Raw genomic sequence first — 56,108 nt, 5'->3', positions numbered from 1 at the left:
CCACTCCACCAGCTGACGAGTCGTGCGGTAGATATCGTCGCGGTAACTGGCACAGCCATCCAGGGCGAAGACGACCGAAGTGATACCGGATTTCTTCAGGGTGGCGGTAATGCCCTTGATCAGCTTGCGATAGTGGCGATCCTTGCGCTCGTCATCCTTGCCCAGTCCTGTCACGAGTACGCGACGGGCCTGTACGCCCGGCACCTTGAACAGCAACAGCTGTTCTCCCGCCTTGCCGGAGATATCGCCACTGTTGAGCAGCTCGCTCAGGTAACCGTTGGAGGCCTTGTCCACGGCAGCGGCCGAGGGGCAGAGTGTGCCGTTGGCGCTCAGTGCAACCACGAGACATTCGGTTTCCAGTGTTTCGACACTGCCATTGATGATTTCAAAATCCATGACGACTCCGTACAAGACATTACAGGCTGTTTGCGCGATAATGCGCCGGTTCAGGCTTGGCCATCGGCGTGTGGCTGTCTGCCTGGGCCAACCGGCTTGCGCCGCTTATGTTACTGATGTAACACGCACTATAAACCATTTCTCCGATTGGAAACCATGGCGGTGAAAGGGAATCTGTTTTGATTATCTTCCGTTACCTGGCCCGTGAGGCATTGATCTCCACTGCGGCTGTTACTTCTGTTCTGCTCTTGATCATCACCAGTGCGCGATTGATCAAGTATCTTGCTGATGCAGCGACCGGCAAGCTGGAAGCCGGCTTTGTCTTTTGGGTTTTGTTGTGGCGCATTCCCGGCTTTCTGGAGCTGTTGCTGCCGCTGGGGCTGTTTTTGGGGATACTGCTGGCTTACGGGCGGCTGTATCTGGACAGTGAAATGGTGGTGTTGCGTGCCTGCGGCATCAGCCAAAAGCGCCTGGCCTTGTACGCACTGGGGCCGGCGGCGCTGGTGGCGGCACTGGTAGCAGCCATGACATTGTGGCTGGCCCCGCTGGGCGCGGCCAAGTCCGAGGAAATTTTCAGCATTCAGGAAGCGCGCAGTGAGCTGGAAATGCTGACGCCGGGGCGCTTTCAGTCCCAAACCAACGGACGTCAGGTCACCTATGCCGAATCCTACGATGCCGATGCCGATCAGTTGAAGGAAGTCTTCATCGCGCAGCGCAACGAGAACGGGGAGCCGATCGTTCTGATGGCCGAACGTGCCGAGCGTCAGGTGTTGCCTGAGTATGGCAGTCGCTTCCTGATTCTGCAGAACGGCTATCGTTATGACGGAACGCCGGGGCAGGCTGCTTATAGCCGGACCGGTTATGACAGTTATGGCATCAATCTGCCGGAAGCCGAAATCGCGCGGGAAGTCACGGAACTGGATGCGTTGCCGACCCTGCAGTTGTTATCCAGTGACGACGCGGCCAAACAGGCGCGTCTGCATTGGCGCTTGTCGCTGCCGGTGCTGGCATTTATCGTGACGCTGATTGCAGTACCGATGAGTCGTACGAACCCGCGTCAGGGGCGCTTCGCCAAGCTGATCCCGTCGATTGTGGTGTATCTGCTGTACCTGTCGTTGCTGACAAGCACCCGCTCGGCCGTTGAAGACGGCGAGCTGTCGGTCTGGATGCTGTGGGCGATACACGGCGGCTTTGTCGTATTGGCGGCCAACCTGATACTGGCCGATCGTTTTTGGGAACAGGTCTGGAACCGCGTACCGGCCATGCCGAAACTGCGTCGGAGGAGTGCCTGATGCTGCGTCTTGAGTGGTACATCGCCCGCCATGTCATGGGAGCCATTCTGGCCGTGTTGCTGGTTGTGGTGGGGCTGGATCTGGTGTCGGCATTGCTGGATCAGCTGGATGATGTGAACGAAGGCTACGCCTTTGCCGATGCGCTGTGGTTTTTGACTCTCACAACGCCACGTCGTATCTATGAGTTTATCCCGTTGAGCAGTCTGGTCGGGTGTTTGATCGGGCTGGGAATGCTGGCAACGCACAGCGAGTTGACGGTCATGCGGGCAGCGGGGTTCTCGACCGGGCGCATTTTGCTGGGCGTCTTCAAACCGGTCATGCTGCTGGCGCTGTTCACGCTGGTGCTGGGGCAGTTCATTGCTCCCTATACCGAACAGCAGGCTCAGAGCTTTCGCGCCCTGGCACAATCAGGCAGCGGAGCCATGAGTTCACGGTACGGTGTCTGGCATCGAGAAGGTAACAGCTTCATCCATATCAACGCGGTAGAGGGCGGTGAAGTTATCCACGGGGTGACGCGTTACCGCTTTGGTGCGGATCGTCAGTTGCAGCAGTCCAGTTATGCCCGGCGTGGCGAGTTCAAGGATGGTCAGTGGCAGCTGGAACAGGTCAGTAATACCTATTTCTCCGAGCGGGGAAGCCGGGTCGAGCGACAGGCTGAAGAGGCCTGGCCGAGCGGTCTGACCCCGGAGTTGTTGTCGGTTATTGTCGTGGAGCCGGTTGATTTGCCGATCAGCGGTCTGTGGTCCTATTCCCGTTATCTGGAACAGCAAGGTGTCAGTGCCGATACCTATCTACTGGCCTTTTGGGGCAAGCTGCTGCAGCCGTTGGCGATTCTGGCGCTGGTGCTGATCGGGGTGTCTTTTATTTTCGGTCCGCTGCGCAGTGTGACGGTTGGGCAGCGTGTGATTGCCGGGGTGATTTTCGGCCTGATCTTCAAGTTTGCCCAGGATTTGTTGGGACCGGCCAGTACCGTATTCGGTTTTCCGCCTTTGATCGCGGTGCTCAGTCCCATTCTGTTGTGCACGGGTGCGGGGCTCTGGCTGTTGCGTCGGGCAGGGTAATCCCCGCCCGGACAGTGGCTTTTATGAGCGCTTCTTTTTCTTGTGTTGTTCCGGTTTGGGCAGCTGTACAACGCAGCTGCCTGACCAACGATCATGCAGCGACAGGCGCTCGTCGGTCAGCAGCATCCATAGAAAGCCGATGCCGAACAGCCCCAGTGACGGGATGGCAATCAAGAATCGGATCAATGCCTGTCCCCAGCTAAGCCGCCCACCGGCCATGGTTTGAACTCTCAGCCGCCAGGCGAGCATGCCCAGTGTTTGACCGTTACGTGTCCAGAAGAAACCAAAAAACAGGAAGGTGGCACAGAACAGAGCCGAGTTGAACAGTGCGATGGTGGAGCGGGGGCTGCTATCGATACTGATGGCTTCACCGTTGTTGAGTGCCACTGCGATTGTGCCGATGACCATCCACAGAGCGATAACCAAAAGAGTATCGTACACCATAGCGAGCAAGCGCTTGATGAACGAGGCGGGAGCGATTTGAGCAAATTCCTGCTTGAACGGGCGATGCATGGTCAGGCTTCCTGATTCCGGCTGAAACAAGTGGGTGCCGGATTGTAGCACTGGAAACCTGAGCGGGCTAAATCGGTGCTGCCGGTTTAGCTCCGCTTCATGCCGAACAGCGGGCGTAGCCAAGTTCCGATAAAGCTGCCGGCAAAGGCGGCAACCAGCCAGAGCCAGCCGTGCAGGCTGCCGGATGCAATACCGCCGAAATAGGCACCGATATTACAGCCGAACGCGATGGTCGCGCCGTAGCCCAGCATCAGGCCGCCGATAAGGGTGCCCAGCCATTGTCTGAGGGGCAGTTTCCATTCCAGTGAGAAGCGGCCGGCCAGAGTGGCGGCCAGTAAGGCTCCCAGAATAACGCCAATATTCATCAGGCTGGCACTGTCTTCCAGAATGCCGCCCATCAGGGCAGTATCACGTCCGGGCATCATCCAGTAGCCCCAGAAATCGATATCCAGGCCCAGATCCAGTACCTCGGCAGCTTTGGCCCCCCAGAGCGGGTAACCCAGTGCAACGGCCCAGGGGCGACCGATCAGTGCCAGGGTTGCAAAGTTCAGCAGCGCCAGGGCAATCGCGCCCCAGACAAAGGGCCAGGGGCCGCAGAGCAGACGTCGTGCTCCGGCAGTCTGAGTGACATTCTCGCGTTCCAGCGTTCCATGGCGGCGTTTCTCGATCCACAGGCTCAAGCCAACGATGGCGGCAAACACCAGCAAGTTCAGGGCAATAGCGGGCAGGACACCCAGAGTGTCGATCAGGGCGACAGGCGCTAAAGAAGGTTGTGTCGTCCACCATTCATAATCATGTGTGGCCCAGAGGGCTCCGGCGGCAAAGCCGATCATGCTGGGAATGGCGCGCAGCTGGCCGCCACCGGCATGGTACAGGTTGCCGGATGCGCAGCCATTACCGACCTGCATGCCGATGCCGAAAATAAAGGCGCCGAACAGGACTGAAACACTGAGTGGCCGGACGAAGCCGTTAACGTTTTGTCCCCATAATTCACCGGACGCAAGGGTGGGGAAAAACAGGCAGACAGCGATGGTCAGCATCAGCATTTGCGCACGCAAGGCGCGGCCACGGCCATGGACGATAAAGCTGCGCCAAGCGGAGGTAAATCCGAACGATGCATGGTAAAGCGCAAGCCCCAACGCTGCGCCCAACAGCAGTACCAGACTGGTTTGTCCTCCCTGAGTGCTGAAAAGATAGCCGGTCAGAGCCAAGATCAGTGCGGCGGAAGCGCCCAGCGCAACGAATTGACGAGGTGGATACGCGGGGGAAACGGCTGTCGTGCTGACGGAAGAGGGGGGGAAACGGGTCATGATGAAACAGAAGGCCGATTAAGGGAGGGACAGTCTAGCCTTCAGGGATAAATAGATCTAAGAATATAATAACTTTAATTATTCCAGGTGGTTATATGAGCAGGAGGAGCGGCTCCCCCTGCTCGGCAGTCGTCTTACTGGAAAGGCGTGACGTATTTGGCCTTGTAGTTTTCGGCCAGCGTCTTGGCTGCTGTCAGCTCGGCAGCGTCCAGCTTCATCTGCAGGCGGGTTTCAATGGTGGCAGCCGTACTGTTACCAAGCGTGGCAGCGTTGTGCATCCAGGCATAGGCGGCCACATCGGAGTTGACGGTCTTGTCCTGGCCGTGTGCGTTGGAGTACAGAGTGCCCAGGAAGAACATGGATTCCATATAACCCTGTTCGGCGGCCTTCCGGTACCATTGTTCGGCTTCAGCGTAGTCCTGGGTTACTCCGGTGCCGAAGTTATAGCTGCGACCGATATTGTGCCAGGCGGCTACGACATTTTGTTCGGCAGCCTTGCGGTACCATTCCAGTGCCTTGTCGCTGTCACGGGGAGTACCGTAGCCGAATTCGTACATTTCGCCGATGCGGTTCTGGGCTTCGCCATCACCCTGTTCAGCCAGCGGCTGCAGGCGTTCCAGTTCGACCTTGTAGGCCTTGTTTTTCAGGGCGCGGAGACTGTTGACGCTTTCCAGGTGACCCTGACGAGCACCCTGTTCGTACAGACGGCGGGCGCGGTCGGTATCCTGTTCTACTCCCCAGCCGTTTTCGTACATCTGGCCCTGCAGATTCAGTGCAGCGGGGTCCTGTGCCTTGACCAGAGCCTGCAGTTCCGACTGGGCCTTGCCATAATCGCCGGCATCCAGTGCGCGCTTGGCGGCGTCAATACCGGCTGCTGTTGCAGGTGTTACGTGTAAAGTGAAAAGCAGCCCGGCCGCTGCAAAAAGTGCTGATTTGTTCATTTAAACCATGCCTTTGTCATCATGTGATGCAAATCAGGAAGTCGTTCGCAACGGCTTCCGCCGAAAAATATACAGCCGGAGGCATTCCGTGAAGTGGAGCAGGTTATCCACAATTGGCAATGAAAGGCCCCTGACCAATGACACCTTTTGATAAGGCGTTTCTAATGTTGATTGTACAGGAAAAGCGGGCAGGGCGGCACCCGTGCGGTATTTCTGTCAATTGAGCAGGGGGGCGATATAAACAGGCCGGCGGCGTGGCCCGAAACCTTCAGGTAACGGGCCGGGCGACTGCTCTGGAGCAGGAGAAAGGTCAGTCTTTACGCTGGGGGCTGAGCAACTCGATCAGGTAGCCATCAGGATCTTTCACAAATGCCAGAATGGTGCCGGATGTGCTGTTTTTCATGGGACCGGCTTCGCGTACAACCTGGCCGCCGCGTGCCTTGATCTGGTCGCAGGCTTGATAGACATCTTCGACCTCAATGGCGATATGGCCATAACCTGTTCCCAGGTCGTATTCATCCGTTTCCCAATTGTGGGTCAGTTCCAGAACGGTATTGTCGGCTTCATCGCCGTAGCCGACAAAAGCAAGCGTGAATTTGCCTTCCGGATAGTCCCTGCGTCGAAGCAGGCGCATCCCCAGTACCTCTGTGTAAAAGGCCAGGGATTTGTCCAGGTCGGTTACCCGGTACATGGTATGCAACATGCGCATGAAAACACCTCTTGGTTCATATCGAAAACCTGATCTACGTCTTTGGTCTAGCAGACTCTGCTTGCGGCTTTCAGTCTACAATGATTTATTGAAAGTATTAATAACAATAGCCAAGGGGGGCTAAACCCATGTTTCAGGATATGACCAAGCAGTTGAATGATTCCATGGCGCCGTTTCGTGAGTTGGTAAATATTCAGACCAAAATGCTTGAAGAGCTGACTCGACAGCAGATGGAATGCACCAAGGCCTGCCTTGAAGCGACCATGCAGCAAACGAATGAATTGCAGAAGTGCAAAACCCCCAATGATTTGATCGAATTGCAGCAGGCCTATGCCAAGGAGCTGGAAACCACGCTGAAGTCGGCCAATGAGCAGAACCTGAAAGCGTTGACTACGGCACAACAGGCGATTCAGCAGCTGACTCAGAACTCGCTTGAGGCTTTCACGGCCAAGAAGTAAAGTTGGACACTGTATCGGATATCAGAAGCAGCCCGGGTGGCTGCTTTTTGTTTTTATGAGATGGAGAGTATGGCCCTCAGCATCGGTTTGTTTTATGCAAGCACCACCGGTAATACAGAGCAGATTGCGGATCAAATTGCCGCCTTATTACCGGATCGTATCCACCTGCATGACATCGCAACGGAAGGCGTAGCGGCCATGGCGGGCTATGCCTGCCTGATCCTCGGTATCCCGACCTGGGACTTTGGCGAGCTGCAGGAAGACTGGGACGAACACTGGGATGCACTGTCGGCCCTGGACCTGAGTGGCAAGCGTGTTGCACTGTTCGGTTTGGGCGATCAGTTGGGATATGGCGAGTGGTTTCAGGATGCCATGGGGATGCTGTGTCAGCAGGTGCAGGGGTGTGGTGCCCAGGTTGTCGTCAACTGGCCGATCAGCGGCTATAGCTTTGAGGCTTCTCGCGCGCTGACCGAAGACGGCCAGTCCTTTGTTGGCCTGGCGTTGGATGAAGATGGCCAGCATGGTGAAACCGAACCACGCCTGCAGGCGTGGTTGCCTCAGGTGCTGTCAGCGTTCGATAACTGAGAGGGTCGCCATCGGCAGATCAGGTACCAGGCCAGACTGAGCGCCTGCAGGGCCGTGGCGCATCCCAGGGCTGTCCGGTATGCCTCGGCGGAGTAATCGACGCCGTTGGCGGAGGGCCAGCGGGCGATGATGGCCCCCATGCCCCACTGTACAATAAAGGCACCGAGAAAAATTCCCAGATTGAGACTGGTGCTGACGCGGGCACTGATAGCGGCCGGGAATTGCTGTGCCAGGCCAGCAAACATCAGAGTACCCGAAGTGCCAAAAAAGCCGAAGGCGGCCCAGGCCAGGGTGTCGGCGCGACCGGGATGAAGTTGAATCCACAGTAGTACCAGCAGAAAGCCGGCCATGCCGCAGAAACTGATGCTCTGGGTACCGATGCCGAACCGATTCAACCGACTGGCGATGCCGCCCAGTCCCAGAAAGCCGGCCATCATGCCAAGGGCGGATACCAGCAGCATCTGTGCGGCGTCACTGGCACTCAGTTGGTTGACCCGCTGTAGCCAAATACCGGCCCAGAGAGACTGGGTGGCGATAAATACCGATTGCGACAGCATGCTGGCTGGTGCCAACTGGTAAAAGGCGGGGGTACGAATGACGGCAAGCGTTTGCCGCAGCAGGGTTGGCAGGCGAATATCCGTGTGATTTCGGGGTGTCAGAGGAATGCAGGAATAGAGCAGGGCGGCGATCAACAGACTGGCCAGTGCCAGCAGGATAAACAAGGTGCGCCAGTCGGAGTGCTGCAGTGCCCACTCGGCCGGAGCGGTGGCAGTCAAGGCTCCGAGTCCGCCGCAGGCCAGTTGCAGGCCGTTGATCAGGGGCAGTTGCTCGGTTTTCAGCCAGGTAGCATAGCTTTTGAACGCCGCCATCAGGCAGGCGGATACACCCATGCCGATCAGGCCGCGCCCGATCCACAGCAGGGTGCTGCTGTTGGCCAGGGCGAAGGTCAGGCTGCCGGCAGCGGCAAACAGCAACAGGACCGGTGCGACATGTCGTGTTTGATACCGGTCGAGCAGAATGCCCAGCGGGATCTGGCAGGCCGCAAACGTCAGAAAATAAGCGCTGGAAATGAAGCCAAGGCTGGCGCTGTCGATACCGAGTTCCTGCATGATGTTGGGTGCGACGACGGCATTGATCACCCGAAAGACATAAGACAGCCAGTACCCCAGGGCGAAGGGTATGAACAAGCGGATCATAATTGGCATGGAACTTTGTATCCTTGTCAGGGCCAGAGGTAGAGCCTACATCAGGGCAGGTTATACTGCACGGCGTGGTATCCGTGAACATTGTATTCACGAATTAGTGTGATCTAATATGTGCTCCACGTCTGACATATCGAGAAAGGGAAACCGAAATGAAGAAAATTGCTGCAATTGGATTGGCGGGATTCTTGGCTGCTGCAACGACAACGACCGTAATGGCGGCTGATCCCGAGGATGCAATCCATTACCGCAAGGGCGCTTTCAGTGCCATGGCTTGGCACTTCGGCACCATGGGTGCAATGGTCAAGGGCAAAATGGATTACGATGCTGAAGACTTCAGCCGTCGTGCCGACATCGTGGCTCAGCTGAGCAAGCTGCCGATGGAAGGCTTCATCGCGGGTTCTTACGAGGGCGACACCGACGCTCTGCCGGCAATTGAAAAAGAGTGGGACAAGTTTGAAGGCGGCATGAATATGCTGGTTGAAAACACCGCTGCACTGGCTGAAGCCGCCAAGTCCGGCGATATGGCACAGATCAAGCCGGCATTCGGTGAAGTGGGCAAATCCTGTAAAGGTTGCCACGATAACTTCAAAAACTGATCAATCAATTTGGTTGGTTAAACGTAAAGGGCGCCGAGGCGCCCTTTTTGTTGTCCGTTTTACAGCAGGTTGACGATTCCCCAGATCACGGCGGCGGCAATTGCGGCCAGAATCAGTCCGAGCCAGAAGGGAGCGAAGGCGTGCGAGTCCTCGTGGATGCCAGCGGGCTTGCGACCGTGCAGCATTGATTGCACCAGTTTTTCGCCCTTGAACACCTGATGTGCAATGACGCCAGCCAGATGCAGGCCGATCGCGATCAGCAGGCCGTCAAAAATCGTTTTGTGCCAGCGAGTGATTTCCACGCTCATGCTGCTGCTCACCAGGTGAGCGAGAGGGCCTTCGGTAAAGATTTCGTCGTTGGCAAACAGGCCGGTGCCTGCCTGCGCGGCGCTGAGCAATAACAGCATCAGGACCATCCAGCCACCCAGGGGGTTATGCCCGATATAGTGAGCGTCCTGACGCTTGGTCAACTGCAAGCCGTATTTGAGCGTGTGAATGGGCGAGCGGACGAATTCGCTGAAGCGTGCGTAGTGGCTGCCGGCAAAGCCCCACATAAGCCGGAACAGCACCAGTGCCAAGACAGAGTAGCCGGCGTACATATGCCACTCCATCCAGTTTCCGCCCTGTTCACCGCTCCACCAGGCGAACAGAATACTGGCGGCCAGAGACCAGTGAAACAGGCGAACAAAAATATCCCAGACCGGTTTGTGTTCCTGGGTAACGGGTTGTTGGGTCATGTCAGATTCCATTTAACCAGAGGTGGCAGATAAGGCTGGCGATATATCCCGACAGGATCGCCCAGCTCCATTTGAGATGGCTAAAGAAGGTGTAGGTTCCCTTGGCCTGCCCCATCAGGGCCACTCCTGCGGCCGAACCGATGGACAGCAGGGAGCCACCGGTTCCCACGGCCAGTGTGGCCAGCAGCCATTGTTGCAGAGTCATGCCCGGGTCCATGGTCAGAACCGCGAACATGATTGGAATGTTATCGACCAGAGATGACAGTAGGCCGATCAATCCGTTGGCCAGGTTGATGCCAAGATTGCCATACAGCAGGGTCGATAGCCCGGTCAGGTAGCCCAGGCTGGCCAGTCCGCCCACGCAGAGCACAATGCCGTAGAAAAACATCAGCGTATCCCAAGACTCGCGTTCGACAACCTTGAAAATGTCAAAGCGGCGGATAACTCCCGTGTGGTCGCCGTGTAGCAGGCTGTGTCGGGCGGTGTTTTCGGCATGATGGTGGGTAATATGACCCTGCTCACGGAAAATGGGGTCATGAAAGCTCAGGTAGTAGCCGTAAATTTTTAATACCCCCAAGCCTGTCATCATGCCCAGCACGGGCGGCAGGTGCAACTGGCTGTGTACGGTGACGGACAGCACAATAGTCAGCAGAAACAGGATAACAACGGTGAGGCCTCCCTTTTTCATGCGCTGGTGACGGCGTTCGCCTGCAGGCTGGATGCGTTCTACTGTCAGGCTCATCAGCAGGGCGGGAATCAGCCAGTTGATCAGTGACGGCAGCAGCAGCCGGAAAAACTCGGTAAATTCCACCACGCCCTTTTGCCAGACCATCAGCGTCGTGATATCGCCGAAAGGGCTGAAAGCACCGCCGGCATTGGCGGCGACAACCACGTTGATACAGCCGACCGAGATGAAGCGGTAGTTGTGATCGCCAACAGCCAGCACAACCGCACCCATCAGCAGGGCGGTAGACAGGTTGTCGGCAATGGGTGAAATGATGAAGGTGAGTCCGCCGGTGACCCAATAAATGGTGCGGAGCGAGTAGCCACGCGATACCAGCCAGGTACGCAGTGCCACAAACACCCGCCGCTCTTCCATCAGGTTTACGAACGTCATCGCGGCGAGCAGAAACAGAAACAATTCGGCATAGTCGAGAATATAGTGCCTCAGCTGAATGCCTGCAGTGTGGGAGTCGCCCTGTTGCTGGTAGGCGAGCCCGACCAGAATCCAGATACAGCCTGAAGCCACGATGACCGGTTTGGACTTGCGCAATCCCAGTTTCTCTTCCATCACCACAAATACGTAGGCGAGCAGAAAGATCAGCAGGGCCAGATAGCCGTATGGGCTGGTGGTCAAATCCATCAAAACCGGTGCGGGTGTAGTCGTCATCAGGTGGCGTCCTTTCCGATACGGTGACACCGGCGTAAACAGCCCCATGCGTGGCGCCGGTGAAAGCACAGCATCATTCTCGCTCAGTCGGGAAGCCAAGTCGAGTTGCGGTTGAAGCGGTCGTGAATCATTCAAACAGCGCCGCTGATCGGTTAGAATAGATTCCTTTTTCCAAGCAGCGAGTATCCAAGTAGCACGATGGAAATTAATCCGATTCTCAACAGCCTGAAAGAGTTCAGCGAGCGTACCCGGGCGCTGCGCACCTACCTCGATTATGATGGCAAGCGCGAGCGCCTGGAAGAGGTTGAGCGCGAGCTGGAAGACCCCAATGTCTGGAACAATCCGGAAAATGCGCAGCAGCTGGGCCGTGAGCGTGCAGGACTGGAGAATGTCGTCAAGACCATCAACGAGCTGGAAAGCGGTATCAGTGACGCCGGTGACCTGCTTGAGATGGCGGTTGAAGAGGACGACGAGGATACCGTTGTCGAAGTGGAAGCGGATGTGGAACGCTTGAAAAACATGCTGGAGCAGCTGGAGTTCCGCCGCATGTTCTCGGGCGAAGCCGATGCCAACAACGCCTTCCTCGACATCCAGGCCGGTTCAGGTGGCACCGAGGCTCAGGACTGGGCCGACATGATGCTGCGCATGTATCTGCGCTGGGGTGAAAGCAAGGGCTTCAAGACCGAGCTGCTGGAAGTTTCCGGTGGTGATGTGGCCGGGATCAAATCCGCCACCATCCGCTTTGAGGGCGAGTATGCCTTCGGCTGGCTGCGCACCGAAACCGGTGTACACCGCCTGGTGCGCAAGTCACCGTTCGACTCCGGCGGTCGTCGCCATACCTCCTTCTCCTCGGTATTCGTATCGCCCGAGATTGACGACAACGTGGATATCGAGATCAATCCGGCTGACCTGCGTGTCGATGTTTATCGCGCCTCCGGTGCCGGTGGTCAGCACGTTAACCGAACCGAGTCCGCGGTGCGTATTACCCACGAACCCTCGGGTATTGTAGTGCAGAGTCAGTCGGCTCGTTCTCAGCATCAGAACCGCGACACCTGTATGAAACAGCTGCGTGCCAAGCTGTATGAAATGGAAATGATGAAGCGCCGCGAAGCCGCGCAGGAAGTGGAAGACACCAAGGCCGACATCGGCTGGGGCAGCCAGATTCGCTCCTACGTACTGGACGACCAGCGCATCAAGGATCTGCGTACCAACGTGCAGACCTCCAACTGTGATCGCGTACTCGACGGCGATCTGGACCAGTTTATCGAAGCCAGCCTCAAGGCCGGCCTGTAAAGCATTCGTTTTAAGGTAACCCCCGATGTCAGACAATAATGTGCAGCAAAACGTGCAGCAAGATGAAAACCGCCTGATTGCGGAGCGTCGCGAGAAGCTCGCCGCACTGCGTCAGGAAGGGAACGCCTTCCCCAACACCTTCCGTCGTGACAGCTATGCAGAAGATCTGCAGCAGGCACACGGCGACAAGAGCAAGGAAGAGCTGGAAGAAGCCGGCATTCGAGTTTCCGTGGCGGGCCGAGTGATGCTCAACCGTGGTGCCTTTATGGTATTGCAGGACATGAGTGGCCGTATCCAGCTGTACGTCAACAAGGCCGCACGTCCTTTTGCCAAGTCCGTCGACCTGGGCGATATCATTGGCGTCAGCGGTGTGCTGCACAAATCGGGCAAGGGCGACCTGTATGTCGACATGGCCGAATTCGAAATGCTGACCAAGAGCCTGCGTCCGCTACCGGACAAGTTCAAGGGTTTGCAAGACATGGAAATGCGCTACCGCCAGCGCTATGTTGACCTGATCATGAATGAGCAGTCGCGCAAGGTATTCGAGATGCGCTCGAAGATCGTGGCCGGCATCCGCAAGTACCTGATCGAACGTCGCTTCATTGAGGCGGAAACGCCGATGCTGCACCCGATTCCCGGTGGTGCGACAGCCCGTCCGTTCGTGACCCATCACAATGCTCTGGACCTGGACATGTACCTGCGCATTGCGCCGGAACTGTACCTGAAACGTCTGGTCGTGGGTGGTTTCGAGCGTGTGTTCGAGATTAATCGCAACTTCCGTAATGAGGGGCTTTCCACCCGTCATAATCCGGAATTCACCATGATCGAGTTCTATCAGGCCTACGCGGACTACAAGGACCTGATGGACTTGACCGAAAACATGCTGCGTACCGTAGCCGAAGAGGTGCTGGGTACTACCATCGTGGTGAATACCGTACGTAATGATGAAGGTGAAGTACTGGAAACCTTCGAATACGATATGGGCAAACCGTTCACTCGCATGAGCGTGTTCGACTCCATACTGCATTACAACCCGGAGATCACGGCAGAAGCACTGGCCGATGAAGCGGCGGCGCGCCAGATTGCCGAGCGCATGGATATCGATGTGAAGGATGGCTGGGGTCTGGGCAAGGTGCAGATCGAGATCTTCGAGAAGACCGTCGAGCACCGCCTGCAGCAGCCGACCTTCATCACCGAGTACCCGACCGAAGTCAGCCCGCTGGCCCGTCGCAGTGATGACAACCCGCACGTGACCGACCGTTTCGAGTTCTTCGTCGGTGGTCGTGAACTGGCCAATGGCTTCTCCGAGTTGAATGATGCCGAAGATCAGGCCGAGCGCTTCCAGAAGCAAGTGGAAGAGAAAGATGCCGGAGATGACGAAGCCATGCACTTCGATGCCGACTATGTACAGGCGCTGGAATACGGTCTGCCGCCGACGGCGGGTGAAGGTATCGGCATCGACCGTCTGGTGATGCTGTTCACCGATTCGCCGTCTATCCGCGATGTGCTGCTGTTCCCGGCCATGCGTCCGCGTGGCTGATTACTGTCGCGTATAGAGTTATCCACAAGGCCACGTCAGTGGCCTTTTTGTTTTGTACCGGAGGGATCGGTACGCTGGCAGGTATTTTCTGATTGGAGTGACAAGATGGCTTTGGATAAAGCGCCAACATGGCAGCCCTGGTTGCAGCCTGAGTTTGAACAGCCCTACATGCAATCGCTCAAGCAGTTCTTGCAGGCCGAAAAGGCGGCGCAGAAGGTGATTTATCCACATTCGTCCAACTGGTTTCATGCGTTGGAAGCCACGCCGCTGGACCAGGTCAAGGTCGTGATCATCGGCCAGGACCCCTATCATCAGCCGGGGCAGGCACATGGGCTCTGTTTTTCGGTCAGACCGGAGGTGCGTACTCCGCCGTCGCTGGTCAACATCTACAAGGAATTGCAGACCGACTTGGGAATAGAGCCCGTGAATCACGGTTACCTGGAGTACTGGGCGGAGCAGGGTGTGTTGTTGCTCAATGCGGTGTTGACCGTGGAGCAGAGCAATGCGAATGCGCATCAGGGCAGGGGCTGGGAATCGTTTACGGATCGTATTATTCAGCTGGTCAATGAACAGTGCGAGCATGTGGTGTTCATGCTGTGGGGCAGCTATGCGCAGAAAAAGGGGGCTGGCATCGATCGCAGCCGTCATCTGGTGCTGAAGGCACCGCACCCTTCGCCTCTGTCGGCCTATCGGGGCTTTTTCGGCTGTCGCCATTTTAGTCAGGCCAATGCCTGGCTGGAGGAAAAGGGGCTGCGAGCGATTGACTGGCAGCTTCCGCTGGCGGCGAATGAAGGCGAATAAAGACGAAGCAGAACAAAAAAAAGCCGGCACAGAGCCGGCTTTTTTTGTGGCTGGACTTGGCTTAGCGCTTGCGCGGAAGCATTGCCTTGATGTCACGGTTCAGCGGCAGGCTGAAATCGTGGGAGCCCAGAATAATGTTGTCGCTGGTGCGCACGATGCGGACGTTAACGTAAACATTGCTGCCGCCAATGGCATAGCTGCCCAGCAGAACGGCCTGGGCATCATGGGCCTGCAGCAGGCTGTGCAACTTGCGGGACAGGATCAGCTCACCGGTACGTTCCTTGACGAAGAGGCTGTCGCGCATTTTGACTTCGATCACCGGCAGTCCATTAGCGGACAAGGCACTGGTGAACTGCTCGGACAGGGTGCGGCCGAATGTGGATGACTGCTGCAGGTCATCGATATCGGCGAAGGTTGCGGCCAGTACCGGCGCACCGAGAGTCAGCCCCTTGGTGTTGGCAATCAGCTGGCTGGACGCGGTTTTCACTTCCTGGATCAGGTCCACCTCGGTTGCAATTGAGGCTGTGGGCTTCTGGGTGCTGCTGCATCCGCTTGCGCCCAGCATGGCAACGGCAACCAGGCTTGCCGTCAGAAACTTCTTGTAAGGCTTCAACATGACTCTATTTCCCCCGATTACCATTCATTGCTGACAGGCGTGCTTTTCAGCTGGATGCCGCGGTTGGTGGCAGGCGTATAATGGTCGTTGTCACCGGGGTTGATGTAGTAGATGTTGGAGTTTGAGTACACCACCTGATCAGCCATGACGACCTGAGTGGTGATGACCACTTCCTGATCGGTTTCACTAGCCCAGCTGCCGCTGAAGATGTCGACGGCTGCAGCGGCGGGGATCAGCGCCAGGGCTGGCTCGGCCCACTGATTATAAGGAACGGTGGCTACGGCGATACCGGCGGCCAGTGCCGTCCAGGCACCTTCGGGAGCGCGAATGTGACCGCGATCCTTGTGCTCGACAACCTGTACCTTGTAGCTCACCTGAGCCGCCTGTTCCGAGCTTGTTTTGACGTAGGCGCCCTTCTCGACCAGCTGGCTGGTCAGCAGGGTGTCAAAAGCGGTGCTGAATGGAGTGGCCTCGTCGGCACTTTTGATATACAGCGGTTGGCTTTTCAGCAGCTCGTGCTGGGTCAGCAGTTCGGCCTGGTGCTGAGCCATCACATCCCAGTGGTGGGCCGCCTGCATTTTTTGCTGGGCCGTAACGGGATAGGTGGTTGCAAGGGGTGCTTGTGATGTGTGGGTACCAAAGCATCCTGCAAGCAAAGTGCTGCCGATGCCCAGGAGGCATACCTTCCGAAGCATGGTGTGTTCCTTCAAGTTAGTGAGTCCAGAGCAGAGGATAGCGCAAAATCTGCTCGGAAAATAAGTCTGCTTTATTAAATATGGGTGCCGACGACCTCAGCCGCTGTCACTCTGCAGGGCTCAGACTAACAGAGCACAGCGGTCGGGCGAACGATTAAAATCAATAAAAATGCTCTTTCGGCGCAGGCCTGTCAGCGCTTGCTTTCAAAGAGTCGCGGATCGAGAACATAAGGCAGCGGCATCAGTTGTAGCTGGGCACCCTCAGCGTCTTCCAGGTGAATACTCTGCTGTTCGGCTTGCTCCTTGATGATGACCGCCAGCACACGATAGCGCTGTTCACCGCACTGGGCTACACGGACCAGCTGGCCGACATTGGCGCGGTTGTCGCTGGCCAGTGGCATGCCAGGAGTCGGAGGCTGAGCGGTTTCGATCTCCGCCAGATACATGGGGCGCTTGAGCTGGCCGCGGTGCTGCAGACGGGTAACGATTTCCTGACCGGTGTAGCAGCCTTTTGTGAAGCTGACGCCGTCGAATGCCTGCAGATTGGTCATCTGCGGGATGAAGGCTTCACGGGTGGCAGGAAACAGGTCCGGGATGGCGGCATCAACGGCAGCCAGCTCCCAGGCGTTGCTGTTACCGAGGCCGGCCGTTGCGGTTGCCAGAGACATGACCTCTTCCAGTCGTTCGGCCGGGAACCAGAACTCGCTCAGAGTATCATCATGGCGTGCCTGCGAAGCGTCGGGGATGGCCTGCTCAAGCTGTTGTGTCAGACTCACTGCATTGGGGCCGCAGAGGCCGATACCCAGAAGGTCATCCTGCTGGACAGCGTCAGCCTTGGAAAAGATGATGTACTTTTTCAGCAGGGCCAGCGCATCGGCTGCCATTGAGCTGCGCGTGCGCAGCCAGTAGCGGGCCTCTTCGGCGCGGATAACCTGATAAAGGCTGTGCATATGTCCTTTGATGTTGCAGTGGGCTCCCGGCAATGAGCCCAGGCGGTCGACATCTGCCAGGTCGCAGCTCAGTTGTCCCTGTAGAAACTTGTGGGCGTCCGGGCCGGACACCGAGATAATGCAGGCCTCGGTCAGAGGGACGACGGTCGTGGATCGGTCGTGTGCCGGTGTGGTGATGACCCGGTCATCCTTCAGTTCAATACCCGGTTGATTCAGCCATTCGCGCCAGAGTGCGTGCATGAGAGGTCGATCTCCATTGAAAATCCGATGCCTGTGAGTCTAAACAATAAACGGGCCTTTATCAGCCCGTCTTGTTCAGGGTTATTGTGTCGCTTGTGCCTGGCCGATTGTGCGGCCCATCACGACGCTGTCTCCGGCGCCGAGATGATCGGCCCAGTCCATGACGTCAGAACCGAACAGGAGAATGACGGTGGACCCCAATTTGAAGCGCCCCATCTCGTCGCCCGCTGCCAGTGTGACCGGGTCCATTCCCGGGCGTGGATTCAGAACCAGAGGCTGGCGTGGCAGAGGGGCAACCTGACCGTTCCAGACGGTTTCGATACCGGCAACGATCATGGCACCGACCAGAACCATGGCCATGGGGCCCAGCTCGGTATCGAAAATGGCGACCAGGCGTTCGTTGCGGGCAAACAGGTTGTCTACGCCAGCGGCTGTGACCTGGTTGACCGAATAGAGATCGCCGGGGATATAAATGCTTTCGCGCAGGGTGCCGCTGACGGGCATATGAACGCGATGGTAGTCGCGGGGTGACAGATAGATGGTCGCAAAGCGTCCGTTCATGAACGGACGGGCCCGCTCCTGATCTCCGCCCAGCAATGCGTTCAGTGAATAATGATGCCCCTTGGCCTGGAACATGCAGCCATGTTCGACAGGCCCCAGCTGGCTAATGGCGCCGTCGGCAGGCGAGACAATGGCTCCGGGCTCTGTGTCCAGAGGGCGTGCATCCGGTTTCAGGGCGCGGGTGAAAAACGCGTTGAAATGTTCATAGCCTTCCGGGTCGGGTTGCAGCGCCTGGTTCATATCCACCTGGTAGCGTTTGCGAAACCAGTTGATAAACAGGTTCTTGACCCAGGGCGTGCGGCATTCGGCCAGGCAACCGACGAGGCGTGACAGCAGGTGCTGGGGCAGTAGATGTTGCAGCAGTACAAACAGGGAGTCTTTCAAGTTGTTACCTATTCAGTCGGGGGGATCAATCGGTGTCTGCCGGCAGGTCGGGGCGATTTCCCCAGTCGTACCATGAGCCGTCGTAGCAGGCGAGCCGGGGCAGGCCGAGCCATTTACCGACAATATAGGTAAGCCCTGAACGACGGTGGGTCTGGCAGTGCGTGACGATCTGCTTGTGCGGGTCGATACCCCGTTCAAGCAGCAGGGCTTCGAGTTGTGCACGCGGTTTCAGCCAGGGAATGTCGCCCGGCTCCAGCAGGTCGGTCCATTCCAGATGGCGGGCTCCGGGGATATGACCGCCCTGTTGCGCATTCACTACTTTTTCGCCGCTGTATTCGGCAGCCGAGCGGGCATCCCAGATACAGAATTGATCGTCGTTCAGGCGTGCCAGAATCTGCTCGGCCGTCATGCGCAGTTCGGGTACTTCGGTTATGGCCGCATTCTGGATCGGTTGTGCCGTGTTGGCGGTCTGCTCCAGAGCATGTCCGCTGTCGACCCAGCCAGGCAAGTGGCCATCCAGCAGACTGGCGGCCTGATGCCCGATCATGTTCAGGGTCCAGATCAGCCGACCGGCCCAAGGGCCTTTCTGGTCATCATAGGCAACGACCTGGGTGTCGGGCGTCAGGCCCAGCTCGGCAAAAAGCGTGGCCAGTTGTTGCCGTGTCGGGATCAGGTTGGAGACAGGGCCGTCACCGCGCAGCAGGCGCAGAGGGTCCAGGCGGATGGCGCCGGGTATGTGTCCGGCCTGGTAGTGCTCGGCGCTGGACAGGTCGAGGATCAGTACCTCGGGGGTATTCAGGTGGTTGGCCAATTCATTGGGAGAAATGACCACGGGGAGAGATAACATGGTGATATCCGCTACTGGTTCTGTAATGGGAGGATCATAGCGAAGCCGGAGCTGTCCGCAAAGTCATCACGCTCATCGGCGCAGGGCTCGGGTGGCTGTTGCGCAGAGCTGGCGGAAGTGGTCGAACTGAAACTGACTCAGCCGAGGGTGCTGAGGCAGGTCATCGGCATACAGTATTATCAGCGGACGGTCCTGCTGGAACACGGACATCAGCAGATAATCGTTGCCATCCAGCCGGCTGGTAAAACTTTCCGGCAACATGACACCCAGTCGATCCCGGTTTTCGGTATCCATCCAGACGCCGGCAGGTTTTTCGCTCAGGCGCTTGAACAGGCTGGGGACATTCAGGCTCAGCCGAATGTCCTTGAGCGGGTGCCCTTCCGCCAAACCGATCGTGTGTGCGCATTGCAGTTGCAGGCGGTTCGTATTGACCAGCAACACGCCCAGGCGGCTCAGGCCAAGCCCCAAGTGTAGCCCCTGTAACAGGGTTTGTATGACCTGACTGGCCTGCTGAAGCCCGGTCTGAGGTGTACTCAAGCGCGCCAGCGTCTGTTGAAAGAGTCTTTCGTTGCGGTGCTCAGAGGGGGGCGGGCGCGTATCTGTTGGCGGCACGGGATGGGGTGCCGCCTGGACAGGGCGTGGAGTATGGTGCGTCAGTGCCGGATAGTCTTCCCGCTCGAGTCGCGCAAGTTCTGCGTTCGGGATCAGGCCTGTGCGCGGTGTCTCGGTCGGCGTGGGCAGCATCAGCAGTTCGGCGGCGGGGCTCAAAGCACCTGCAACGGGATAACGGCGGGCGGCTTCGGCACAGTGCTGATGCAGCCGGGTGGCCAGACGGTCGGCAGGCTGGCGCAGATAGTCGGCCAGAATATCGAGCAGGCGCAAGCTCTTGTCACTGTACCAGCTGCGGGTCGTGGTAAGGGCCAGCCAGTTGCCCAGTTTGACCGGAAAAAAACGTTGTTGCGTCAACTGATTGATCTGTCGCTGTTCCTGCGGGGCCAGGGCAGGGTCCTGCATGGCTCTGCGGTGCAGCAGGTTGAGCGTGTTGCGGTCGGGAGAGGTGGCGTGGTTCAGCGCATCTCGGGTCAATTCGGGCAGCGCCCAGCGCCGTGCCAGTTCGGCTCCCAGTGCCTGCAGGGTACAGCCGAACAGGTCCTGCTCGGCGAGTGCGACATCGACGCCTTGCAGCAGTACGCGCTGTTGATAGTACTGTTTGTGCAGTGGCGCATGCAGCCAGGCCATCCAGTGTGTAAATCCGTAGAGCAGAGCGGCCAGCCGGACCTCCTCGACGAAGGGCAGTCCGCGTTGACGACAGAGTTCCGCGCTTTGGAAGGACGCGTGCAGGCTGTCGGCCAGGGCGCGGAGAAACATCTTGTGCTGCATGCTGTCGGAGCGGATTTTGAGGCCGCTGAGTTGCCGTGTCAGCTGTTCCAGTCGCTCCAGTCCCAACAGCCCCACGGCATGCTGGATACTGGTGACCGATGCCCCCTTGTGTCTGTGCACCTGCTGTGCATGACGGGTGATGTGAAGGCTCAGCACCGGGTCGCCGCTGACCAGGTGCGCAATCTGCTGCAGGGTTGAGCGTTCATTGCCCAGCAGCTGTCGAAAACGGGCCAGGGTGCCGGTACGCACCGGTAGCGGCCGATGTTCGAGATAGTCGGCCCAGGCCTGCAGACCATGAAGGCGGGGGGCATCTGCCCGGTCTGGTTGCATCGTTTAACGGCTGTCCTGCATGGAGTGCAAAATCTGCTGGTAGCTGTGGAAACGCTGGCTGCTGATTGCGCCGCTCTCAAGCGCGTTCAGGAAGGCGCAGCCGGGTTCCTGCTCGTGACGGCAGTCGCGGAAACGGCAGTGCCCGCGCAGGGCCGATAGTTCGCGGAAACCATTGAGCACTTGCTCTTCGGTCATATGCCAGAGGGCAAACTCTCGAATCCCCGGAGAGTCGATCAGATCACCACCATCGGGAAAATGGAACAGGCGTGCGGTTGTGGTGGTATGACGCCCTTTGCGGCTTTGTTCGGACAGGGCGCCGGTTTTTATGTCGGAGCCTGGCAGCAGGCTGTTGACCAGGGAGGATTTGCCGACGCCGGACTGGCCGACAAAAACACTGACATGGTCGGTCAGCAGTGCCTTGAGCTCGTCCAGCCCGTCGCGGCTGGCCGTGGAGGCTTGCAGGGTGCGATAACCCAATTGGCGGTACTGCTCGAGCAGAGGCTCCAGGCGCTGGCGGTTGTTGTCATCGAGCAGGTCGGCCTTGTTCAGCAACAGGACCGGTTCGATGCCACTGGCTTCGGCGGCGACCAGATAACGGTCGATCAGGTTGGCATGCGCGTAAGGCTCGACCGCGATAACAATCACGATATAGTCGATATTGGCCGCGACAGGCTTGAGTTCGCCGTGGTTGTTTGGGCGCAAAAGTTCACTGTGGCGGTCCAGTGCGGCGACCACGACCCCGCTATCGGCGGAGCGTCGCCAGACAACGCGATCGCCGGTAACCAGCTGGCCCAGATGGGTGCGCATATGGCACCGCTGCAGCGAGCCGCGTTGCTCGCCTTCCAGCGCTTCGACATCGACCTGGCGGCCGAAGTGGGAGATGATGAGTCCCTGTTGTTCCGGGCCGAGAACGCCGCCTTCCAGCTGTTCCTCGATCAGGGCGTCACGCTTTTCTGCACGTGCTGCCCGCTCTTCCTGAATCTTGTTGATGCGCCAGGCCTGGCGTCGACTAACCTTGCGTTTTCCCATGCCGGTCGATATCACTCGTTCACTGCTGCTGTCGTTGACGTGATAAGGTATTCGAATCCGAGTTAAATTGACAGTTTTGCCAGGGGAGAAAAGGGCATGGCACTCAAGGATAACCTGATCTGGGTCGATCTGGAGATGACCGGGTTGAATCCGGACACTGATCGAATCATCGAGATGGCGGCAATTGTCACCGATCCCGATCTGAATCTCATCGCCGAGGGGCCGGTCATTGCGGTACACCAGCCCGATGCCGTGCTTTCTCGCATGGATGAATGGTGTACGCGTACACATGGGCAGTCCGGCCTGACGGACCGGGTGCGCAGCAGCCGTATCAATGAAGCCGAAGCCGAACAGGCCATGTTGGCTTTTCTGCGCGAGCACAGCGAAGCGGGCGCGTCACCGATGTGTGGCAACAGTATCGGCCAGGACCGCCGCTTTCTGTGGCGTTACATGCCGGACCTGGAGGCATTTTTCCATTATCGCAACCTTGATGTCAGCACGATCAAGGAGCTGGCGCGACGCTGGAAGCCCGCCGCGCTGGACGGCTTCAAAAAACAGGGCAACCACTTGGCGCTGGACGACATTCGCGAGTCCATTGAAGAGTTGCGGCACTATCGCCGGCACTTTTTCCGCCTGTAAGCCTACTCCGGCAGACGGCGGGCGCCGGGGTGCGCGAGGATCGGTAGTGGTCGTGGGCCATCGCCGTTGGCAAGCTGCTCCAGAGCCCAGTCGATATGTTCCCGTACCAATGGGCTGCTGCCGTCACGGCGAGCCCGAAGGGCGCTGGTGACTGCCTCGCCGCCGCGGCCGTTGCCCAGTGCCACGGCCAGGTTGCGCTGCCAGCCGTCATAGCCGGTTCGTCGGATGGCTGATCCTTCGGTTCGTTTGAGGAAGGTGGCCTCATCCCATTCGAACAGTTCCAGCAGGCTGGCCTGATCCAGGTTGTGCCGAGGCTGGAAGTCGGCCTCGTGGCTGCGTTTGGCAAAGCGATTCCAGGGGCAGATCAACTGGCAGTCATCACAGCCGAAAATGCGGTTGCCCATTAGTGGACGCAGTTCCAGCGGTATGCTGCCGCGATATTCAATGGTCAGGTATGAAATGCAGCGCCGGGCGTCCAGAACACCGGGTTCAGGGAATGCCTGTGTTGGGCAGATATCAATGCAGGCGGAGCAGCGGCCGCAATGGGATTCGGTCTCCGGTGGATCGATCGGCAGCGGCAGATCAATGAACAGCTCACCCAACAGAAACCAGGAACCAGCCTGACGGTTCAGCAGCAGAGTGTGCTTGCCGATCCAGCCCAGCCCGGCGTTGCGCGCCAAGGGCCTTTCCAAGACCGGGGCACTGTCGACAAAGGGGCGAAAGCGCACTTCAGCGTCTTCCACCTGGGTGTCCAGCCATTGGCCCAGTTGTTTCAGGCGCTTGCGGATCAGCTTGTGATAGTCACGTCCAAGTGTGTAGCGGGCGACATAAGCCTTGTCCGGATTGCGCAGAATGCCCGTAACCGGGGCGTCGGCCGGCAGGTAGTTCATGCGCAGCATGATGATGCGCTGCGTTCCCGGTACCAGCAGTGTCGGGTCCAGGCGCTTGTCGATATTCTGGGTCAGGTAGTCCATGTCACCCTGGTAGCCCTGTTCCAGCCAGCGCTGCAGGCTGGCGGCTTCATGGCTGGCATCCGGCAGGGTAATGGCGCAGTCGGCAAACCCCAGTTCGCCGGCCTGTTGCTTGAGCGCCTGTGCCAGAGTGTCGAGTTGTGCCGGGCTGAGCTTTGACATAAGAATCGGAACCGGGTATGTCCTGGTCAGTCCATCCTTTATAATGAACTGATAAAAAAGGAGAAGGCCATCATGAGCAGAGCAGAGCTGCCAGGGGCATTATACACGGCAGAACAGAGCCGCGCCCTGGATCGTACCGCCATAGAACAGTTCGGTATACCCGGATTTCGCCTGATGCAACGGGCGGGGCATGCCGCGTTTGTCGAGCTGGTGGCGCACTGGCCGGCCGTACGCAGGCTGACCGTGCTCTGCGGCAGCGGCAATAATGGTGGTGATGGCCTGATAGTAGCGGGCCTGGCGCGACAGCAGGGGATAGACGTACAGGTCCTGGTGATCTGCGATGATTTTGTCGAACGTTTGAACGGCGAAGCGCTGTCGGCCTGGCAGTGGGCGCAGGCGGTAGGCGTGTCGATTTCGCGCTGGCGGCCGGGCGTAGAGCTGCAGGGCGAAGTTGTGGTCGATGCCTTGCTGGGTACAGGGCTAAGCGGCGAGGTCCGCGGTGACAGTGCCGAGCTGATTCGACAGGTCAACCGCTCGCCACGACCGGTCATGGCTGTGGATATTCCGTCCGGCTTGTGTGCTGATACCGGCTGTGTGCTGGGGGTGGCGGTGCGTGCCGAGCTGACCTTGACCTTTATCGCGCTTAAGCAGGGCTTGTTGACGCATGAGGGTGTCGATCACTGCGGGCAGGTATTGTTTGATAACCTGATGTTGCCCGACGAAATTTATGAAGAAGTTTCCCTGAGTGCATTCAGAACGGACAGTGACGACTTGGCCAAGCTGTTGCCGCCGCGTCGCCGTTCGGCACACAAGGGGTTGTTCGGCCATGTGATGGTGATTGGTGGTGATCATGGTATGGGCGGTGCCGCATTGATGGCGGCGGAAGCTGCTGCTCGCAGTGGTGCGGGACTGGTATCGCTGGCGACACGGCCCGAGCATGTGACGGCGGCCTTGACGCGTGCTCCTGAAGTTATGGTAGCGGGGGTCAATTCCGGACAGGATCTGCAGCCTTTGCTGGAACGTCCGGACGTGCTGGTTGTCGGACCAGGGCTGGGTAACAGTGCCTGGGCCGACCAGCTGTTGCAGCAAGCCCTGAATTCGGGGTTGCCTCTGGTGTTGGATGCGGATGCACTGAATCTGTTACTGCGCAGGCAGCAGGCTGGCCCGCTGGCGCATGATTGGGTACTGACGCCGCATCCGGGTGAAGCGGCACGCATGTTGGGGCGGGAAACACCGCACCTGCAACAGGATCGTTTCGGTGCCGTGCGTGAGCTGCAGGCGCGTTATGGCGGTACGGTAGTGCTCAAGGGGGCCGGTAGCCTGAGTTTTGACGGGGATGCCATGCATTTGTGCAATGCGGGCAATCCCGGCATGGCCTGTGGTGGCATGGGCGATGTGCTCTCCGGTATCATCGGAGCCTTGCGCGCGCAACGTTTGAGTGCCGTGGATGCGGCCCGTGTCGGCGTTTATGCCCATGCGCGTGCAGCCGACCTTTGTGCCGCTGATCAGGGCGAGCGGGGTTTGCTGGCAACGGATCTGATCGCGCGGGTGCGTCGAGTTCTCAGTGGTATTGAATGAAGGAAGGCAAGTCATGAAGCGTTACCTCCCCGATGAGCAGGCCATGGCCGATTTCGGTGTGCAGTTGGCACAGGCGGTTGATTCCGGCGGCGTGATCTATCTGCTCGGTGACCTGGGGATGGGTAAAACCACATTGAGTCGAGGCATTCTGCGTGGCTGTGGACATGCCGGGTCGGTCAAAAGTCCAACCTATACCCTGGTGGAGCCTTATGATACACCGGCCGGACTGGTCTATCATTTTGACCTCTATCGTCTCGCCGACCCGGAGGAGCTGGAATATCTTGGCGCTCGAGACTACTTTACGGACGATGCCCTGTGCCTGGTTGAATGGCCGGAAAAGGGCGAAGGCATGTTGCCACGGCCTGACCTGGAGATCCGTTTGGCACTATCGGGTTTGGGGCGTGAACTGACCCTGGCGGCACACACGCCTATGGGGCAGCGGATCATCGATAAATTGAATAAAAACGACCACCAGGCGTGAAAGGGCTGATGAGAAAATTCGGGCAACTGCTTACCCTCGTACTGTGTTGTTTGTTGGCAACCAGCCTGCAAGCCGCTCAGGAAATTCGCAATGTACGTGCCTGGCTGGCGCCGGATAATACGCGACTGGTGTTTGATCTCTCGGGACCGGTCGAACACAAGCTGTTTACGCTATCGGACCCGGGGCGAGTCGTGATTGATATCGACAAGGTCAGTCTGAAGGCCTCACTGGACAAGCTGGGTCTGGAAAAGAGTCCGGTCAGCGCGATCCGGCACAGTACGCGAGGCGATGGATTGCGTATTGTGCTTGACCTTAAGGACAAGGTGCGCCCGAAAAGCTTTGATCTCAAGCCCAACGATCAGTATGGACATCGCCTGGTGGTGGATCTGGAAATGCGCGAGCAGGCCGTGGTTACCAAAACGGTGGTTCCGGTACCGGGCGAAAGCGGCAAGCGTGATATCGTCGTGATGATTGATGCAGGCCACGGTGGAGAAGACCCGGGGGCCATTGGTCCAGGTGGCGTGCGTGAAAAGGATGTAGTGCTGGCCATCGCAAAAAAACTCAAGGCCCGGATCGATGCTCATCAGGGGTATCGTGCAGTCATGACGCGTACCGGTGATTATTACATCAGTCTGCGGGGACGTACCGGCAAGGCACGCAACAGCAATGCGGACCTTTTCGTTTCCGTACATGCGGATGCCTTTAAGAACCCGCGTGCCCGTGGTGCTTCCGTGTGGGTGCTGTCTGGACGTGGCGCCAGCTCCGAGATGGGCCGTTGGCTGGCGCAGCGCGAGAACAGTGCCGACCTCATTGGCGGGGTGGGCAGCCTGAGCCTGGATGACAAGGATGATGTACTGGCCAGTGTGCTGCTGGACATGTCAATGAATGCCAGCCGCAAGGACAGCCATCAGGTGGCGTCCCGCATTCACGGCAATATGGAACGTTTTGCCCGCATGCACAAAAAGCATGTAGAACAGGCCGGTTTCGTCGTATTGAAGTCACCGGATATTCCTTCCATTCTGGTCGAAACCGGCTTCATCTCCAACCCGCAGGAAGCGCGCAAGCTGCGCACGGCCAGCTATCAAAACAAGATGGCGGAAGCGATCTATCGCGGCATTGTGGATCATTTCTGGGAAAAACCGCCAGCCGCGACCTATGTGGCCTGGCAAAAGCAGTCCGGCAAGGCACCGGCTGGTGGCGAGCGGCTGTATAAGGTTGTCTCCGGTGATACCCTGTCCGTGATTGCACAGCGTAACGGCGTGTCGCTGCAGCAGTTGCGCACGGCCAATAAGCTCAGAGGTGACCGCATTCGTGTCGGTCAGGTGTTGCGTATTCCTGCAGGCTGACATCAGGTTTTTATGTCTCGTATTCATCTTCTTTCGCCGCAGCTGGCCAACCAGATTGCGGCCGGTGAGGTCGTCGAACGGCCTGCCTCCGTGGTTAAGGAACTGTTGGAAAACAGTCTGGATTCCGGCGCTGATCGTATCGAACTGGATATTGAGCAGGGCGGTGTCAAGCTGATTCGCCTGCGTGATAACGGTGGCGGCATCGGCAAGGGTGATTTGTCGCTTGCGCTTAGTCGTCATGCCACTTCGAAAATTACTGCGCTGGAAGATCTGGAAGCCGTTGGCAGTTTGGGGTTCCGGGGCGAGGCGCTGGCCAGTATCAGCTCGGTATCCAGGCTGACCCTGACGTCGCGTCCGCTCGATCAGGACAATGCCTGGGCTGTGTCGGCCCAGGGGCGTGACATGACGGCGGATGTGGTACCGGCGGCACACCCGCCCGGCACCACCGTGGAAGTCAGGGACCTGTTTTTCAATACTCCGGCGCGGCGCAAATTCCTGAAAACCGAGAAGACCGAATTTCGGCATTTGGAAGAAGTGGTCAAGCGCCTGGCGCTGAGTTGTTACGGAGTTGGCTTTACCCTGCGGCATAATGGCAAGGCGGTACATCAGTTGCGCCCGGCCGAGACCGAGTCCGCGCGTGAGCAGCGTCTTGCCCAGTTGCTGGGCAAGGGGTTTGTCAATGAATCGGTGGCGCTGGATGTGGTGGCCGAGGCCTCGGGGCTCAGATTGTGGGGCTGGATGGGATTGCCGACCTTCTCTCGAGCGCAAGCGGATCAGCAGTATTTTTTTGTCAACGGGCGCGTCATTCGTGACAAGGTTGTGACGCACGCAGTACGTCAGGCGTATCAGGATGTACTTTTTCATGGGCGTCATCCGGCCTATGTGCTGTATTTGGAGCTGGACCCGGCGCTGGTGGATGTAAATGTACATCCGACCAAGCACGAGGTGCGCTTCCGCGAAAGTCGGCTGGTGCACGACTTTATTTTTCGGACGCTCTATCGCGTGATTGCCGACCTGAGACCGCAGGACGTAGCGCCGGTACAGGGGGCGCCCGAAGCGGATACCCAAGTCGCAATAGCAGCGGGTGGCACGGGTTTTCCGCAGGCGGACATGTCGGCACGTCCGGTAGTGGACATGTCGGCCTTGCGTCAGCGCCCCATGGGGCTGGGCTTCGGCAATGCCGGCAGTTCGGGACCGGTGCGAGAACAGATACAGGGCTATGCCGCTCTGCACCAGCCGGCGGGTATTTCGCCTCAGTCCATGGCACGACCTCCGGTGGCGCCAGCATTGGTGGATGATGCGCCGGAGGTTCCTCCGCTGGGGTACGCCCTGGCACAGTTACACGGTATTTATATACTGGCGCAGAACACTGAAGGGCTGGTACTGGTGGATATGCACGCAGCCCATGAGCGTATCGTGTATGAACGCATGAAGCTGGCTTTTGAACAGGACCGTATCCGCAGTCAGCCGTTACTGGTGCCGGTGAGTCTGGCGGTCAGTGCCCGAGAGGGTGATATTGCCGAAGAACATCCGGATGAGTTTCACCGTTTGGGGTTCAGGCTTGAGCGTATGGCGGAAGAGTCGCTGGTGATCCGGGAGGTGCCGGTGGCACTGGCGGGTGCCAATGTCGAACAGCTGGTTCGGGATGTGCTGGCCGACATGCTGCAGGTTGGTACCAGCGATCGCATACAGGCACATTTGAATGAATTGTTGGCCACCATGGCATGTCATGGTGCCGTGCGAGCGAATCGCCAGCTGACCCTGCCGGAAATGAATGCGCTGCTGCGTGATATGGAACAAACCGAGCGCAGTGGTCAGTGTAACCATGGGCGACCGACCTGGACACAGCTGTCATTGGCACAACTGGACAAACTTTTTTTACGGGGACAATGATGCAGCCTTTGGCGGGGCCCAGGCCCAAAGTGATTTTCGTGATGGGACCTACCGCATCGGGCAAGACGGATCTTGCCATGCGGCTATGCGATCATCTTCCCTGCGAGCTGGTCAGTGTGGATTCGGCCATGATCTATCGCGAGATGGATATTGGTACGGCCAAACCGACAGCTGAAGAATTGAGTGCCTACCCGCATCGCCTGATCGACATTCTGGACCCGACGGAAGCCTATTCCGCCGCCCGTTTCCGGGAGGACGCCCTGATGCAGGTGGCCGATATTCAGAGCCTGGGGCGAATTCCGGTTCTGGTCGGAGGCACCATGCTGTATTTTAGTGCGCTGCAGCAAGGCCTTGCTCAGTTGCCTGAGGCCGATCCCGAGCTGCGTGCCCGTATCGAAGCGGATGCGGCTGAGCAGGGTTGGCCGGCAATACACGCCCGCCTGGCCGGGCTGGATCCGGAAGGTGCCCGGCGTCTCAAGCCGACGGATGCACAGAGGTTGCAACGGGCGCTGGAAGTGGTGTTGCTGACCGGCAAGCCGATCAGCGAGCACTGGCGTGAGCAGGCAGAAGCCGAGCTGCCGTTCGACATTATTCCCATTGCGCTGGCACCGACTGAGCGTTCGCGGCTGCATGAGCGGATCGAACAGCGCTTCGACCTCATGCTGAAAGCCGGTTTTGAGGAAGAGGTTCGTCGACTGTGGGAGCGGGGTGATCTGCGTGCGGATATGCCGTCAATTCGATGCGTGGGCTATCGACAGATGTGGTCCTTTTTCAACGGTGAGTACGACCGGGATACCATGCGCTACAAGGGCGTGGTCGCAACCCGCCAACTGGCCAAGCGTCAGCTGACCTGGCTGCGCGGCTGGCAGGGGGTGCATTGGCTGGAAAGCGAGTCATCGAATTTAGTGTACGATGCCTTGAAACTGTCAGACCCTGCCGTTATATAATAAATTCCGGTATGATCGCGCGCAAACTCTGTTCATGCAGCGGTATGGTGCCGAGTCAGCGTTACCTGAATATACAACTACACTATAAATTGATTTCCATTCTGGAAGGAGTTTGCAATGTCAAAAGGGCAATCACTACAAGACCCTTACCTTAACGTTCTGCGCAAGGAGCGAGTACCCGTATCGATCTTCCTGGTTAACGGTATCAAGCTTCAGGGGCAGATCGAGTCTTTCGATCAGTTCGTGATTCTGCTGAAAAATACTGTCAGCCAGATGGTATACAAACACGCGATTTCCACAGTAGTGCCTTCTCGTCCGGTCAAGCTGCCTGCTGCCGACGACAAGCCTGCTGAATGAGGTATTAATTGTTTTTCGAACGTCCTGAATCAGGCGAGCGTGCGATCCTCGTCCATATAGAGCTGGCCTCCGAGGCTGATCGCGAGAATCCGAGAGAACTGGAAGAGCTTGCATTGTCGGCGGGTGCGGATCCGGTTGAATTTTTGACAGGCACCCGCGCCGATCCGAGCCCGAAATTCTTTTTGGGCAAGGGCAAAGTGGCCGAACTGACTGAGCTGGTACAGGCACATGAAGCCGAGCTGGTGATTTTCAACCATGCGCTGAGCCCGGCACAGGAGCGCAACCTTGAGCGCGAGCTGCATTGTCGCGTGCTGGACCGTACGGGTCTGATTCTGGATATTTTCGCCCAGCGTGCCCGGACCCATGAAGGCAAGCTGCAGGTGGAGCTGGCGCAGCTGGAACACATCTCGACTCGATTGGTACGTGGCTGGACCCACCTTGAGCGTCAGAAGGGTGGTATCGGCTTGCGTGGCCCCGGTGAAACCCAGCTGGAAACCGACCGTCGCCTGTTGCGCGCACGTATCAAATCCATTCTCAAGCGTCTGGAAAAGGTTCGTAAACAGCGGGACCAGGGGCGTCGTGCACGTAAGCGTGCCGAGGTGCCAACGGTGTCGCTGGTCGGCTATACGAACGCGGGCAAATCAACCCTTTTTAACAGTCTGACCACCGCTGAGGTTTATGCAGCGGATCAGCTGTTCGCGACGCTTGACCCGACTCTGCGCAAGATCGAACTGGCGGATGTCGGGCAGGCGATCCTGGCCGATACGGTCGGGTTTATTCGGCACCTGCCGCACAAGCTGGTAGAGGCTTTTCGTGCCACGTTGCAGGAAACCATTGAAGCCAGTTTGTTGTTGCACGTCATCGATTGCTACGATGAAGAGCGTCTGGGCCATATTGAACAGGTCGAACAGGTGCTGGACGAGATTGGCGCCGGTGACGTACCGGTTCTGCAGGTGTACAACAAGATTGACCGCATTGAAGGCGCCGAGCCCCGTGTTGACCGGGATGAAAACGGTGTGCCCTGGCGGGTGTGGGTATCGGCTGCCACGGGTGAAGGTCTGGCATTATTGCTGGATGTGATCAGCGAGCGCCTGGGCGAGGAAATGTACCACGAGCGGATGCGATTGACGCCGACCGATGGCAATCTTCGTGCCCAGCTCTATGCTCAGGGTGCAGTGTTGCAGGAAGAGGTCGATGAGCAGGGCGACATGGTGCTGGAAGTGCGCCTGCAGATGAAAGACTTTAAACGCATTTTGAGTCGCCTGGGTATTCGGCAGGAACAATACCTGTCTGAAACGGTCGACTAGGCAGCGCCGTTAAGGCGACAATGACGAATAATCAAAACAGTTAACCAAGCGGTTTACAACGGAGAACACTATGGCCTGGAATGAGCCTGGCGGGAATGGTAACAACCATGACCCCTGGAGTGGCGGTGGCGACAACCGCGGCAAGCGTGGCGGCGGTAATGATCAGGGACCACCCGATCTCGACGAGGCGATGCGCAAGTTGCAGGATCGTCTCGGCGGCATCTTTGGGGGCGGCAAGAAGCGCGGTGGCTTTGGCGGCGATGGCGGCGGCAAGGGCGGCAGCGGCTTCTTCATAGTGCTCGTGGTATTGGCGGCCCTGTTCTGGGCCGGCATGGGGTTTTATACGGTCGACCAGCAGGAGCGTGGTATCGTACTGCGTCTGGGCAAGTACCATGATACGGTGCAGCCGGGTCTGCAGTGGAACCCGCCGCTGATTGATGAAGTGGTCAAGGTGAATACCACGCGCATTCGTACCCATGATCATCGTTCGCTGATGTTGACGGCGGATGAAAACATCGTGGATGTGGATATGACCGTGCAATATGTGGTTTCCGATCCGATGCAGTTCGCACTCAAGGTGCGCGACCCCGGCGACAGCCTGGCGCAGTCGTCCGAGTCCGCGCTGCGACACGTAGTGGGTACGTCCGAGATGCACAATATCCTGACCGAAGGGCGTGACACTTTGGCGTTGCAGGTACAGGAGCGTTTGCAGCGTTACATGGAGAACTACACCACGGGTCTGAGCATTTCCAAGGTCAACATCAAGAACGCCCAGGCTCCGCGCCAGGTGCAGGATGCGTTCGATGACGTTATCAAGGCGCGCGAGGATGAACAGCGTGCCAAGAACGAAGCCGAAGCCTATGCCAACGGTATAGTGCCGGAAGCGCGCGGCCGTGCTCAGCGCCTGCTCGAGGAAGCCAATGCCTACCGCGAGGAAGTGGTCTCCAAGGCAACGGGTGAATCCAGCCGTTTCAAGGCCCTGCTGGCGGAATACCAGAAAGCACCTGAAGTCACCCGCGAGCGTTTGTACATCGATGCCTTGCAGGAAGTACTGGCCAACACGGGCAAAGTCATGGTGGATGTCGAAGGTGGCAACAACATGATGTACCTGCCGCTGGATCGTCTGGCTGAAAAACAGCCGGTGCGTGACAGTGCGGGCCGCAGCGTTCGTCTTGACGAGAACACTCTGCGCCAGATCACCGATCAGGTGCTGGAAGAGACTCGCCAGCGTGCGCCGGCTACATCTTCAGGCCTGAGGGAGGGACGTTAATGAAACCTACATCCATGTTCGGCCTGATAGCACTGCTGCTGGTCGTAATGATCGGGTCGAAGTCGGTCTATATCGTCAAGGAAACCGAGCGGGCCATCAAACTGCGCTTTGGTGAAGTGGTGGAAGCGGATATCAAGCCGGGTCTGCACTTCAAAATTCCGTTCGTGAACACCGTGCGCAAGTTTGAAGGCCGGATCATGACGCTGGATGCGCGTCCGCAGGCGTTCTTGACTCTGGAGAAAAAGCGTCTGATCGTCGATTCCTTCATCAAGTGGCGGATCGACAATGTCGAAAAATACTATACCGCGACCTCGGGGGACGAGTTCCGTGCGGCCGACCTGCTGTCGACGCGTATCGAGACCAGTCTGCGTAACCAGTTCGGCGAGCGTACGCTGACCGAAGTGGTATCCGGTGCGCGCGAAGAGGTTATGGGTGAAGTGATTCGTGCCCTGAGTGATCTGGCTCAGACCGAGCTGGGGATCGAAGTGGTTGACGTACGTGTCAAACGCATCGATCTGCCACAGGAAGTGTCATCTTCCGTGTATGAGCGTATGCGCACCGAGCGTCTGCGTTTGGCGCGTGAGCTGCGTGCACGTGGTCGCGAGCTGGCCGAAGGCATTCGAGCTGATGCCGACCGTCAGCGTACGGTGCTGTTGGCTGATGCTTTTCGTGAAGCGGAAACGGTACGAGGTGAAGGGGATGCCCAGGCGGCCGGTATCTATGCGGAAGCCTTCCAGCGTGACCCCGAGTTCTATGCGTTTTATCGCAGCCTGAATGCCTACCGTGAGTCTTTCTCGGGCGGGGGCGACATGTTTGTACTGGATCCGAAGAGCGAATTCTTCCGCTATTTAAATAGCGCCAAAGGTACTTCTGTTACCCAATAGTGCAACGAAAACCGGGTGCCTTTGGCGCCCGGTTTCGTGGTATAGTTGATTTAACCGGGTTTGTGCCCGGTTTTTTTGTGATTCAGACCACCCGATGACAGCGGAGTTACGCATGGCCTTGGCAGATCGCTGGTTGCTGCCCGACGGAATTATGGAACTGCTGCCGCCGCAGGCGAAGCAGGTTGAACAGATGCGCCGCAAGGTGCTCGATCTCTATCATCTTTGGGGGTATGAGCTGGTAATGCCGCCCATCGCGGAGCATTTGGAGTCCTTGCTGACGGGCGTGGGTCATGATCTTGACCTGAATACGTTCAAGGTGACCGACCGTATCAGCGGCCATACGCTGGGTGTGCGTGCGGACATGACGCCTCAGGTAGCGCGCATCGATGCGCACCGGTTGCGTACGGAAGGTCCCAGCCGTCTCTGTTATTGCGGTTCGGTATTGCATACGCATCCCGCCAATATGCTGGCTTCGCGTAACCCGCTTCAGTTGGGCGCCGAACTGTATGGCCACTCGGGTCCCGACAGTGATGTGGAAGTTATCTCCCTGATGCTGGCAACATTGGATGCAGTGGGCGTGCAGGGGCGGATCAGCCTGGATCTGGGGCATGTGGGTGTGTTCAGTCAATTGATGGCGGTGGCCGATCTGGAGGCCCAGCAACAGGCGGACTATCAGGACATGCTGCAGCGCAAGGCGCTGCCCGAAATCGACCGTTTTGTCGCAACGCTGGGGCTGGCGGCACCCTTGGCCGAATGGCTGCGTGAACTGCCCCGCCTGAATGGCGGTACAGCGATTCTGGATAAGGCTCGTCAGCTGTTTGCAGCCGATGCCGAACTGATGAAGGCGGTCGATTATCTGGCCGACTTGGCGGTACGTATCGAAGCACGTTTCCCGACAGTGGATACCTATTTTGATTTGGGTGAGTTGCGCGGTTACCACTACCATACCGGTATCGTATTCGCGGCTTACACACCGAGTTTTGGTCAGGCCCTGGCCAAGGGCGGGCGCTATGACAATATCGGGCGAGATTTCGGGCGGGCACGTCCGGCGACCGGTTTCAGTGCCGACCTCAAGACTTTGATGGACCTGTCCGGCCAGTTGGTCGAGCAGGCCGAAGACGTAATACTGGCACCTGCGGGAGAGGCTCAAGACCTGCAATCCGCGATTGCCAAGCTGCGCCAGGCCGGCCAGCGTGTTGTTCAGCGTCTGGATGGCGAAACGGGTTGTGAAGGTCGCCACCGTCAGCAATTGCTGCTTGAGGGTGGCGAGTGGGTTTTGGTCGATCTTTGATCGAAAGTTTTTTGACAATTAACGAGTAATCGAGACAGCAATGGGTAAAAACGTCGTTGTTCTGGGCACCCAGTGGGGTGATGAAGGCAAGGGTAAGATCGTAGATCTGTTGACCGAGCAGGTCGCTGCCGTCGTTCGCTTCCAGGGCGGGCATAATGCGGGACATACTCTGGTAATCGATGGTGAAAAAACCGTACTTCACCTGATTCCCTCCGGTATTCTGCGTCAGAATGTGCTCTGTCTGATCGGCAACGGCGTGGTGCTCTCGCCGGATGCGCTGCTGAAAGAGATTGCCGAGCTGGAAGAGCGCGGTGTTCCTGTACGAGACCGACTGCAGCTGAGTCCGGCCTGTCCGCTGATTCTGGCCAGCCATGTTGCGCTGGACCAGGCACGGGAGTTGGCTCGTGGCAATGACAAGATCGGTACTACCGGTCGCGGCATCGGTCCGGCCTATGAAGACAAGGTGGCACGCCGTGGTCTGCGTCTGGGCGATATGGCCGATGCCGAACGTTTTGCAGTCAAGTTGAAGGAAGTACTGGAATATCACAACTTCATGCTGCAGAACTACTATAAGGTTGAGCCAATCGACTTCCAGCAGACATACGACAGCTGCATGGAAATGGCCAAGACACTGGTGCCGATGATCACCGACGTGACAGCCAAGCTGCATGAACTGCGCAAGCAGGGTGCCAGCATCATGTTTGAAGGTGCTCAGGGGTCGCTGCTGGATATCGACCACGGGACTTACCCGTACGTAACCTCCTCCAACACCACTGCAGGCGGCACTTCTACCGGTAGCGGTTTCGGCCCGCTGTACCTGGACTATATTTTGGGTATCACCAAGGCCTACACGACGCGTGTCGGGGGCGGTCCTTTCCCCACCGAGCTGCATTGTGATGTCGGTCAGCGTCTGGCTGAACGGGGCCATGAGTTCGGTGCTACAACTGGCCGTGCTCGCCGCTGCGGCTGGTTCGATGCGGTTGCACTCAAGCATGCCATTCAGATCAACTCGGTTTCAGGTATCTGCCTGACCAAGCTGGATGTACTGGATGGCCTGGAGCAGATCAACATCTGCACCGGCTATAAGGATGCGGCAGGCAATATCGTCACTTCTCTGAACGGCAGTGAAGATTACGAGGTGGTTGAGCCGGTGTATGAACAGCTGCCGGGCTGGAGCGAGTCCACTGTTGGCATGAAGAGTCTGGATGAGTTGCCGGCTAATGCCCACGCCTATATCCGCCGTCTGGAAGAGTTGGTCGAAGCGCCGATCGATATTATTTCCACCGGCCCTGACCGCAACGAGACAATCGTTCTGCGTCACCCGTTCGAGATCTAAAGAACGCCCCATGCCTCTTGTCGGTCGACAAGGGACAGAACAGCCGCAGGTGTCACTGGTTTTTGATCAGTGCCTGCGGCTTTTTTATTTTTCAGTTTTCCGTCGGTTCTCTCGAACCGTGTGAAGCGCTTGTTCAACTTGACCAGATGGTGTCTCATATCCGGCTCTGATCATTTTTGTATTTGCAGACCTTTGCTGAACGGAATGACCTTGCAGCAAAGACCTGATCTGATTTTGACTTTATGTTGTCCATTTGCCTTTCGAGCTTGGATGACAGGGCAGGACTTAGAATCAGATCAAAACATGTGTATGATAATCAATGCAATGATTGTATCCAAAACGAAACATATATTTAATTTGTAATATTATTTATCTGTTTTTATTCGAAATACTAAGTGTCGCATCCCGGATGATCACATAAGCCAAAAGCGTTATCCTTGGTTCATTGCTCGTGACGTCATGCAGCGCGCCATTGAGCAGTTCATCCAGCAAGCACAGGGAGATCAGCCGACATGATGGTATCTTTGCATAAACGGGCACGCACCACCCCCGCCATTCGTGAAGAACTGGCAGCAAGTACCAAGCCTGTCCGCGAACTGGCCCGGCAGTATGGCATCAGCGAGGCAACCGTCCGCAAGTGGCGCAGCCGTTCCAGCACGGAAGACCGCTCGCACACACCGCATCGACTGCAAACGCACCTGACACCGGCTCAGGAGGCGATCGTCGTCTACTTGCGCACACAACTGCTGCTATCTCTGGATGACCTGCTAGCGGCCGTCAAAGAATTTCTCTGCGACAAGGTATCCCGTTCTGGTCTGGACCGCTGCCTGCGCCGCCACGGGGTCAGTAACCTGAATGACCTCAAGCCCAAGGCGCCTAAACCGGCCCCCAAGACGTTCAAGGCCTATCAGCCCGGATTCTTCCATATCGACGTCAAGTACTTGCCGCAAATGGCGGATGAGACCAAGCGTCGATACTTGTTTGTGGCTATTGATCGTGCCACCCGCTGGGTCTTTGTGCAGATCCATCCGAATAAAACGGCAGCGACGGCTCGGCGTTTCCTGGACAGCCTTCAGCAGGCCACACCTATCAAGATCACGCATATCTTGACGGACAACGGTAAGGAATTTACCGACCGCCTGTTTCACTCAAAAGCGCGAGATCCCAGCGGCAATCATGAGTTCGACCGCCTCTGCTCTGACTTGGGGATTGAGCACCGCCTGACCAAGCCCAGAACGCCCCAAACCAATGGCATGGTGGAGCGTTTCAACGGGCGTATAGCCGATGTGCTTAAGACCCACCACTTCGATAGCCGTGAAGATCTGGAGCAAACCTTGCTACGCTATGTGCATTTATATAATCATCAACTGCCGCAGTCCGCGCTGAAGTCCAGGCCGCCCATTATGGCGATGAAGGAGTGGTACAAAACCCACCCAGAGCTTTTTAGCAAGCGTCCTTATAACCATACGGGACGTGACAGCGATGCGTTGTCGGAAGATCGTCAGCGTGACCCGCGCATCCGGGCATCGGCACAGTATCGGTTTTGACCGGGTTCATTACTGTAGGCGTAAGACGAAAAAAGCCGCATTCATGATGCGGCTTTTTTATTGTAACCAACAGCTGCTAATCAGCGCAGTGCTTCGGCCGTTGCCGGGTGCAGAGTGCGCAGCAGGGCCTTGAGGATCTTGGTGTTGCCGGAAACCAGGTTGCCGTGTTCGCTGTACTTGTTGCCGCCGGAGAAGTCGCCCACCAGGCCGCCCGCTTCGCGGATCAGCAGCAGGCCGGCAGACAGTTCGGTCTGGCTCAGACCGATCTGGTAGAAGCCGTCCAGACGGCCGGCAGCGGTATAGGCCAGGCTGAGAACCGGCGAGCCATTGCTGTGCAGCGTGGCACCTGCCTGCATGACCTGCTGCATCATGCGTGCGTGTGACTCCATCCAAGGCTTGTCACTGTGACGCGCATGGTATCCCGTGCCGATGACGGCCCCTTCCAGTGATGTGCGGTTGCTGACGCGCAGTCGCTTACCGTTCAGCTGTGCTCCCTTGCCACGGCTGGCGGTGAACTCTTCGCCGAACATCGGATTCAGAATGACGCAGTGTTCCGCCTTGCCGTTGACATATCCGGTGAGGCTCAGGGCAAACATCGGCAGGGCATTGGAAAAGTTGGTCAGGCTGTCCAGAGGGCTGATATGCCACTCGCAGTTACCGGGGCCTTCGCCAATAGCCGGGTGCTGTCCGCTGTATTCGCCGATAAGGCTGTGCTGCGGATAGGCTTTCTGAATGCTGTTAACGAGGGTGCGTTCGGCCTGAATGCAGAGCTCACTGATGAACTTTGCGACATCGGCCTGTTCGGATTTGATCAGGTCCAGGCGTTCAAGCCCGCGTGAAACCTGTTCGCCTGCGAGCCGGGCCGCGCGCAGGGCAATATTAACCATTGGTTGCATCAGTGTAGGTGTCCAGTTTTCATGGTTGTCAAAGGTCTATTGTAGCTCAGACGGCCGCCGCGCTGAACAGGTGGTCTGCATCTCAATCATGTTCTGATAGAATATCGGACTTTTGACGGCGTTACTCCATGTCTGAACATATTCGTATTGTACTGGTGAACACCACGCATCCCGGCAATATCGGGGGTGTGGCCCGAGCCATGAAAAACATGGGACTGAGTGACCTTTGCCTGGTAAGTCCCAAACTGTTCCCGCACCCTGACGCCGATGCGCGTGCCTCGGGGGCGACTGATGTGCTTGAGTCTGCACAGGTCGTTGCATCGATAGACGAGGCCCTTGCCGATTGTGAGCTGGTGTTCGGTACCAGTGCACGCGAGCGGCATATCCCCTGGCCGCTGGTCGATCCGCGTGAGCTGGCTGCAATTGCTGCCCCGCTCAAGGGCAAGGCGAAGGTTGCGATCATGTTTGGTCGCGAAGATCGCGGCCTGACCAATGAGGAACTGCAGCGCTGTCATCATCATGTACATATCCCGGCAGTTGAAAGTTTCAGTTCACTGAATATCGCGGCAGCGGTTCAGGTGATCAGTTACGAGTTGCGCATGGCCGAATTGGCCGATCAGGCCGGTGAAAAACCGCAGTGGGGCACCCAGTGGGATATCGAACTGGCGGAGCAGCGTGAACTGGAGCTGATGTTTGAGCATCTGGAACGAACGCTGGTCAAAATCGACTTTCTTGATCCCGACAACCCGCGCCAGTTGATGCCGCGCTTGCGTCGTCTGTTGCAGCGTGCCGTGCCCGATAAGGTTGAAGTGAATGTGCTGCGTGGCATCCTGAAAGCGGTTGAGCGCAAAATGGAATCTGCAGAAAAGAATGGGAACGATCATGTTTAAGCAGATACGTGAAGATATTGCGTCCGTTTTTCATCGTGACCCGGCGGCGCGCAACACCTTTGAAGTGTTGACGACCTATCCGGGCCTGCATGCTATCTGGTTTCACCGCCTTGCCAATGCGTTCTGGCGCCGCAATTTCAAATGGCTGGCGCGTACGCTGTCCAACCTGGCACGCTGGTTTACCGGTATTGAAATCCATCCGGGGGCTACAATCGGGCGGCGCTTTTTCATCGACCACGGTATGGGAGTGGTGATCGGTGAAACGGCTGAAATTGGCGACGATGTCACTCTGTATCATGGCGTGACGTTGGGGGGGACGACCTGGAACAAAGGTAAGCGCCACCCGACACTGGGCGATAATGTGGTCTGTGGTGCCGGTGCCAAGGTGCTGGGACCGATTACAATTGGTGCCGGCGCTCGTGTGGGATCAAATGCGGTCGTGACGCGAGATGTGCCGGAAGAGGCCACTGTGGTTGGCATACCGGGGCGGATCATCAAGCGTCAGCCTGAAGAGGTCACGCCGGAAGAGCAGAAGCGTCGCGAAATGGCCGATAAGGTCGGGTTTGATGCCTATGCGGTAACACGTGAGGTGTCCGACCCGGTTGCGCATGCAATTCGGTGCCTGCTTGATCACATACAGGCGATGGATCATAAGGTTGAAACCATGGGCAAGGTCCTGTGCGAATTAAAACCAAACTATTGTGATGAGCAGCTGCCGGAATTGAAGTCTTCGGATTTCGAGGCGGCGGTTGATGATGCCGGTAGTGTCTTGTCCGGTGATGCGGCAGTCGAAGAGGTTGCTGCATCATCGGGCGCAGCGAAAGACCGAGGGAACGAGTCGGTTAAATAGTTGACTGAATTAGTAGGGAATCGCATAATGTGCACATGCTGTAGAGCGTGAGTATGAGGAATACTATGCGATTGACAACAAAAGGGCGATATGCCGTGACAGCGATGCTGGATCTGGCGCTGCATGATGGCAAAGGGCCGATCAGTCTGGCTGATATTTCCGAGCGTCAGGGCATTTCGTTGTCCTACCTGGAGCAGCTGTTTGCCAAGCTGCGTCGCAACGAATTGGTGCGTAGTGTACGTGGTCCGGGTGGCGGTTATCAGCTGAAACGCGAGCAGGCCAGCATCAAGGTGGCGGAGGTCATCGACGCGGTGAACGAGTCGGTCGATGCGACCGGTTGCCAACACAGTGGTAACTGTCAGGGTGGCGAGGTTTGCCTGACGCATCACTTGTGGTGTGACCTGAGTGAGCAGATTCACAGCTTCCTGAGCAGTATCAGTCTGGCCGACCTGGTTGAGCGACGTGATGTGCAGGAAGTGGCTGGTCGTCAGCAGCGTCAGGTGGAGCAGCTGATCGCCAGTAGTACAGAACAACCAGTGAGCCCTAAGGTCGCTGTGTAGAGTTTTTTTGGAGAGAGATGATGAAACTGCCGATCTACCTAGATTACGCCGCAACAACACCGGTTGACCCTCGAGTAGCAGACCTGATGATGCAGTGTCTGACTCCCGACGGTAACTTTGGTAACCCGGCTTCACGTTCGCATCTGTTTGGCTGGAAAGCCGAAGAAGCGGTGGAAGCTGCACGTCGACAGGTGGCCGATTTGCTGGGGGCCGATCCCCGCGAGATCGTTTGGACTTCCGGTGCTACGGAATCCGATAACCTGGCGATCAAGGGTGTGGCGCACTTCTACAGCAAGAAGGGCAAGCACATCATCACCTCCAAGATCGAGCACAAGGCTGTATTGGATCCCTGTCGTCAGCTGGAGCGTGAAGGCTTTGAAGTGACCTACCTGGAACCGGACAGTGATGGTCTGATTACGGCTCAGCAGGTGACTGATGCTCTGCGCGAAGACACCATCCTGGTATCGCTGATGCACGTGAACAACGAAATCGGTACCGTGACGGATATTGCGGCCATTGGTGAAGTTACGCGCGCCAACGGTGTGCTGTTTCATGTGGATGCGGCACAGAGTGCTGGCAAGTTGCCAATCGATCTGAATGAAATGAAAGTTGATCTCATGTCCGTGTGCGCACACAAGATCTATGGTCCCAAAGGTGTGGGTGCGCTGTATGTGCGCCGCAAGCCGCGTGTACGTCTGGAAGCTTTGATTCATGGTGGCGGTCATGAGCGCGGCATGCGTTCGGGTACCTTGCCGACCCATCAGATTGTCGGTATGGGCGAGGCCTTCCGGATCGCGGGCGAGGAAATGGCGGCTGAAACGGCGCGTCTGGAAGCGCTGCGTCAGCGTCTGTGGGATGGTGTTCAGGATATGGAAGAGGTGCATCTGAACGGTTCTGCCGAGCACAATGTACCGGGTGTTTTGAATATCAGCTTCGCTTTTGTCGAAGGTGAGTCGCTGCTGATGTCGATCAAGGATCTGGCAGTGTCTTCGGGTTCTGCCTGTACATCGGCCAGCCTGGAGCCGTCCTATGTGCTGCGTGCGCTGGGCCTGAATGACGAACTGGCGCACAGTTCCATCCGTTTTTCTCTGGGTCGCTTTACGACCGAGGAAGAGGTGGACTACGCCATCGAACAGGTCCGCAATGCGGTCAGTAAGTTGCGTGAACTGTCGCCGCTTTGGGATATGTATAAAGACGGTGTAGATCTGAGCAAGGTTGAGTGGGTCCACCACTAAGGTCCCGAAGACGTTTTGGAGGTTTATCATGGCTTATAGTGAACAGGTTATTGATCATTACGAAAATCCGCGCAATGTCGGTAAAATGGATGCGGATGATGCGAACGTCGGTACCGGTATGGTCGGTGCTCCGGCCTGTGGCGACGTGATGCGTCTGCAGATCAAGGTAAGTGATGAAGGCGTTATTGAAGATGCGCGCTTCAAGACCTATGGCTGTGGTTCGGCCATCGCGTCCAGCTCCCTGGTGACCGAGTGGGTCAAGGGGATGACTCTGGATCAGGCATCTGAGTTGAAAAACTCTCAGATCGCTGAAGAGCTGGCGTTACCGCCGGTGAAAATCCACTGCTCGGTATTGGCAGAGGATGCGATCAAGGCTGCGGTTGACGATTACCGCAAGAAACAGCAGAAGTGACACCGTAGCGGGGGCCTGGCCCCCGCGAATGGGGTAATTATGGCAATTAGCATGACACAGGCCGCGATTGACCATGTCGCGCGCTATCTTGAAAAACGCGGGCACGGTGAGGGCATTCGTCTTGGCGTCAGGACCTCGGGCTGCTCGGGCATGGCCTATGTGCTTGAGTTTGTTGATACGAGCGAAGCAGATGACCAGGTGTTCGAATTCGGGGGTGTCAAGGTAGTGATCGACCCCAAAAGCCTGGCTTATCTCGACGGAACTGAGCTGGACTTTGTTCGCGAAGGTTTGAATGAAGGGTTCAAGTTCAGCAACCCGAATGTACGCAGCGAGTGCGGCTGTGGTGAAAGTTTTAACATTTAACAAGCGTTGCAGTCAGTGAGGCCGGTTGATGGATATTACGCGTAACTACTTCGAATTTCTCGGCCTGCCAGTCGATTTCGAGGTGGATCAAACCCGGCTTGGCGAACGTTACCGCGAACTGCAAAAGCAGGTCCACCCGGATAGACATTCACATCAGTCTGATCGAGAACAACGCTTGGCCGAGCAGTATGCGGCCTATCTGAACGAAGCGCTGACGACTTTGAAGTCGCCGCTGAAACGCGCGCAGTACCTGCTGTCCCTGAACGGGATTGATACCTTGTCCGATTCCCGTGCACAGCTGGACCCCATGTTCCTGATGGAGCAGATGGAACTGCGTGAACGTGCGGCCGAGGCTGCCAATCACGCCGATCCCGAGGCCGAAATGGATGCCTTGCAGGCGCATGTTGGCCATGAGCTGAACCGCTTGCAGGAGGCCTTTTCAGCGGCCTGGCAGGCGAGCCGGATGGACGATGCGGAAGTGCTGGTGCGTAAAATGCAGTTTGCCTGCAAGCTGCAGCAGGATATCGAAGCGCTGGAAGACAGACTGTTCGACGATTAACGGAAGTTCTATGGCATTACTGCAAATAGCTGAGCCCGGACAAAGCCCGGAGCCGCATGCGCGTAAGCTCGCGGTGGGTATTGATTTGGGTACCACCAATTCACTGGTTGCAACGGTGCGCAGTGGCGAAGCGGTGACGCTGGCTGATGAAGGCGGTCGTCACCTGCTCCCTTCTGTTGTGCGTTACCGTGAAGGGCTGCCCCCTTGTGTTGGTGGCGAGGCGCTGGCTCAGGCATCGCAAGACCCTTATAACACGATACTGTCGGTCAAGCGGCTGATGGGGCGTGGTGTTGACGACATCAAGGGATTGGGCGATGAGCTGCCGTATCGCTTTACGATCTCCGAGTCGGCAATGCCCTATCTGCAGACGGCTGCCGGTGATAAGAGCCCGGTGGAAGTGTCCGCTGATATTTTATCGACTCTGGCCGAGCGTGCGCGTGCCTCTTTGGGGGGCGAGCTTGAGGGTGTCGTCATTACGGTGCCGGCCTATTTTGATGACGCTCAGCGTCAGGCAACCAAGGATGCGGCTCAGTTGGCCGGTCTGAAAGTGCTGCGCCTGTTGAATGAGCCGACCGCGGCGGCCGTTGCCTATGGCCTGGACCAGCAGGAAGAAGGTGTCATCGCGGTTTATGACCTGGGCGGCGGCACCTTTGATATCTCCATTCTGCGTTTGAATCGAGGTGTATTCGAGGTGCTGGCTACCGGTGGGGATACGGCGCTGGGTGGTGATGATTTTGACCGCCTTTTGGCCGAGAATCTGTTGCTGCAGTCCGGTTTGGGAGATGCGCTTGATGCGTCTTCTGCACGTGCCTTGACGACACTGGCGCGTCGTATCAAGGAGCGCTTGACGGACGAGCCCCAGGTCACCGAAGTAGTATGTCTGGGTGGTCGAGAATTCAGCGTCGATGTCAGTCGAGAACATTTCGATGCCCTGATTCAGTCGCTGATCAAGCGCACCTTGAGAACCTGTCGCCGTGCCCTGAAGGACGCCGGCGTGGCAGCGGACGAAGTGGCCGAAGTGGTCATGGTAGGCGGATCGACCCGAGTGCCGCTGGTGCGTACATCGGTTGGCGAATTCTTCGGTCGTACGCCGCATATCGATATCGATCCTGATCGCGTGGTAGCTATAGGTGCAGCCCTGCAGGCGGATGTTCTGGTCGGTAACAAGCCGGACAGCGATATGCTGCTACTGGACGTGATTCCGTTGTCGCTGGGGCTGGAAACCATGGGTGGACTGGTCGAAAAGATTATCCATCGCAATACGGTGATCCCGGTTGCGCGAGCACAGGAATTTACGACTTATCAGGACGGCCAGACGGCTATGGTGATCCATGTTGTTCAGGGCGAGCGTGAGCTGGTTCAGGACTGCCGTTCTTTGGCGCGTTTCCTGTTGCGTGACATTCCGCCGATGGCGGCCGGAGCGGCCAAGGTTCGAGTGGCTTTCCAGGTCGATGCCGATGGGTTGTTGAATGTGTCTGCGGAAGAGTTATCCACAGGTGCCCGAAGCAGTATCCAGGTCAAGCCTTCGTATGGTCTCAGCGATGATGAGATTACGCGCATGCTGAAAGAATCCTACAGCCATGCGAACGAAGATCTTGAGGCACGCAGCCTGCGTGAGCAGCAGGTGGAGGCCGAGCGTATCATCTCGGCCCTGCAAGCGGCGATATTGCAGGATGGTGAGCTGTTGACGACTGATGAGCATCAGTTGCTGGAGCAGGCAATTGCGACCTTGGAAGCGACGCTGGGAAGTGATGACCCTCGTGCGATCGAGAAGGGTGTGGAAACTCTGGCTCAGGCCAGTGACTTTTTTGCCTCGCGACGTATGGATCAGAGCATTTCGCGTGCGCTGTCGGGTCATTCGATTGAAGATATTGATAAGGAGGCGCGTTAATGCCCCAGGTTATTTTTCTGCCCCATGAAGAGCTTTGTCCCGAGGGCAAGGTCGTTGAAGCGCAGGCGGGGGTGTCGATCTGTGATCTGGCGCTGGCCAACGGTATTGAGATCGAGCATGCCTGTGAAAAATCCTGTGCCTGCACAACCTGTCATGTCATCGTGCGTGAAGGTTATGATTCTCTGAATGAAGCGGATGAACTGGAAGACGATATGCTGGACAAGGCCTGGGGACTTGAGCCCGAGTCGCGTCTCAGCTGTCAGGCACTGGTTGATGACCAGGATCTGGTCGTCGAGATTCCGAAATATACGATCAACCAGGTATCAGAACAGCACTGAGGTGAAATATGGGCTTGAAATGGGTAGATGTGCACGATATCGCCATTGAGCTGTATGAGGCCTATCCGGACGTGAACCCGCTGCAGATCAGTTTTCCGGATCTGTACAGCCGGGTGCTGGAGCTGGATGAGTTCGACGATGATCCGGATCATTGCGGCGAAAAAGTGCTTGAAGCGATCCAGATGGCCTGGATTGAAGAGGCGGAATAAAAGGATGAAAGCCCGGACGCATCGCCGGGCTTTTTCGCTTTATAGAGTTGTCTGTTCAGCTTATAGTGCTTTGCGTATAATATTGCGCCTTATTGACCTGTAGCACTATTGATTGGGGAATATACCTATGGCAGTTGAACGTACACTTTCTATCATCAAGCCCGACGCTGTTGCTAAAAACGTGATCGGTGAAATCGAAAGCCGCTTTGAAAAAGCGGGCCTGAAAATTGTTGCAATGCAGATGAAGCAGCTGAGCCAGGCTGATGCTGAAGGCTTCTACGCTGAACATAAAGAGCGTCCTTTCTTCGCAGATCTGGTTGCTTTCATGACGTCTGGTCCTGTTGTTGTACAGGTTCTGGAAGGTGAAAACGCGATCGCTCAGAACCGCGAGCTGATGGGTGCTACCAACCCGCAGGAAGCGGCTGAAGGTACGATCCGTCGTGACTTCGCTGAATCCATCGATGCCAACGCTGTACACGGTTCTGACTCTGCTGCATCTGCGGCACGTGAAATCGCCTACTTCTTCGGCGCCTGATCCGTACCGGGCCGCCTGTTCCGGGCGGCCTGTCATTCTAAACGAGTAATTCTACGATATGTCTGAGACCCCATCCAAAATCAACCTTCTGGGTCTGTCTCCGGCCAAGCTGGAAGCCTTTTTCGATGAGCTGGGCGAGAAGCGTTTTCGCGCGACTCAGGTGCTCAAGTGGCTGCACCAGCAGGGCGCCTCCAGTTTTGATGAGATGACCAATATCAGCAAGACCCTGCGTGCCAAACTGGCCGAGGTGGCTGAAATTCGCGAGCCGGAAATCTTGCTGGATAAAACGTCCCGGGATGGTACCCGTAAATGGGTTATTCGCATGGATGGCGGTTCTGCTATCGAGATGGTTCTGATACCTGAAGGCGACCGTCGCACGCTCTGCGTATCGTCACAGGTCGGCTGTTCGCTGGACTGCAGCTTCTGCTCCACCGGCAAGCAAGGCTACAATCGCAATCTGTCTACGGCAGAAATTATTGCCCAGCTGCGTGTGGCCATTCGGGCTTATGGTCCCTTTGACCCAAATGAACGTCGCGTCAGCAATGTGGTGTTCATGGGGATGGGTGAGCCGCTGATGAATTTTGATAACGTTGTCGATGCCATCCAGTTAATGATGGATGACAACGGTTATGGTCTGTCCAAGCGCCGTGTAACCCTGAGTACTTCGGGGGTCGTGCCAGCGCTGGATAAGCTGCGTGAAGTCAGTGACGTATCACTGGCCATTTCGCTGCATGCGGCCAACAATGATCTGCGTGACGAATTGGTGCCAATCAATAAACGTTACCCGATTGATGAGCTGATTGCTGCGTGCAAGCGCTACCTGGAAGGCCTGAATGACAAGCGTGTGATTACGGTGGAATACACCCTGATCGAAGGTGTGAATGACCAGCCGCAACATGCACGTGAATTGGTTCAGGTCTTGCGTCAGGTACCCTGCAAACTGAATCTTATTCCGTTTAACCCTTTCCCGAACTCGGGCTATCGACGTCCCAGTGAAGAGGCGATACAGCGCTTCAAGGATATTATGATTCGGGCCTCAATTATCACGACTGTTCGACGTACCCGTGGTGATGATGTGGATGCCGCCTGTGGACAGCTTGTCGGGCAGGTTGAAGACCGTACCCGTCGTAGCCAAAAATACATTCCTGTGGTACAAGAGGAGCCTGTTCACGGAAAGACTGAAAGGGTTTAAGGGGGAAGCGTGAAAGGCTCCAGCTTGGTTTCGCTGCTGCTTGCGGCTGCGTTGTTGTCCGGCTGTGCATCACAGTCGGGATATTCCGGTGGTACGCAGGGTTCAGAATCACAAGAGGCGGTTGAAGCCTATACCGGGCTTGGAGTGCAGTATCTGCAAGCAGGTAATACGGCGCAGGCCAAAGCATCCCTGCAGCGTGCGCTGTCCATCGATTCGGATTATCCACCGGCCTATAATGCAATGGCGCTGGTGTTCCAGGTAGAGCAGGAATTTAAGCTCGCCGAGAAATACTTCCGTAAGGGTGTGTCTGCCAACCCGGATTCGGCGATGTTGCATAATAATTTTGGTGCCTTTCTGTTTGCCCTTCAGCGCTACGAGGAAGCTTGTGTCGAGCTATCCCTGGCGGCGCGTGATCCCTTTTATCCACAGCGTGCCCAGACGCTTGAAAACCTGGGGCGCTGCAATCAGTTGATTGGCCGTGCTGGCAAGGCAGAAGAGTCGTTCAAGCGCTCGTTGGCGATTGACGGCAATCGTCCGGTCGCATTGGTCGAGCTGTCCCAGCTTCTGCTGGATCGTGGCGAGTATGTTCAGGCCAGCCGCTATTTTGCCCGCTTCGGGCGGCTGATTGAGCAGAAGCAGGTCGAGCATTATCCGAAAAGCCTGTGGGTCGGCATTCAGCTGTCACGTCAGGAACGTAATGCTTCCCGCGCGGCAACCTATGGGTTGTTGTTGAAAAACATGTTCCCCCAATCTGAGGAATACCGGCTCTATCAGGAGAGTGCCCAGTGAGCGATGAAAATGAAGTGACCGTTTCTCCGGTCGTTTTTTCTGGTCAGGCATTCTCTGAAGCACGTGAAGCCTTGGGGTTGAGTGTCGAGCAGGTCGCTCGGCAGCTCCACTTTTCCGAAAATATCATTGAGACCATTGAAAAGGGCCATTTGGATCAGTTCAAGGACCCGGTGTTTTCGCGTGGTTATATCCGCACTTATGCCCGCTTTCTTAAGCTGGATGCCGATGCTTGGGTGGAGCGCTATAACCAGCATACAGGGAATGTTGCTACGACTGCTCAGGTCCGTGCAATTGGCAGTGTCTCCACTGTTCCCGGCCGTCGACAGGGACACCCTGTCCTGAAGGTGGGGAGTTGGCTGTTTGTGTTGGCACTGGTTGCGGCAAGTATTTGGTGGTGGCAGACCCAGTTCGGTTTTGATGTCAGTGAGCGGGCCGCGGTGGATGATCAGCCCGTATCAGTTGAAACCAGTGATGGTACAACCCTGATGCTGCCACAGCTGAGTGATGAGGAAAGCGAGAAGCCGCTGGCTGAAACGCCTGCGGTCGGATCGGCGCTCGAACAGGCAACAGAGCCGGATGAGATAATGGCCCCGCTGGGTGATTCGGCCGTGGCCGAGCCAGTCAGTGTTGACGCGGCTCTGGAAACGGATGCAGAGGCTCCGGTGCAGGCTGATGTAACGGAAGCGGCCTCGACTGCCGATGTGAAGGCTGTCGAACCCTTGTTGCCGCCGGGTCTGAATATCAGCTTTGCGGACGATTGCTGGTTGAGCGTGAAAGATGCTCATGGACGCTCGTTGTATAGCGGTGTCGCCAAAGGGGGGAGTTCACTGGAGCTTGAGGGCGATGAGCCGTTGGCAGTGGTGATCGGGCGAGTGGATGCTGTTGCCAGTATCAGTTATGCCGACACGTCGATCGATCTGGCTTCGATCGCCAAGAATAATGTGGCCCGCTTGCGCCTTCCGCAGTAAACCCATATTTGTTTTGACAGGAAAAGCGACGTTTTGACAAAGATTAAAGCCATTCGTGGCATGAATGACATTCTGCCGGACCAGACACCGGTCTGGCAGTATCTGGAAGCAACCATCAAACGCGTGGTGAGTGCTTACGGGTACTCCGAGATCCGCATGCCGATTGTCGAACAGACCGATCTGTTCAAACGCTCTATCGGTGAAGTGACGGATATCGTCGAAAAGGAAATGTATACCTTTGACGACCGCAATGGTGAAAGCCTGACGCTGCGTCCCGAAGGGACGGCCTGCTGTGTACGTGCCGGTGAAGAGCATGGTCTGTTGTATAACCAGACGCAGCGTTTCTGGTATCAGGGGCCGATGTTTCGGTATGAAAAACCGCAGAAGGGGCGCTATCGCCAGTTCCACCAGGTGGGCGTGGAAGCATTTGGCATGGCGGGACCCGATGTCGATGCCGAGCTGATTCTGCTGACGGCGGCGCTATGGCGCGAGTTGGGTATGAGCGACGCGGTAACGCTGCAGTTGAACTCTTTGGGCAGTAACCAGGCGCGTGCGGAGTACCGTGATGCTCTGGTGGCTTATCTGAAAGAGCATTTTGACCAGCTGGATGAAGACAGTCAGCGTCGTTTGGAAAGCAACCCGCTGCGCGTGCTTGACAGCAAGAATGAAGCAACTCGAGTAGTGTTGGAAAAAGCCCCGATTCTGACCGACTACCTGGACGAGGAATCGGCCAACGATTTTCGTCAGTTGTGTGAAATGCTGGATGCGGCAGGTGTTCATTATGAAGTGAACCCCTACCTGGTGAGGGGGTTGGACTATTACTGCAAGACCGTCTTTGAATGGGTCACCGAGGAACTTGGGGCTCAGGGTACGGTCTGTGCCGGTGGTCGTTACGATGGTCTGGTGCAACAACTGGGTGGCAAGCCGACCACTGCGGTGGGATTTGCCATGGGAATCGAGCGTCTGATCCTGCTGTTGGAAACACTGGGGCTGGTGCCTGAGTCGGCGCGTCAGACATTTGATCTGTACCTGGCGGCCGAGCATAAGGGAATCCAGTCCGACGTTGTGCTGTTGGCCGAGCAGTTGCGTGCTGCAGTACCGGGACTGCGTGTTCGGGTGCATTGCGCGGGCTTGAAAAACATTGCGACCAAAGCGCGCCAGACTGGAGCGCAAGCTATTGTGCTGGTTAAAAAGACTGAAGACGGTGGCCTGAAGGGGTCGCTTTGGTGTCATGATGAAACCGAATATGATCTGCAGCCCGAGCCGTTGGCCGAGCGTCTGCGGATGCTGTTTGATAACTAAATTCACAGCGAATAAACGATAATCAGGAGTCTGAGCGTGGCTGAATTGCGAACGGAAGAAGAACAGCTGCAGGCGATGAAAGCCTGGTGGCAGGAAAACGGCAAGTCGCTGATTCTGGGTGTTGGTTTGGCGATCGCTCTGGTGTTGGGCTGGCAGGGCTGGCAGGCACGTCAGGAACAGCAGGCAGCGGCGGCGTCGGCACTGTACCAGAATTTGACGGAGGCGGCGCAGCTGCAGTCCGTGAGTGCGGATGACGACGGTCAGTATGCGACGGTGCAGCACTTGGCTGATCAGCTCAAAACGGATTTTTCGGGTACAACCTATGCGCGCTATGCCGGGCTGATACTGGCGGCTGTACATGTGCAGCATGAGGCCTTTGCCGAAGCGCAAACTGAGCTGGAGTGGGTGTTGTCCGCATCCAAGGATATGGATAGCATCAAGCGTGTCGCTACCTTGCGCAAGGCGGCGCTGATGCAGCAGCAGGGCGAAGCCGAGGCGGCTGTAACTCTGATCCAGGGTCTGGATGCGGGCTCCTTCGAGGCTGAAAAGCAGGAGCTTTTGGGGGATCTGTACCAGTCGCTGGGGCAGGTCGAGCAGGCGCGAGGTGCCTATGATGCAGCGCTGTCCGCAGCAGGTGGCGAGGCCGGAAGGCCGCTGCTGAAGATCAAGCGTGATGACTTGATCGGGGTGAACTCATGATCGGAACCGGGCGCAAAATGAGAACGCTGCTCGCGGCGGCTGTTATTGGCGGCAGTCTGTCCGGTTGTGGCATGTTCGGCTCCGAGCAGCAAAACGAGCCGGCTGAGCTGATTGCTTTTGAGCAGGAGCAAACACTGGAGCTGCTGTGGAGCCTTAATATCGGCGGCAGTTTGGGCGAGCAGTATCACCAGTTGGTGCCTTCTATCGATGGTGATCGCATTTTTGCCGTCAGTGCGGATGGTGAAGTGCTGGCGGCGAATCGCGAGAGCGGTAGCGTGGCATGGAGACGCTCGCTGGATAGCGCCGTGGTAGGTGGTGTTGGAGCCGGCAACGGGCTGGTCGTAGTGTCGACCCTGAAAGGCGAAGTACTGGCACTGTCGACAGATGACGGCAGTGATCTGTGGCGCTATCAGGCATCGTCGGAAGTGCTTGCTCAACCGCAAATGAATGCGGACATGCTGGTGATACAGCAACTGGACGGGAAGCTGGTGGCACTGGATCTGATTACCGGACGTCAGCTATGGAGTTACGATAGTCAGATTCCGCGCTTGAGCCTGCGGGGCACGGCGGCTCCGGTAGTGGCTGCAGATCTGACCCTGGCCGGGTTTGCCAACGGCAAGTTGATCGCGATTGAAAACAGCAGTGGTCGGCCGGTCTGGGAGCAGCGTGTGGCGCTTGCCGAAGGGCGTTCAGAACTGGAGCGCATCATTGATATTGATGCGCAGCCACTGGTGTACAACCGTCTGGTCTATGCAACCAGCTATCAGGGACGGCTGGCTGCGGTTAATCCAGCCAATGGCCAGTTGATCTGGGCGCAGGAACTGTCCAGCTACCGTGGCCTGGCAGGCGGCTTCGGTAACGTATATGCCGTGACTGAAGGTGATGGTCTGGTGGCATATGATGCGCGCAACAGTGCCAGCGTCTGGCGTCAGGATGGCTTGTTGAATCGCCGTCTGACAACACCGGCTGTACTGGGCAACAGTGTGGTTGTTGCAGACAGTGAGGGTTACTTGCATGCGGTATCTCAGATTGACGGCCACTTTACGGCGCGCCGCAAACTGGGGTCGTCCGGTGTGCAGAGTGATCTGTTGGTAAAAGATGATGTACTCTACGTGCTGAGTGATGATGGCCGCCTGGCCGCATTGAAACTGCAATAAGTACAATTGAATTATCTCCACGGCGGCCTCTGTGATTGCAGAGTGCCGCCGTGTTGTTTCCAGGTGAAATCCTATGTTACCCGTAATCGCTTTGGTGGGTCGGCCCAATGTTGGCAAATCGACCCTGTTCAACCGGCTGACTCGCTCGCGTGATGCGCTGGTCGCCGATTTGCCGGGTCTGACCCGAGATCGTAAATACGGAGAAGGACGCGTCGATGAATGTGACTATATCGTCATCGATACGGGAGGGATTTCCGGAGATGAGGCCGGTATTGATCAACGCATGGCAGAACAGTCTCTGTTAGCGATTGATGAAGCCGATATCGTTTTGTTTCTGGTAGATGGCCGTGCCGGCCTGAACCCGGCTGACGAGATGATTGCCGATCATTTGCGACGTAATGGCAAGGAATGCTGGTTGGTTGTCAACAAGACCGATGGGCTTGATCCGGATACGGCCATGGCCGATTTCCATGCATTGGGGATTGGTGAGCCGGTTGCGATTGCGGCGGCGCATGGACGTGGGGTGACAACCCTGATGGAGGAAGTGCTGGCGCCCTATATGCCGGATGAGGATATGTTGGCGGAGGACTTGGATGACAAGGGGCCGGACGACAATATCCGTATTGCCATTATCGGGCGGCCCAATGTCGGCAAGTCGACCCTGGTTAACCGTATGCTGGGTGAAGATCGAGTTGTGGTCTATGACCAGGCAGGGACAACCCGAGACAGTATCTACATTCCCTATGAGCGTGATGAACAGGCTTATACGCTGATTGATACGGCGGGTGTGCGTCGGCGCAAGCATATTACGGAAGCAGTGGAAAAATTCTCTATCGTCAAAACCCTGCAGGCGATCAAGGATGCCAATGTTGTTATCAGCGTGATTGACGCCAGTGAAGGGGTAACCGAGCAGGATCTCAGTATGCTGGGATTCGTAATCGATTCGGGCCGTGCCTTGGTGGTGGCGCTTAACAAATGGGATGGCATGACGTCTGAGAAGCGTGAGCATGTGAAATCTCAGGTCGAGCGCCGTTTGGAGTTTGCGTCGTTTGCGCGCTTTCACTTTATCTCGGCGCTGCATGGCTCAGGGGTGGGGGATTTGTATGCTTCAGTGAACGAAGCCTATGATTGTGCCATGGCCAAGTGGTCGACCAACCAGTTGACGCGTTTGCTTGAAGATGTGGTTGCCGATCATCAGCCTCCGGCGATCAATAACCGCCGTATCAAGCTGCGTTATGCTCACCAGGGCGGCTCCAATCCGCCGATCATTGTGGTACATGGTAATCAGACGGCGGCTTTGCCTGGCTCCTATAAGCGGTATTTGGAAAATCGTTTTATTCGCTACCTCAAGGTACGGGGAACGCCGATTCGGTTCGAATTCAAAACCAGCGACAACCCCTTTGCGGGACGTCGGAATACCCTGACACCCCGTCAGCAGGCCAAGAAGGAACGTAACCGTCAGCACATCAAGACGATGAAGCAAAAGGCCAAGAAAAAGGCAAAGCGCTGAGATGACTGATGTGCATACTGGCGAACTCGAAGCCGCAATCGGAGTGTTTGATTCGGGAGTAGGAGGACTCACGGTCCTGAATGCTCTGCGTGAAGCTCTGCCGAATGAGAATCTGGTGTACCTGGGCGATACAGCCCGGGTTCCCTATGGCACCAAGAGTGCGGTTTCGGTTATGCGTTATGCCGAGCAGGCGGTTAGAGCTCTGCAGGCGAGGCGGATCAAGGCGGTTGTGATCGCCTGCAACACGGCCTCGGCCATGGCCCTGGAGCATTTACAAAAGTGCTACCCGAGCATTCCCGTGTTGGGTGTGATTGAACCGGGGGCGCAGGCCGCATGCCAGACGACTCGGCGCAAGCACATTGGCGTGATCGCTACTGAAAGTACAACTAACAACCAGGCTTACCAGAAGGCGATCCTGGAATTGATGCCTGATGCGCGAGTTCAAGCGCAGGCTTGTTCCTTGTTTGTTGCTTTGGCCGAAGAGGGTTGGCATCAGGGAGAACTGGTTGAGCAAATTATTGCCAAGTGTCTGTCGCCATTGCTGGAAAAAAATGGCGTAGAGGAGCAGTTGGATACGCTGGTGCTCGGATGTACCCACTTTCCGACACTGAGTGCGGCTATTGCGACTGTGGTCGGAGAAAGCGTGACGCTGGTGGATTCGGCAGCGACGACAGCGAAAGCGGTCAAGGCCCGACTGGCGGATGAGCATCTGTTGAATCCGCAGCTGGTGGCAGGGCAGCTGAACTTTCTGGTCACCGATGGGCCGGAACGGTTTGCGCGAGTAGCAAACAACTTCTTTAATGAAGCAATAGCACCTGCCAGTGTTGAGTTGATCGATATTCAGCATTTTTCGGCAGCGGACGAATAAAGTGTAAAAAGGGTGTTGACACCCGTTCAGGGATCAGTAGAATACGCCTCCTCGATTGAGACAACAGCGTTCGCGAAACACTGAAGACTCTTGAAAGAAGGAAATAAATTCTTGAAATCATTTAGATTTCTGATGTAGAATTTGCCTCCTTGATTCAACCGGTTCGTTGTGAAGTGCTTCGGCACTGAAATAAAAAAAACGAAAATAAAGGTTGACATCGAAATCAGGCGTAGTAAGATATGCGCCTCGCTTGAGACAACAGGTCGCACAGAACGGTGCGGTTGCCAAGCCCGCTCTTTAACAAATTGATCAGGTAATATGTGTGGGCGCTTGTCAGGATTGAGCACACAAAGCTTAATCAAGGCAAGCAACCTAACTGAATATTCATTTAGCGTTGTGTAATACCTTGAGCCGAGTCCGAGGGATCATTCCTCCCTCTTAATGTGACTCACAAAGATTTGAACTGAAGAGTTTGATCATGGCTCAGATTGAACGCTGGCGGCAGGCCTAACACATGCAAGTCGAGCGGTAACAGAACTAGCTTGCTAGTTGCTGACGAGCGGCGGACGGGTGAGTAACGCGTGGGAATCTGCCTGGTAGTGGGGGACAACAGTCGGAAACGACTGCTAATACCGCATACGCCCTTCGGGGGAAAGTAGGGGATCTTCGGACCTTACGCTATCAGATGAGCCCGCGTCGGATTAGCTTGTTGGTGAGGTAATGGCTCACCAAGGCGATGATCCGTAGCTGGTCTGAGAGGATGATCAGCCACACTGGGACTGAGACACGGCCCAGACTCCTACGGGAGGCAGCAGTGGGGAATATTGGACAATGGGGGCAACCCTGATCCAGCCATGCCGCGTGTGTGAAGAAGGCCTTCGGGTTGTAAAGCACTTTCAGATGTGAGGAAAGGTATGTGGTTAATACCCGCATACTGTGACGTTAACATCAGAAGAAGCACCGGCTAACTCCGTGCCAGCAGCCGCGGTAATACGGAGGGTGCAAGCGTTAATCGGA

The 56,108-nt window shown here is 56.9% G+C and carries 57 protein-coding genes and 1 rRNA gene (2 of these 58 cut by a window edge); 41 read left to right on the top strand and 17 right to left on the bottom strand.

The annotated features are described in order from the left end of the window. Positions 1-396 carry the start of a leucyl aminopeptidase gene (locus H1S06_RS14380; protein WP_181741423.1) on the bottom strand. The gene continues 1,131 nt to the left of window position 1, outside the view, so 396 of the gene's 1,527 nt are visible here — the first part of the coding sequence; its start codon is at positions 394-396; its stop codon lies off the left edge, out of view. 179 nt (positions 397-575) lie between these two features. Between H1S06_RS14380 and lptF the strand changes: the two genes are divergently transcribed. Continuing rightward, the gene (lptF, locus tag H1S06_RS14375) at positions 576-1,688 is read left to right on the top strand and encodes an LPS export ABC transporter permease LptF (RefSeq protein ID WP_181741422.1); all 1,113 of its coding nucleotides are present in this window, start codon (positions 576-578) and stop codon (positions 1,686-1,688) included. After that, positions 1,688-2,749, top strand: a complete 1,062-nt coding sequence (gene lptG / locus H1S06_RS14370) for an LPS export ABC transporter permease LptG (RefSeq protein ID WP_181741420.1) — start codon at positions 1,688-1,690, stop codon at positions 2,747-2,749. Before lptF ends, lptG begins: the two co-directional genes overlap by 1 nt. 21 nt (positions 2,750-2,770) lie before the next feature. Here the strand turns inward: lptG and H1S06_RS14365 are convergent, their stop codons facing one another. From H1S06_RS14365 to gloA, 4 genes are all read right to left on the bottom strand, one after another. After that, a complete protein-coding gene (locus H1S06_RS14365) occupies positions 2,771-3,262 on the bottom strand; it encodes an RDD family protein (RefSeq protein WP_181741418.1) in 492 nt (163 codons plus the stop codon). Between the two features lie 86 nt (positions 3,263-3,348). Beyond that, the gene (locus H1S06_RS14360) at positions 3,349-4,572 is read right to left on the bottom strand and encodes a YeeE/YedE family protein (protein ID WP_181741416.1); all 1,224 of its coding nucleotides are present in this window, start codon (positions 4,570-4,572) and stop codon (positions 3,349-3,351) included. A 134-nt stretch (positions 4,573-4,706) separates the two neighbouring features. Continuing rightward, positions 4,707-5,513, bottom strand: coding sequence for a tetratricopeptide repeat protein (locus tag H1S06_RS14355; protein WP_181741414.1), 807 nt, complete (start codon positions 5,511-5,513; stop codon positions 4,707-4,709). Positions 5,514-5,823: 310 nt separating this feature from the next. Further along, on the bottom strand, positions 5,824-6,222 hold the full coding sequence (gene gloA, locus H1S06_RS14350; protein WP_181741412.1) for a lactoylglutathione lyase: 399 nt from the start codon (positions 6,220-6,222) through the stop codon (positions 5,824-5,826). A gap of 128 nt (positions 6,223-6,350) precedes the next feature. Between gloA and H1S06_RS14345 the strand changes: the two genes are divergently transcribed. Both H1S06_RS14345 and H1S06_RS14340 read left to right on the top strand, forming a co-directional pair. After that, complete coding sequence (locus H1S06_RS14345) at positions 6,351-6,680, top strand: phasin family protein (RefSeq protein ID WP_181741410.1); 330 nt, start codon at positions 6,351-6,353, stop codon at positions 6,678-6,680. Between the two features lie 69 nt (positions 6,681-6,749). After that, positions 6,750-7,265: a flavodoxin gene (locus tag H1S06_RS14340; protein ID WP_220183902.1), complete on the top strand. Its 516-nt coding sequence runs from the start codon at positions 6,750-6,752 to the stop codon at positions 7,263-7,265. On the opposite strand, the gene H1S06_RS14335 is transcribed toward H1S06_RS14340, so the two are convergent. Next, a complete protein-coding gene (locus tag H1S06_RS14335; protein ID WP_181741406.1) occupies positions 7,238-8,470 on the bottom strand; it encodes an MFS transporter in 1,233 nt (410 codons plus the stop codon). The two genes, H1S06_RS14340 and H1S06_RS14335, sit on opposite strands and share 28 nt — an antisense overlap. A gap of 149 nt (positions 8,471-8,619) precedes the next feature. Between H1S06_RS14335 and H1S06_RS14330 the strand changes: the two genes are divergently transcribed. Then, the gene (locus tag H1S06_RS14330) at positions 8,620-9,066 is read left to right on the top strand and encodes a c-type cytochrome (protein ID WP_181741404.1); all 447 of its coding nucleotides are present in this window, start codon (positions 8,620-8,622) and stop codon (positions 9,064-9,066) included. Positions 9,067-9,125: 59 nt separating this feature from the next. Here the strand turns inward: H1S06_RS14330 and H1S06_RS14325 are convergent, their stop codons facing one another. After that, complete coding sequence (locus tag H1S06_RS14325; RefSeq protein ID WP_181741402.1) at positions 9,126-9,803, bottom strand: cytochrome b/b6 domain-containing protein; 678 nt, start codon at positions 9,801-9,803, stop codon at positions 9,126-9,128. Between the two features lies 1 nt (position 9,804). Then, positions 9,805-11,193: a sodium:proton antiporter NhaD gene (gene nhaD, locus H1S06_RS14320; protein ID WP_255483133.1), complete on the bottom strand. Its 1,389-nt coding sequence runs from the start codon at positions 11,191-11,193 to the stop codon at positions 9,805-9,807. A 198-nt stretch (positions 11,194-11,391) separates the two neighbouring features. Between nhaD and prfB the strand changes: the two genes are divergently transcribed. The 3 genes from prfB (at position 11,392) to ung (ending at position 14,827) form a co-directional block, all read left to right on the top strand. Beyond that, positions 11,392-12,486: a peptide chain release factor 2 gene (gene prfB / locus H1S06_RS14315; protein WP_181741400.1), complete on the top strand. Its 1,095-nt coding sequence runs from the start codon at positions 11,392-11,394 to the stop codon at positions 12,484-12,486. A 25-nt stretch (positions 12,487-12,511) separates the two neighbouring features. After that, a complete protein-coding gene (gene lysS, locus H1S06_RS14310; protein ID WP_181741398.1) occupies positions 12,512-14,026 on the top strand; it encodes a lysine--tRNA ligase in 1,515 nt (504 codons plus the stop codon). A 105-nt stretch (positions 14,027-14,131) separates the two neighbouring features. Then, positions 14,132-14,827 carry a uracil-DNA glycosylase gene (gene ung, locus H1S06_RS14305; protein WP_181741396.1) on the top strand — a complete coding sequence of 232 codons (696 nt, stop codon included), beginning with the start codon at positions 14,132-14,134 and terminating at the stop codon, positions 14,825-14,827. Between the two features lie 61 nt (positions 14,828-14,888). Here ung and H1S06_RS14300 read toward each other — a convergent pair whose 3' ends face one another. The 7 genes from H1S06_RS14300 to rsgA form a co-directional block, all read right to left on the bottom strand. Then, positions 14,889-15,443: a FlgO family outer membrane protein gene (locus H1S06_RS14300; protein WP_181741394.1), complete on the bottom strand. Its 555-nt coding sequence runs from the start codon at positions 15,441-15,443 to the stop codon at positions 14,889-14,891. Positions 15,444-15,460: 17 nt separating this feature from the next. Further along, positions 15,461-16,138, bottom strand: coding sequence for a hypothetical protein (locus H1S06_RS14295; RefSeq protein WP_181741392.1), 678 nt, complete (start codon positions 16,136-16,138; stop codon positions 15,461-15,463). Between the two features lie 191 nt (positions 16,139-16,329). After that, positions 16,330-17,328 carry a CAF17-like 4Fe-4S cluster assembly/insertion protein YgfZ gene (gene ygfZ / locus H1S06_RS14290; protein ID WP_181741390.1) on the bottom strand — a complete coding sequence of 333 codons (999 nt, stop codon included), beginning with the start codon at positions 17,326-17,328 and terminating at the stop codon, positions 16,330-16,332. Positions 17,329-17,409: 81 nt separating this feature from the next. Beyond that, positions 17,410-18,273 carry an archaetidylserine decarboxylase gene (asd, locus tag H1S06_RS14285; protein ID WP_181741388.1) on the bottom strand — a complete coding sequence of 288 codons (864 nt, stop codon included), beginning with the start codon at positions 18,271-18,273 and terminating at the stop codon, positions 17,410-17,412. 25 nt (positions 18,274-18,298) lie between these two features. Continuing rightward, complete coding sequence (locus tag H1S06_RS14280) at positions 18,299-19,120, bottom strand: sulfurtransferase (RefSeq protein WP_181741386.1); 822 nt, start codon at positions 19,118-19,120, stop codon at positions 18,299-18,301. 72 nt (positions 19,121-19,192) lie between these two features. Beyond that, on the bottom strand, positions 19,193-20,830 hold the full coding sequence (locus tag H1S06_RS14275) for an HDOD domain-containing protein (RefSeq protein ID WP_181741384.1): 1,638 nt from the start codon (positions 20,828-20,830) through the stop codon (positions 19,193-19,195). Positions 20,831-20,833: 3 nt separating this feature from the next. After that, positions 20,834-21,859 carry a small ribosomal subunit biogenesis GTPase RsgA gene (gene rsgA / locus H1S06_RS14270; protein WP_181741382.1) on the bottom strand — a complete coding sequence of 342 codons (1,026 nt, stop codon included), beginning with the start codon at positions 21,857-21,859 and terminating at the stop codon, positions 20,834-20,836. A 96-nt stretch (positions 21,860-21,955) separates the two neighbouring features. Between rsgA and orn the strand changes: the two genes are divergently transcribed. Next, on the top strand, positions 21,956-22,498 hold the full coding sequence (gene orn / locus H1S06_RS14265; protein ID WP_181741380.1) for an oligoribonuclease: 543 nt from the start codon (positions 21,956-21,958) through the stop codon (positions 22,496-22,498). 2 nt (positions 22,499-22,500) lie between these two features. On the opposite strand, the gene queG is transcribed toward orn, so the two are convergent. Beyond that, the gene (gene queG / locus H1S06_RS14260; protein ID WP_181741378.1) at positions 22,501-23,631 is read right to left on the bottom strand and encodes a tRNA epoxyqueuosine(34) reductase QueG; all 1,131 of its coding nucleotides are present in this window, start codon (positions 23,629-23,631) and stop codon (positions 22,501-22,503) included. Positions 23,632-23,703: 72 nt separating this feature from the next. On the opposite strand from queG, the gene H1S06_RS14255 reads away from it, so the two are divergent. The 12 genes from H1S06_RS14255 to H1S06_RS14200 all read left to right on the top strand — a co-directional run bounded on the left by H1S06_RS14255 (position 23,704) and on the right by H1S06_RS14200 (position 37,868). Beyond that, positions 23,704-25,209, top strand: a complete 1,506-nt coding sequence (locus H1S06_RS14255) for an NAD(P)H-hydrate dehydratase (protein WP_181741376.1) — start codon at positions 23,704-23,706, stop codon at positions 25,207-25,209. 13 nt (positions 25,210-25,222) lie between these two features. Then, positions 25,223-25,690: a tRNA (adenosine(37)-N6)-threonylcarbamoyltransferase complex ATPase subunit type 1 TsaE gene (gene tsaE / locus H1S06_RS14250; protein WP_181741374.1), complete on the top strand. Its 468-nt coding sequence runs from the start codon at positions 25,223-25,225 to the stop codon at positions 25,688-25,690. 8 nt (positions 25,691-25,698) lie between these two features. Then, positions 25,699-27,036 (top strand): N-acetylmuramoyl-L-alanine amidase, encoded by a 1,338-nt coding sequence (locus H1S06_RS14245; protein WP_181741372.1) that lies wholly within the window; start codon positions 25,699-25,701, stop codon positions 27,034-27,036. Positions 27,037-27,048: 12 nt separating this feature from the next. Beyond that, positions 27,049-28,929 (top strand): DNA mismatch repair endonuclease MutL, encoded by a 1,881-nt coding sequence (mutL, locus tag H1S06_RS14240; protein ID WP_181741370.1) that lies wholly within the window; start codon positions 27,049-27,051, stop codon positions 28,927-28,929. Beyond that, positions 28,929-29,876: a tRNA (adenosine(37)-N6)-dimethylallyltransferase MiaA gene (gene miaA, locus H1S06_RS14235; RefSeq protein WP_255483129.1), complete on the top strand. Its 948-nt coding sequence runs from the start codon at positions 28,929-28,931 to the stop codon at positions 29,874-29,876. The genes mutL and miaA overlap by 1 nt, the downstream gene beginning before the upstream one ends. 117 nt (positions 29,877-29,993) lie before the next feature. Continuing rightward, on the top strand, positions 29,994-30,233 hold the full coding sequence (gene hfq, locus H1S06_RS14230; protein WP_181741367.1) for an RNA chaperone Hfq: 240 nt from the start codon (positions 29,994-29,996) through the stop codon (positions 30,231-30,233). An 8-nt stretch (positions 30,234-30,241) separates the two neighbouring features. Beyond that, on the top strand, positions 30,242-31,540 hold the full coding sequence (gene hflX / locus H1S06_RS14225; RefSeq protein WP_181741366.1) for a ribosome rescue GTPase HflX: 1,299 nt from the start codon (positions 30,242-30,244) through the stop codon (positions 31,538-31,540). A gap of 70 nt (positions 31,541-31,610) precedes the next feature. Then, a complete protein-coding gene (gene hflK, locus H1S06_RS14220; RefSeq protein ID WP_181741365.1) occupies positions 31,611-32,810 on the top strand; it encodes an FtsH protease activity modulator HflK in 1,200 nt (399 codons plus the stop codon). Next, positions 32,810-33,694 (top strand): protease modulator HflC, encoded by an 885-nt coding sequence (gene hflC, locus H1S06_RS14215; RefSeq protein ID WP_181741364.1) that lies wholly within the window; start codon positions 32,810-32,812, stop codon positions 33,692-33,694. The genes hflK and hflC overlap by 1 nt, the downstream gene beginning before the upstream one ends. Positions 33,695-33,806: 112 nt before the next feature. Beyond that, a complete protein-coding gene (locus H1S06_RS14210; RefSeq protein WP_181741363.1) occupies positions 33,807-34,985 on the top strand; it encodes an ATP phosphoribosyltransferase regulatory subunit in 1,179 nt (392 codons plus the stop codon). Positions 34,986-35,025: 40 nt separating this feature from the next. Further along, the gene (locus tag H1S06_RS14205) at positions 35,026-36,321 is read left to right on the top strand and encodes an adenylosuccinate synthase (protein ID WP_181741362.1); all 1,296 of its coding nucleotides are present in this window, start codon (positions 35,026-35,028) and stop codon (positions 36,319-36,321) included. Between the two features lie 512 nt (positions 36,322-36,833). Beyond that, complete coding sequence (locus H1S06_RS14200) at positions 36,834-37,868, top strand: IS481 family transposase (RefSeq protein ID WP_255483127.1); 1,035 nt, start codon at positions 36,834-36,836, stop codon at positions 37,866-37,868. A gap of 80 nt (positions 37,869-37,948) precedes the next feature. On the opposite strand, the gene H1S06_RS14195 is transcribed toward H1S06_RS14200, so the two are convergent. Next, on the bottom strand, positions 37,949-38,764 hold the full coding sequence (locus H1S06_RS14195) for an inositol monophosphatase family protein (RefSeq protein WP_255483118.1): 816 nt from the start codon (positions 38,762-38,764) through the stop codon (positions 37,949-37,951). A gap of 128 nt (positions 38,765-38,892) precedes the next feature. On the opposite strand from H1S06_RS14195, the gene H1S06_RS14190 reads away from it, so the two are divergent. The 20 genes from H1S06_RS14190 to H1S06_RS14095 form a co-directional block, all read left to right on the top strand. After that, positions 38,893-39,654, top strand: coding sequence for an RNA methyltransferase (locus H1S06_RS14190; RefSeq protein WP_181741361.1), 762 nt, complete (start codon positions 38,893-38,895; stop codon positions 39,652-39,654). Further along, positions 39,647-40,504 carry a serine O-acetyltransferase gene (gene cysE, locus H1S06_RS14185; RefSeq protein WP_181741360.1) on the top strand — a complete coding sequence of 286 codons (858 nt, stop codon included), beginning with the start codon at positions 39,647-39,649 and terminating at the stop codon, positions 40,502-40,504. The genes H1S06_RS14190 and cysE overlap by 8 nt, the downstream gene beginning before the upstream one ends. A gap of 65 nt (positions 40,505-40,569) precedes the next feature. Beyond that, positions 40,570-41,064, top strand: a complete 495-nt coding sequence (gene iscR, locus H1S06_RS14180; RefSeq protein ID WP_181741359.1) for a Fe-S cluster assembly transcriptional regulator IscR — start codon at positions 40,570-40,572, stop codon at positions 41,062-41,064. A 20-nt stretch (positions 41,065-41,084) separates the two neighbouring features. After that, a complete protein-coding gene (locus tag H1S06_RS14175) occupies positions 41,085-42,299 on the top strand; it encodes an IscS subfamily cysteine desulfurase (RefSeq protein WP_181741358.1) in 1,215 nt (404 codons plus the stop codon). A gap of 28 nt (positions 42,300-42,327) precedes the next feature. Beyond that, the gene (gene iscU, locus H1S06_RS14170; protein ID WP_181741357.1) at positions 42,328-42,711 is read left to right on the top strand and encodes a Fe-S cluster assembly scaffold IscU; all 384 of its coding nucleotides are present in this window, start codon (positions 42,328-42,330) and stop codon (positions 42,709-42,711) included. 39 nt (positions 42,712-42,750) lie between these two features. Beyond that, entirely contained in the window at positions 42,751-43,074 is a 324-nt protein-coding gene (gene iscA, locus H1S06_RS14165; RefSeq protein ID WP_181741356.1) for an iron-sulfur cluster assembly protein IscA, read from the top strand. A gap of 28 nt (positions 43,075-43,102) precedes the next feature. Beyond that, entirely contained in the window at positions 43,103-43,633 is a 531-nt protein-coding gene (gene hscB, locus H1S06_RS14160; RefSeq protein ID WP_181741355.1) for a Fe-S protein assembly co-chaperone HscB, read from the top strand. 10 nt (positions 43,634-43,643) lie between these two features. After that, positions 43,644-45,524, top strand: a complete 1,881-nt coding sequence (gene hscA / locus H1S06_RS14155; protein ID WP_181741354.1) for a Fe-S protein assembly chaperone HscA — start codon at positions 43,644-43,646, stop codon at positions 45,522-45,524. Further along, the gene (gene fdx / locus H1S06_RS14150; protein ID WP_181741353.1) at positions 45,524-45,862 is read left to right on the top strand and encodes an ISC system 2Fe-2S type ferredoxin; all 339 of its coding nucleotides are present in this window, start codon (positions 45,524-45,526) and stop codon (positions 45,860-45,862) included. Before hscA ends, fdx begins: the two co-directional genes overlap by 1 nt. An 8-nt stretch (positions 45,863-45,870) precedes the next feature. Beyond that, positions 45,871-46,071, top strand: a complete 201-nt coding sequence (iscX, locus tag H1S06_RS14145; RefSeq protein ID WP_181741352.1) for a Fe-S cluster assembly protein IscX — start codon at positions 45,871-45,873, stop codon at positions 46,069-46,071. Between the two features lie 127 nt (positions 46,072-46,198). Beyond that, positions 46,199-46,606, top strand: coding sequence for a nucleoside-diphosphate kinase (ndk, locus tag H1S06_RS14140; RefSeq protein ID WP_181741350.1), 408 nt, complete (start codon positions 46,199-46,201; stop codon positions 46,604-46,606). 58 nt (positions 46,607-46,664) lie between these two features. Next, positions 46,665-47,798 carry a 23S rRNA (adenine(2503)-C(2))-methyltransferase RlmN gene (rlmN, locus tag H1S06_RS14135; RefSeq protein ID WP_181741348.1) on the top strand — a complete coding sequence of 378 codons (1,134 nt, stop codon included), beginning with the start codon at positions 46,665-46,667 and terminating at the stop codon, positions 47,796-47,798. A 9-nt stretch (positions 47,799-47,807) separates the two neighbouring features. Further along, entirely contained in the window at positions 47,808-48,587 is a 780-nt protein-coding gene (gene pilW, locus H1S06_RS14130) for a type IV pilus biogenesis/stability protein PilW (RefSeq protein WP_328515352.1), read from the top strand. After that, complete coding sequence (locus tag H1S06_RS15745) at positions 48,584-49,555, top strand: RodZ domain-containing protein (protein WP_181741346.1); 972 nt, start codon at positions 48,584-48,586, stop codon at positions 49,553-49,555. Before pilW ends, H1S06_RS15745 begins: the two co-directional genes overlap by 4 nt. A 60-nt stretch (positions 49,556-49,615) precedes the next feature. Next, on the top strand, positions 49,616-50,857 hold the full coding sequence (gene hisS, locus H1S06_RS14120) for a histidine--tRNA ligase (protein WP_220183904.1): 1,242 nt from the start codon (positions 49,616-49,618) through the stop codon (positions 50,855-50,857). Positions 50,858-50,893: 36 nt separating this feature from the next. After that, on the top strand, positions 50,894-51,556 hold the full coding sequence (locus tag H1S06_RS14115) for a YfgM family protein (protein WP_181741342.1): 663 nt from the start codon (positions 50,894-50,896) through the stop codon (positions 51,554-51,556). Positions 51,557-51,573: 17 nt separating this feature from the next. After that, positions 51,574-52,713 (top strand): outer membrane protein assembly factor BamB, encoded by a 1,140-nt coding sequence (gene bamB, locus H1S06_RS14110; protein WP_181741339.1) that lies wholly within the window; start codon positions 51,574-51,576, stop codon positions 52,711-52,713. 73 nt (positions 52,714-52,786) lie between these two features. Continuing rightward, entirely contained in the window at positions 52,787-54,223 is a 1,437-nt protein-coding gene (gene der / locus H1S06_RS14105; RefSeq protein ID WP_181741337.1) for a ribosome biogenesis GTPase Der, read from the top strand. A gap of 1 nt (position 54,224) precedes the next feature. Further along, complete coding sequence (gene murI / locus H1S06_RS14100) at positions 54,225-55,091, top strand: glutamate racemase (RefSeq protein ID WP_181741335.1); 867 nt, start codon at positions 54,225-54,227, stop codon at positions 55,089-55,091. Positions 55,092-55,551: 460 nt separating this feature from the next. Further along, positions 55,552-56,108: ribosomal RNA gene (locus H1S06_RS14095) — 16S ribosomal RNA — on the top strand; it runs 1,019 nt beyond the window's last position.

Origin of the sequence: Marinobacterium marinum (genome assembly GCF_013868415.1) — a bacterium.
GTDB classification, from domain to species: domain Bacteria; phylum Pseudomonadota; class Gammaproteobacteria; order Pseudomonadales; family Balneatricaceae; genus Marinobacterium; species Marinobacterium marinum.
This window is presented reverse-complemented; position numbering and strand designations above follow the sequence as displayed.

What these genes read in the sequence shown, in the direction of transcription:
- H1S06_RS14355 (WP_181741414.1), bottom strand. Translation starts at nt 5,513, where the DNA reads ATGAACAAATCAGCACTTTTTGCAGCGGCCGGGCTGCTTTTCACTTTA.
- H1S06_RS14330 (WP_181741404.1), top strand. Translation starts at nt 8,620, where the DNA reads ATGAAGAAAATTGCTGCAATTGGATTGGCGGGATTCTTGGCTGCTGCA.
- H1S06_RS14295 (WP_181741392.1), bottom strand. Translation starts at nt 16,138, where the DNA reads ATGCTTCGGAAGGTATGCCTCCTGGGCATCGGCAGCACTTTGCTTGCA.
- H1S06_RS14300 (WP_181741394.1), bottom strand. Translation starts at nt 15,443, where the DNA reads ATGTTGAAGCCTTACAAGAAGTTTCTGACGGCAAGCCTGGTTGCCGTT.
- hflK (WP_181741365.1), top strand. Translation starts at nt 31,611, where the DNA reads ATGGCCTGGAATGAGCCTGGCGGGAATGGTAACAACCATGACCCCTGG.
- lptG (WP_181741420.1), top strand. Translation starts at nt 1,688, where the DNA reads ATGCTGCGTCTTGAGTGGTACATCGCCCGCCATGTCATGGGAGCCATT.
- H1S06_RS14210 (WP_181741363.1), top strand. Translation starts at nt 33,807, where the DNA reads ATGGCCTTGGCAGATCGCTGGTTGCTGCCCGACGGAATTATGGAACTG.
- H1S06_RS14365 (WP_181741418.1), bottom strand. Translation starts at nt 3,262, where the DNA reads ATGCATCGCCCGTTCAAGCAGGAATTTGCTCAAATCGCTCCCGCCTCG.
- H1S06_RS14200 (WP_255483127.1), top strand. Translation starts at nt 36,834, where the DNA reads ATGATGGTATCTTTGCATAAACGGGCACGCACCACCCCCGCCATTCGT.
- iscA (WP_181741356.1), top strand. Translation starts at nt 42,751, where the DNA reads ATGGCAATTAGCATGACACAGGCCGCGATTGACCATGTCGCGCGCTAT.
- H1S06_RS14275 (WP_181741384.1), bottom strand. Translation starts at nt 20,830, where the DNA reads ATGCAACCAGACCGGGCAGATGCCCCCCGCCTTCATGGTCTGCAGGCC.
- H1S06_RS14195 (WP_255483118.1), bottom strand. Translation starts at nt 38,764, where the DNA reads ATGCAACCAATGGTTAATATTGCCCTGCGCGCGGCCCGGCTCGCAGGC.
- hisS (WP_220183904.1), top strand. Translation starts at nt 49,616, where the DNA reads ATGAATGACATTCTGCCGGACCAGACACCGGTCTGGCAGTATCTGGAA.
- H1S06_RS14335 (WP_181741406.1), bottom strand. Translation starts at nt 8,470, where the DNA reads ATGCCAATTATGATCCGCTTGTTCATACCCTTCGCCCTGGGGTACTGG.
- H1S06_RS14245 (WP_181741372.1), top strand. Translation starts at nt 25,699, where the DNA reads ATGAGAAAATTCGGGCAACTGCTTACCCTCGTACTGTGTTGTTTGTTG.
- tsaE (WP_181741374.1), top strand. Translation starts at nt 25,223, where the DNA reads ATGAAGCGTTACCTCCCCGATGAGCAGGCCATGGCCGATTTCGGTGTG.
- H1S06_RS14325 (WP_181741402.1), bottom strand. Translation starts at nt 9,803, where the DNA reads ATGACCCAACAACCCGTTACCCAGGAACACAAACCGGTCTGGGATATT.
- H1S06_RS14340 (WP_220183902.1), top strand. Translation starts at nt 6,750, where the DNA reads ATGGCCCTCAGCATCGGTTTGTTTTATGCAAGCACCACCGGTAATACA.
- ndk (WP_181741350.1), top strand. Translation starts at nt 46,199, where the DNA reads ATGGCAGTTGAACGTACACTTTCTATCATCAAGCCCGACGCTGTTGCT.
- hscA (WP_181741354.1), top strand. Translation starts at nt 43,644, where the DNA reads ATGGCATTACTGCAAATAGCTGAGCCCGGACAAAGCCCGGAGCCGCAT.
- H1S06_RS14360 (WP_181741416.1), bottom strand. Translation starts at nt 4,572, where the DNA reads ATGACCCGTTTCCCCCCCTCTTCCGTCAGCACGACAGCCGTTTCCCCC.
- iscX (WP_181741352.1), top strand. Translation starts at nt 45,871, where the DNA reads ATGGGCTTGAAATGGGTAGATGTGCACGATATCGCCATTGAGCTGTAT.
- fdx (WP_181741353.1), top strand. Translation starts at nt 45,524, where the DNA reads ATGCCCCAGGTTATTTTTCTGCCCCATGAAGAGCTTTGTCCCGAGGGC.
- rlmN (WP_181741348.1), top strand. Translation starts at nt 46,665, where the DNA reads ATGTCTGAGACCCCATCCAAAATCAACCTTCTGGGTCTGTCTCCGGCC.
- rsgA (WP_181741382.1), bottom strand. Translation starts at nt 21,859, where the DNA reads ATGGGAAAACGCAAGGTTAGTCGACGCCAGGCCTGGCGCATCAACAAG.
- queG (WP_181741378.1), bottom strand. Translation starts at nt 23,631, where the DNA reads ATGTCAAAGCTCAGCCCGGCACAACTCGACACTCTGGCACAGGCGCTC.
- H1S06_RS14175 (WP_181741358.1), top strand. Translation starts at nt 41,085, where the DNA reads ATGAAACTGCCGATCTACCTAGATTACGCCGCAACAACACCGGTTGAC.
- ung (WP_181741396.1), top strand. Translation starts at nt 14,132, where the DNA reads ATGGCTTTGGATAAAGCGCCAACATGGCAGCCCTGGTTGCAGCCTGAG.
- hfq (WP_181741367.1), top strand. Translation starts at nt 29,994, where the DNA reads ATGTCAAAAGGGCAATCACTACAAGACCCTTACCTTAACGTTCTGCGC.
- H1S06_RS14280 (WP_181741386.1), bottom strand. Translation starts at nt 19,120, where the DNA reads ATGTTATCTCTCCCCGTGGTCATTTCTCCCAATGAATTGGCCAACCAC.
- H1S06_RS14255 (WP_181741376.1), top strand. Translation starts at nt 23,704, where the DNA reads ATGAGCAGAGCAGAGCTGCCAGGGGCATTATACACGGCAGAACAGAGC.
- cysE (WP_181741360.1), top strand. Translation starts at nt 39,647, where the DNA reads ATGTTTAAGCAGATACGTGAAGATATTGCGTCCGTTTTTCATCGTGAC.
- bamB (WP_181741339.1), top strand. Translation starts at nt 51,574, where the DNA reads ATGAGAACGCTGCTCGCGGCGGCTGTTATTGGCGGCAGTCTGTCCGGT.
- H1S06_RS14190 (WP_181741361.1), top strand. Translation starts at nt 38,893, where the DNA reads ATGTCTGAACATATTCGTATTGTACTGGTGAACACCACGCATCCCGGC.
- hscB (WP_181741355.1), top strand. Translation starts at nt 43,103, where the DNA reads ATGGATATTACGCGTAACTACTTCGAATTTCTCGGCCTGCCAGTCGAT.
- lysS (WP_181741398.1), top strand. Translation starts at nt 12,512, where the DNA reads ATGTCAGACAATAATGTGCAGCAAAACGTGCAGCAAGATGAAAACCGC.
- mutL (WP_181741370.1), top strand. Translation starts at nt 27,049, where the DNA reads ATGTCTCGTATTCATCTTCTTTCGCCGCAGCTGGCCAACCAGATTGCG.
- H1S06_RS14205 (WP_181741362.1), top strand. Translation starts at nt 35,026, where the DNA reads ATGGGTAAAAACGTCGTTGTTCTGGGCACCCAGTGGGGTGATGAAGGC.
- der (WP_181741337.1), top strand. Translation starts at nt 52,787, where the DNA reads ATGTTACCCGTAATCGCTTTGGTGGGTCGGCCCAATGTTGGCAAATCG.
- miaA (WP_255483129.1), top strand. Translation starts at nt 28,929, where the DNA reads ATGCAGCCTTTGGCGGGGCCCAGGCCCAAAGTGATTTTCGTGATGGGA.
- prfB (WP_181741400.1), top strand. Translation starts at nt 11,392, where the DNA reads ATGGAAATTAATCCGATTCTCAACAGCCTGAAAGAGTTCAGCGAGCGT.
- nhaD (WP_255483133.1), bottom strand. Translation starts at nt 11,193, where the DNA reads ATGACGACTACACCCGCACCGGTTTTGATGGATTTGACCACCAGCCCA.
- iscU (WP_181741357.1), top strand. Translation starts at nt 42,328, where the DNA reads ATGGCTTATAGTGAACAGGTTATTGATCATTACGAAAATCCGCGCAAT.
- hflC (WP_181741364.1), top strand. Translation starts at nt 32,810, where the DNA reads ATGAAACCTACATCCATGTTCGGCCTGATAGCACTGCTGCTGGTCGTA.
- ygfZ (WP_181741390.1), bottom strand. Translation starts at nt 17,328, where the DNA reads ATGCACGCACTCTGGCGCGAATGGCTGAATCAACCGGGTATTGAACTG.
- iscR (WP_181741359.1), top strand. Translation starts at nt 40,570, where the DNA reads ATGCGATTGACAACAAAAGGGCGATATGCCGTGACAGCGATGCTGGAT.
- murI (WP_181741335.1), top strand. Translation starts at nt 54,225, where the DNA reads ATGACTGATGTGCATACTGGCGAACTCGAAGCCGCAATCGGAGTGTTT.
- gloA (WP_181741412.1), bottom strand. Translation starts at nt 6,222, where the DNA reads ATGCGCATGTTGCATACCATGTACCGGGTAACCGACCTGGACAAATCC.
- H1S06_RS14345 (WP_181741410.1), top strand. Translation starts at nt 6,351, where the DNA reads ATGTTTCAGGATATGACCAAGCAGTTGAATGATTCCATGGCGCCGTTT.
- orn (WP_181741380.1), top strand. Translation starts at nt 21,956, where the DNA reads ATGGCACTCAAGGATAACCTGATCTGGGTCGATCTGGAGATGACCGGG.